Origin of the sequence: Priestia sp. AB (assembly GCF_028369225.1) — a bacterium.
GTDB lineage: Bacteria > Bacillota > Bacilli > Bacillales > Bacillaceae_H > Priestia > Priestia megaterium.
Genome location: NZ_JAQMYN010000008.1, coordinates 57672 through 115342, shown reverse-complemented (window position 1 = coordinate 115342; position 57671 = coordinate 57672). Strand labels below are relative to the sequence as shown.

Annotated in this window: 60 protein-coding genes (2 of these 60 cut by a window edge); 46 read left to right on the top strand and 14 right to left on the bottom strand. The window is 37.7% G+C overall.

Going from position 1 to position 57671, the window contains the following annotated elements; all coding sequences use genetic code 11:
• Positions 1-2419: the 3' portion of a 2-oxoglutarate dehydrogenase E1 component gene (sucA, locus tag POF52_RS22405; RefSeq protein WP_025751267.1), read on the top strand. The gene continues 443 nt to the left of window position 1, outside the view; 2419 of the gene's 2862 nt are visible here — the last part of the coding sequence; its start codon lies off the left edge, out of view; the stop codon is at positions 2417-2419.
• Positions 2420-2435: 16 nt separating this feature from the next.
• The gene (gene odhB, locus POF52_RS22400; RefSeq protein ID WP_013083702.1) at positions 2436-3731 is read left to right on the top strand and encodes a 2-oxoglutarate dehydrogenase complex dihydrolipoyllysine-residue succinyltransferase; all 1296 of its coding nucleotides are present in this window, start codon (positions 2436-2438) and stop codon (positions 3729-3731) included.
• Between the two features lie 41 nt (positions 3732-3772).
• Here odhB and POF52_RS22395 read toward each other — a convergent pair whose 3' ends face one another.
• The gene (locus POF52_RS22395) at positions 3773-4381 is read right to left on the bottom strand and encodes a TetR/AcrR family transcriptional regulator (RefSeq protein ID WP_176584104.1); all 609 of its coding nucleotides are present in this window, start codon (positions 4379-4381) and stop codon (positions 3773-3775) included.
• Positions 4382-4577: 196 nt separating this feature from the next.
• Between POF52_RS22395 and POF52_RS22390 the strand changes: the two genes are divergently transcribed.
• The 7 genes from POF52_RS22390 (at position 4578) to POF52_RS22360 (ending at position 12395) form a co-directional block, all read left to right on the top strand.
• Positions 4578-5753: a YhgE/Pip domain-containing protein gene (locus POF52_RS22390; RefSeq protein WP_176584103.1), complete on the top strand. Its 1176-nt coding sequence runs from the start codon at positions 4578-4580 to the stop codon at positions 5751-5753.
• A gap of 35 nt (positions 5754-5788) precedes the next feature.
• Positions 5789-7303 (top strand): FAD-dependent monooxygenase, encoded by a 1515-nt coding sequence (locus POF52_RS22385; protein ID WP_271995022.1) that lies wholly within the window; start codon positions 5789-5791, stop codon positions 7301-7303.
• A gap of 131 nt (positions 7304-7434) precedes the next feature.
• Positions 7435-8127 (top strand): response regulator transcription factor, encoded by a 693-nt coding sequence (locus POF52_RS22380; RefSeq protein WP_271995119.1) that lies wholly within the window; start codon positions 7435-7437, stop codon positions 8125-8127.
• The gene (locus POF52_RS22375; RefSeq protein WP_271995020.1) at positions 8124-9593 is read left to right on the top strand and encodes a sensor histidine kinase; all 1470 of its coding nucleotides are present in this window, start codon (positions 8124-8126) and stop codon (positions 9591-9593) included. Before POF52_RS22380 ends, POF52_RS22375 begins: the two co-directional genes overlap by 4 nt.
• 25 nt (positions 9594-9618) lie before the next feature.
• Positions 9619-10686: a TolB family protein gene (locus POF52_RS22370; RefSeq protein ID WP_271995018.1), complete on the top strand. Its 1068-nt coding sequence runs from the start codon at positions 9619-9621 to the stop codon at positions 10684-10686.
• Between the two features lie 161 nt (positions 10687-10847).
• A complete protein-coding gene (locus POF52_RS22365; RefSeq protein WP_271995016.1) occupies positions 10848-11609 on the top strand; it encodes a M15 family metallopeptidase in 762 nt (253 codons plus the stop codon).
• A gap of 114 nt (positions 11610-11723) precedes the next feature.
• A complete protein-coding gene (locus tag POF52_RS22360) occupies positions 11724-12395 on the top strand; it encodes a DUF421 domain-containing protein (protein WP_013057585.1) in 672 nt (223 codons plus the stop codon).
• Between the two features lie 28 nt (positions 12396-12423).
• On the opposite strand, the gene POF52_RS22355 is transcribed toward POF52_RS22360, so the two are convergent.
• The 3 genes from POF52_RS22355 to corA all read right to left on the bottom strand — a co-directional run bounded on the left by POF52_RS22355 (position 12424) and on the right by corA (position 15940).
• A complete protein-coding gene (locus POF52_RS22355) occupies positions 12424-13158 on the bottom strand; it encodes a polysaccharide deacetylase family protein (protein WP_271995013.1) in 735 nt (244 codons plus the stop codon).
• Positions 13159-13242: 84 nt separating this feature from the next.
• Complete coding sequence (locus POF52_RS22350; protein WP_034650992.1) at positions 13243-14520, bottom strand: polyamine aminopropyltransferase; 1278 nt, start codon at positions 14518-14520, stop codon at positions 13243-13245.
• A 448-nt stretch (positions 14521-14968) separates the two neighbouring features.
• Positions 14969-15940, bottom strand: a complete 972-nt coding sequence (corA, locus tag POF52_RS22345; RefSeq protein ID WP_271995010.1) for a magnesium/cobalt transporter CorA — start codon at positions 15938-15940, stop codon at positions 14969-14971.
• Positions 15941-16070: 130 nt separating this feature from the next.
• Here corA and POF52_RS22340 point away from each other — a divergent pair, with 130 nt between their 5' ends.
• From POF52_RS22340 to POF52_RS22310, 7 genes are all read left to right on the top strand, one after another.
• Positions 16071-16946, top strand: coding sequence for an STAS domain-containing protein (locus POF52_RS22340; protein WP_373685837.1), 876 nt, complete (start codon positions 16071-16073; stop codon positions 16944-16946).
• A 220-nt stretch (positions 16947-17166) separates the two neighbouring features.
• Entirely contained in the window at positions 17167-18237 is a 1071-nt protein-coding gene (gene ssuD, locus POF52_RS22335) for an FMNH2-dependent alkanesulfonate monooxygenase (protein WP_271995008.1), read from the top strand.
• 122 nt (positions 18238-18359) lie between these two features.
• Positions 18360-19133, top strand: a complete 774-nt coding sequence (locus POF52_RS22330) for an alpha/beta hydrolase (RefSeq protein ID WP_043981568.1) — start codon at positions 18360-18362, stop codon at positions 19131-19133.
• A gap of 79 nt (positions 19134-19212) precedes the next feature.
• On the top strand, positions 19213-19413 hold the full coding sequence (locus POF52_RS22325; protein WP_271995004.1) for a DUF6501 family protein: 201 nt from the start codon (positions 19213-19215) through the stop codon (positions 19411-19413).
• Positions 19414-19690: 277 nt separating this feature from the next.
• Complete coding sequence (locus POF52_RS22320) at positions 19691-19930, top strand: YiaA/YiaB family inner membrane protein (RefSeq protein WP_013057577.1); 240 nt, start codon at positions 19691-19693, stop codon at positions 19928-19930.
• A gap of 126 nt (positions 19931-20056) precedes the next feature.
• A complete protein-coding gene (locus POF52_RS22315) occupies positions 20057-20578 on the top strand; it encodes a hypothetical protein (RefSeq protein ID WP_013083688.1) in 522 nt (173 codons plus the stop codon).
• A 109-nt stretch (positions 20579-20687) separates the two neighbouring features.
• Positions 20688-20906 (top strand): spore germination protein, encoded by a 219-nt coding sequence (locus POF52_RS22310; RefSeq protein WP_271995001.1) that lies wholly within the window; start codon positions 20688-20690, stop codon positions 20904-20906.
• 49 nt (positions 20907-20955) lie between these two features.
• Here the strand turns inward: POF52_RS22310 and POF52_RS22305 are convergent, their stop codons facing one another.
• Positions 20956-21093, bottom strand: coding sequence for a hypothetical protein (locus POF52_RS22305; protein WP_176547918.1), 138 nt, complete (start codon positions 21091-21093; stop codon positions 20956-20958).
• A 210-nt stretch (positions 21094-21303) separates the two neighbouring features.
• On the opposite strand from POF52_RS22305, the gene POF52_RS22300 reads away from it, so the two are divergent.
• The 7 genes from POF52_RS22300 to POF52_RS22270 all read left to right on the top strand — a co-directional run bounded on the left by POF52_RS22300 (position 21304) and on the right by POF52_RS22270 (position 24658).
• Positions 21304-21645: a DUF1033 family protein gene (locus tag POF52_RS22300; protein ID WP_013057574.1), complete on the top strand. Its 342-nt coding sequence runs from the start codon at positions 21304-21306 to the stop codon at positions 21643-21645.
• 97 nt (positions 21646-21742) lie between these two features.
• Positions 21743-22273, top strand: a complete 531-nt coding sequence (gene sigY, locus POF52_RS22295; RefSeq protein ID WP_013057572.1) for an RNA polymerase sigma factor SigY — start codon at positions 21743-21745, stop codon at positions 22271-22273.
• Positions 22270-22590 carry a YxlC family protein gene (locus POF52_RS22290; protein WP_271994996.1) on the top strand — a complete coding sequence of 107 codons (321 nt, stop codon included), beginning with the start codon at positions 22270-22272 and terminating at the stop codon, positions 22588-22590. The genes sigY and POF52_RS22290 overlap by 4 nt, the downstream gene beginning before the upstream one ends.
• Positions 22590-22790 carry a hypothetical protein gene (locus tag POF52_RS22285; protein ID WP_013057570.1) on the top strand — a complete coding sequence of 67 codons (201 nt, stop codon included), beginning with the start codon at positions 22590-22592 and terminating at the stop codon, positions 22788-22790. The genes POF52_RS22290 and POF52_RS22285 overlap by 1 nt, the downstream gene beginning before the upstream one ends.
• Positions 22791-22982 carry a PLD nuclease N-terminal domain-containing protein gene (locus POF52_RS22280; protein WP_013057569.1) on the top strand — a complete coding sequence of 64 codons (192 nt, stop codon included), beginning with the start codon at positions 22791-22793 and terminating at the stop codon, positions 22980-22982.
• A 12-nt stretch (positions 22983-22994) separates the two neighbouring features.
• Complete coding sequence (locus POF52_RS22275) at positions 22995-23885, top strand: ABC transporter ATP-binding protein (protein WP_271994992.1); 891 nt, start codon at positions 22995-22997, stop codon at positions 23883-23885.
• Entirely contained in the window at positions 23882-24658 is a 777-nt protein-coding gene (locus tag POF52_RS22270; protein WP_271994990.1) for an ABC transporter permease, read from the top strand. The genes POF52_RS22275 and POF52_RS22270 overlap by 4 nt, the downstream gene beginning before the upstream one ends.
• Before the next feature lie 27 nt (positions 24659-24685).
• On the opposite strand, the gene POF52_RS22265 is transcribed toward POF52_RS22270, so the two are convergent.
• Both POF52_RS22265 and POF52_RS22260 read right to left on the bottom strand, forming a co-directional pair.
• The gene (locus POF52_RS22265; protein WP_016764609.1) at positions 24686-25489 is read right to left on the bottom strand and encodes a lipid II flippase Amj family protein; all 804 of its coding nucleotides are present in this window, start codon (positions 25487-25489) and stop codon (positions 24686-24688) included.
• 108 nt (positions 25490-25597) lie between these two features.
• The gene (locus POF52_RS22260) at positions 25598-25744 is read right to left on the bottom strand and encodes a hypothetical protein (RefSeq protein ID WP_014459567.1); all 147 of its coding nucleotides are present in this window, start codon (positions 25742-25744) and stop codon (positions 25598-25600) included.
• A 252-nt stretch (positions 25745-25996) separates the two neighbouring features.
• On the opposite strand from POF52_RS22260, the gene POF52_RS22255 reads away from it, so the two are divergent.
• Entirely contained in the window at positions 25997-26644 is a 648-nt protein-coding gene (locus POF52_RS22255; RefSeq protein ID WP_271994985.1) for a VC0807 family protein, read from the top strand.
• A gap of 133 nt (positions 26645-26777) precedes the next feature.
• Positions 26778-27050, top strand: a complete 273-nt coding sequence (locus POF52_RS22250) for a hypothetical protein (protein ID WP_271994982.1) — start codon at positions 26778-26780, stop codon at positions 27048-27050.
• Positions 27051-27109: 59 nt separating this feature from the next.
• Here the strand turns inward: POF52_RS22250 and POF52_RS22245 are convergent, their stop codons facing one another.
• Complete coding sequence (locus tag POF52_RS22245) at positions 27110-28810, bottom strand: L-lactate permease (RefSeq protein WP_271994980.1); 1701 nt, start codon at positions 28808-28810, stop codon at positions 27110-27112.
• A gap of 382 nt (positions 28811-29192) precedes the next feature.
• Between POF52_RS22245 and POF52_RS22240 the strand changes: the two genes are divergently transcribed.
• The 8 genes from POF52_RS22240 to POF52_RS22205 all read left to right on the top strand — a co-directional run bounded on the left by POF52_RS22240 (position 29193) and on the right by POF52_RS22205 (position 39293).
• Complete coding sequence (locus tag POF52_RS22240) at positions 29193-30518, top strand: FAD-binding oxidoreductase (protein ID WP_271994977.1); 1326 nt, start codon at positions 29193-29195, stop codon at positions 30516-30518.
• Entirely contained in the window at positions 30519-31880 is a 1362-nt protein-coding gene (locus tag POF52_RS22235; protein WP_271994975.1) for a (Fe-S)-binding protein, read from the top strand.
• Positions 31864-33315: an FAD-linked oxidase C-terminal domain-containing protein gene (locus POF52_RS22230; protein ID WP_271994973.1), complete on the top strand. Its 1452-nt coding sequence runs from the start codon at positions 31864-31866 to the stop codon at positions 33313-33315. Before POF52_RS22235 ends, POF52_RS22230 begins: the two co-directional genes overlap by 17 nt.
• Before the next feature lie 172 nt (positions 33316-33487).
• Positions 33488-35665, top strand: coding sequence for a malate synthase G (locus POF52_RS22225; protein ID WP_271994971.1), 2178 nt, complete (start codon positions 33488-33490; stop codon positions 35663-35665).
• 107 nt (positions 35666-35772) lie between these two features.
• Positions 35773-36549: a fumarylacetoacetate hydrolase family protein gene (locus POF52_RS22220; protein ID WP_176584080.1), complete on the top strand. Its 777-nt coding sequence runs from the start codon at positions 35773-35775 to the stop codon at positions 36547-36549.
• Between the two features lie 54 nt (positions 36550-36603).
• Positions 36604-37398 carry an IclR family transcriptional regulator gene (locus POF52_RS22215; RefSeq protein WP_034268928.1) on the top strand — a complete coding sequence of 265 codons (795 nt, stop codon included), beginning with the start codon at positions 36604-36606 and terminating at the stop codon, positions 37396-37398.
• A 143-nt stretch (positions 37399-37541) separates the two neighbouring features.
• On the top strand, positions 37542-38774 hold the full coding sequence (locus POF52_RS22210; RefSeq protein ID WP_271994967.1) for an aminopeptidase: 1233 nt from the start codon (positions 37542-37544) through the stop codon (positions 38772-38774).
• Positions 38775-39026: 252 nt separating this feature from the next.
• Positions 39027-39293 (top strand): DUF4183 domain-containing protein, encoded by a 267-nt coding sequence (locus POF52_RS22205; protein WP_334314412.1) that lies wholly within the window; start codon positions 39027-39029, stop codon positions 39291-39293.
• A 57-nt stretch (positions 39294-39350) separates the two neighbouring features.
• On the opposite strand, the gene POF52_RS22200 is transcribed toward POF52_RS22205, so the two are convergent.
• Together POF52_RS22200 and POF52_RS22195 are read right to left on the bottom strand one after the other, a co-directional pair.
• The gene (locus POF52_RS22200) at positions 39351-39485 is read right to left on the bottom strand and encodes a hypothetical protein (protein ID WP_013083673.1); all 135 of its coding nucleotides are present in this window, start codon (positions 39483-39485) and stop codon (positions 39351-39353) included.
• Between the two features lie 80 nt (positions 39486-39565).
• Complete coding sequence (locus POF52_RS22195) at positions 39566-40057, bottom strand: hypothetical protein (protein WP_013083672.1); 492 nt, start codon at positions 40055-40057, stop codon at positions 39566-39568.
• Between the two features lie 407 nt (positions 40058-40464).
• On the opposite strand from POF52_RS22195, the gene POF52_RS22190 reads away from it, so the two are divergent.
• From POF52_RS22190 to POF52_RS22180, 3 genes are all read left to right on the top strand, one after another.
• On the top strand, positions 40465-40884 hold the full coding sequence (locus POF52_RS22190; RefSeq protein WP_271994965.1) for a hypothetical protein: 420 nt from the start codon (positions 40465-40467) through the stop codon (positions 40882-40884).
• Between the two features lie 72 nt (positions 40885-40956).
• Positions 40957-41973 (top strand): hypothetical protein, encoded by a 1017-nt coding sequence (locus POF52_RS22185; RefSeq protein WP_271994963.1) that lies wholly within the window; start codon positions 40957-40959, stop codon positions 41971-41973.
• Between the two features lie 128 nt (positions 41974-42101).
• Entirely contained in the window at positions 42102-42680 is a 579-nt protein-coding gene (locus tag POF52_RS22180; protein WP_271994961.1) for an HAD-IA family hydrolase, read from the top strand.
• 2 nt (positions 42681-42682) lie between these two features.
• Here POF52_RS22180 and POF52_RS22175 read toward each other — a convergent pair whose 3' ends face one another.
• The 3 genes from POF52_RS22175 to POF52_RS22165 form a co-directional block, all read right to left on the bottom strand.
• On the bottom strand, positions 42683-43279 hold the full coding sequence (locus tag POF52_RS22175) for a mechanosensitive ion channel family protein (protein ID WP_016764594.1): 597 nt from the start codon (positions 43277-43279) through the stop codon (positions 42683-42685).
• A gap of 847 nt (positions 43280-44126) precedes the next feature.
• Complete coding sequence (locus POF52_RS22170) at positions 44127-45149, bottom strand: hypothetical protein (protein ID WP_013083669.1); 1023 nt, start codon at positions 45147-45149, stop codon at positions 44127-44129.
• 969 nt (positions 45150-46118) lie between these two features.
• Positions 46119-47582, bottom strand: a complete 1464-nt coding sequence (locus POF52_RS22165) for a hypothetical protein (protein WP_013083667.1) — start codon at positions 47580-47582, stop codon at positions 46119-46121.
• A gap of 313 nt (positions 47583-47895) precedes the next feature.
• Between POF52_RS22165 and POF52_RS22160 the strand changes: the two genes are divergently transcribed.
• From POF52_RS22160 to POF52_RS22140, 5 genes are all read left to right on the top strand, one after another.
• Complete coding sequence (locus tag POF52_RS22160) at positions 47896-48777, top strand: HAD family hydrolase (protein WP_013083666.1); 882 nt, start codon at positions 47896-47898, stop codon at positions 48775-48777.
• Positions 48778-49354: 577 nt separating this feature from the next.
• Entirely contained in the window at positions 49355-50179 is an 825-nt protein-coding gene (locus POF52_RS22155; protein WP_013083665.1) for a pyruvate, water dikinase regulatory protein, read from the top strand.
• Positions 50180-50299: 120 nt separating this feature from the next.
• Positions 50300-51802, top strand: coding sequence for a malate:quinone oxidoreductase (locus POF52_RS22150; protein ID WP_271994948.1), 1503 nt, complete (start codon positions 50300-50302; stop codon positions 51800-51802).
• 246 nt (positions 51803-52048) lie between these two features.
• On the top strand, positions 52049-52708 hold the full coding sequence (locus POF52_RS22145) for a 2OG-Fe(II) oxygenase (RefSeq protein WP_074894719.1): 660 nt from the start codon (positions 52049-52051) through the stop codon (positions 52706-52708).
• Between the two features lie 420 nt (positions 52709-53128).
• Entirely contained in the window at positions 53129-53953 is an 825-nt protein-coding gene (locus POF52_RS22140) for a thermonuclease family protein (RefSeq protein ID WP_271994944.1), read from the top strand.
• Between the two features lie 66 nt (positions 53954-54019).
• Here the strand turns inward: POF52_RS22140 and POF52_RS22135 are convergent, their stop codons facing one another.
• Positions 54020-54163 (bottom strand): hypothetical protein, encoded by a 144-nt coding sequence (locus POF52_RS22135; RefSeq protein WP_155276297.1) that lies wholly within the window; start codon positions 54161-54163, stop codon positions 54020-54022.
• Positions 54164-54322: 159 nt separating this feature from the next.
• Between POF52_RS22135 and POF52_RS22130 the strand changes: the two genes are divergently transcribed.
• From POF52_RS22130 to nikA, 5 genes are all read left to right on the top strand, one after another.
• Positions 54323-54877: a GNAT family N-acetyltransferase gene (locus POF52_RS22130; RefSeq protein ID WP_043981586.1), complete on the top strand. Its 555-nt coding sequence runs from the start codon at positions 54323-54325 to the stop codon at positions 54875-54877.
• A 197-nt stretch (positions 54878-55074) separates the two neighbouring features.
• Entirely contained in the window at positions 55075-55635 is a 561-nt protein-coding gene (locus tag POF52_RS22125; RefSeq protein ID WP_271994941.1) for a hypothetical protein, read from the top strand.
• Positions 55636-55833: 198 nt separating this feature from the next.
• Entirely contained in the window at positions 55834-56664 is an 831-nt protein-coding gene (locus POF52_RS22120; RefSeq protein WP_016764585.1) for a YitT family protein, read from the top strand.
• Between the two features lie 312 nt (positions 56665-56976).
• On the top strand, positions 56977-57390 hold the full coding sequence (locus tag POF52_RS22115; protein WP_271994938.1) for a DUF4395 domain-containing protein: 414 nt from the start codon (positions 56977-56979) through the stop codon (positions 57388-57390).
• 247 nt (positions 57391-57637) lie between these two features.
• Positions 57638-57671, top strand: the beginning of a protein-coding gene (gene nikA, locus POF52_RS22110) for a nickel ABC transporter substrate-binding protein (RefSeq protein ID WP_271994936.1). The gene runs 1490 nt beyond the window's last position; only the first 34 of its 1524 coding nucleotides appear in the window; its start codon is at positions 57638-57640; the stop codon falls past the right edge of the window.

Genomic DNA, 57671 nt, shown 5'->3' with positions numbered 1-57671 from the left:
AGATGTCTACACAAAAACCATTGCGTTTGAATTCCATCACGTACATAACATGGAAGAGAATAAGTGGCTGACTGATATGGTCGAGTCAGGTGCTATTTTCCAACCTCTTTCAAATGAGAAAAGAACTTCTGTATTAAAGCGTTTAACAGAAGTAGAAGGCTTTGAACAATTTTTACACCGTACATTTGTCGGACAAAAACGTTTTTCTATTGAAGGCGTAGATATGTTAATTCCACTTGTAGATGAACTGATTGCACGCTCAGTGGAAACAAGCCCAAAAACGGTTAATATCGGTATGGCTCATCGTGGACGCTTAAATGTATTGGCACACGTATTAGGCAAGCCGTATGAAATGATTTTTGCAGAATTCCAGCATGCACCTAACAAGGAATTAGTTCCTTCAGAAGGTTCAATCGGTATCAACTACGGCTGGACGGGAGACGTAAAATATCACCTGGGTGCTGACAAACAAATTAAAGCAGAGAACACAGTTCGAGCTCGTTTGACATTGGCTAGCAACCCTAGTCACTTGGAGTTTGTTAATCCGGTTGTGGAAGGGTTTACAAGAGCGGCTCAAGATGAGCGTGATGTGAATGGATACCCAAAACAAGATGTAAAAAAATCGTTCGCGATTTTAATTCACGGAGATGCTGCGTTCCCTGGTGAAGGTATTGTACAAGAAACGCTGAACTTAAATCAATTGACTGGTTATCAAACAGGTGGAACAATCCACATTATTGCTAACAACATGATTGGGTTTACAACAGAAAGCGTCGATTCTCGTTCAACGAAATATGCAAGTGACTTAGCCAAAGGGTTTGAAATTCCAATTGTTCACGTAAATGCGGATGATCCGGAAGCCTGTTTAGCTGCTGCTTATTTTGCTTATGAGTATCGCAGACGCTTTAACAAAGATTTCTTGATTGATTTAATTGGATACCGTCGATTTGGCCACAATGAAATGGATGAACCGTCTGTAACGCAGCCGAAGATGTATGAAATTGTGACAAAACGTCCAACCGTTCGTGCTATGTATGCAAAGCAGCTTGAAGAACAAAACGTGATTCAAAGCGGCCAAGCAGATCAAATTAATGAAGAGTTACAAGCGAAGTTAAAAGCAGCTTATGAGAAAGTACCGCCAAAAGCTGAAAAGCAACATAGAATTATGGAAATGCCACAAGCAGTCTTCAAAGGAATTTCAGATATTGATACATCGGTTACAAAAGAAGAGCTGTTTGAAGTAAATCAAGAGCTGGTGAAATACCCTGAAGGATTTAACGTATTTCCAAAACTTGATCGCATCTTATCTAAACGTGCCAAAGCGTTTGAAGAAAATGAAAGCGTAGATTGGTCATTGGGTGAAGCATTTGCATTTGCTACGATTTTAAGAGACGGCACGCCAATTCGTATTACAGGCCAGGACTCTGAACGTGGTACATTTGCACATAGACATCTTGTTCTTCATGATCATAAGACAGGGGATGTTTACTCACCACTACACGCAATGAAGAACGTAAGCGCTTCCTTTGATATCCGTAACAGTCCATTATCTGAAGGATCCGTGCTTGGATTTGAATACGGCTATAATGTATTTGCTCCTGAAACGCTTGTTCTTTGGGAAGCACAGTTCGGTGATTTTGCCAATGCAGGTCAAGTTATTATTGACCAGTTTATTGCCGCGGGCCGTGCTAAGTGGGGACAAAAATCTGGAATGGTCTTATTGCTGCCACACGGCCATGAAGGTCAAGGGCCAGAACACTCAAGCGCTCGTCTAGAACGTTATTTACAGCTAGCTGGAGAAAACAACTGGACAATCGCAAACGTAACAAGCGCTGCGCAATATTTCCACTTACTTCGACGACAAGCTGCCATTTTACAGCGCGAAGAAGTAAGACCGCTAGTAGTTATGACACCAAAAAGTTTGCTTCGTAATGCTTTTAGTGTGTCAAACCTTGAAGAGTTTACAAAAGGCTCTTTCCGCTTAGTAGTAGAACAGCCTGGATTAGGCAAAAAAGAAGATGCAGTTGAACGAATCGTTCTGTGCAGCGGAAAAATCAGCAGTGAATTAACGGAACGCTTGAACAAAGCAGAAGATGATAAAGATTGGCTACACGTCCTTCGTCTAGAACAAATTTATCCGTTCCCAAGACGCGTAATTGCTGAAATCTTTGCTCGCTATAAAAATTTAAAAGAGATTGTCTGGTTACAAGAAGAGCCCGAAAACATGGGCGCATGGAACTATGTAGAAGATCGACTGCGTGAAGTAGCACCAGAAGGAGCTACGGTTGACTACATCGGCCGCACAAGACGCTCAAGTCCAGCTGAAGGAGATCCAACAGTTCACAGACAAGAACAAGAACGTATTTTACAAGATGCATTAACTAAAAATGAAATTGCTAACGACGTTGTTACACGATAAGGAAGGGGAATGAACCATGGGAGAGATTAAAGTACCGGAATTAGCAGAATCAATTTCTGAAGGAACAGTTGCACAGTGGCTAAAACAAGTAGGAGATTTCGTTGAAAAAGGCGATTATATCGTTGAACTTGAAACAGATAAAGTTAACGTTGAAATTACAGCTGAAGACTCTGGTGTGTTAACGGAACTTCTTGCTGGCGAAGGAGACACAGTGCAAGTTGGTGAAACAATTGCACGTCTTGAAGCGAAAGAAGGAGCTTCAGCACCAGCAGCACCAAAAGCTGAAGAAAAACAAGCAGAGGAAGCACCAAAGCAAGAAGCGGCTCCAGCACAGCAAAAAACTGTTGAAGAAGTAGCGCCAGCAGCTGAAGCGCCTCAGCAAGGAAATCAAAAACAATGGCTAATTGCTTCTCCTGCAGCCCGCAAAGCAGCAAGAGAACGCGGGATTAAGCTAGATCAAGTGCCAACTACTGATCCTCTTGGCCGTGTGCGCAAACATGATATTGATTCGTATGCAGACCAAAAATCAAATGAGCAAAAGCAGCAGGCACAAGCAAGTAAGCCAGCTAACCCGGTATCTCCGTCTCCAGCGGCAAGTGAAAATAGCGACAAACCTGTTGAACGCGAACGTATGTCACGTCGTCGTCAAACAATTGCCAAACGTCTCGTTGAAGTTCAGCAAACAGCGGCTATGCTAACAACGTTTAACGAAGTAGACATGACTGCTGTTATGGCTCTTCGCAAACGACGCAAAGACAAATTCTTTGAACAGCACGACGTAAGACTTGGCTTTATGTCATTCTTTACAAAAGCAGTAGTAGCAGCACTTAAAAAGTATCCATTATTAAATGCTGAAATTCAAGGAAACGAGTTATTAATTAAGAAATTCTATGATATCGGTATTGCTGTGTCAGCTCCAGACGGTCTTGTTGTTCCAGTTGTACGTGATGCTGACCGCAAAACATTCGCTGGTATCGAAGGATCTATCGTTGATTTAGCGAAAAAAGCGCGCGACAACAAATTAGCATTAAAAGATTTACAAGGTGGAACGTTCACAATTACAAACGGCGGCGTATTCGGTTCATTAATGTCTACACCAATTTTAAACGGGCCTCAAGTTGGTATTTTAGGAATGCATAAAGTTCAGCTTCGTCCGGTAGCAATTGATGAAGAGCGTATCGAAAATCGTCCGATGATGTACATTGCACTTTCTTACGATCACCGTATCGTTGACGGCAAAGAAGCCGTAAGCTTCCTAGCTACTGTTAAAGAACTATTAGAAGATCCAGAATCTTTATTACTAGAAGGTTAATAAAAAGAACCTGCTATTTTCTTAGAGAATAGCAGGTTCTTTTATGTTCGTTTAATGCCTGCAACATAAGCAGGACCCAAAAAAGTCATGCTAGCGAGTGTCAGGGCCATTTCTCCCGGTGACTGCTTCATACCTTGTTCTAACCAGTGCTGAATAACTCCAAGATGCGCTGACGTTACGTAAGATATTAAATGTTCAAGTGGAACAAGCGGAGGCGTTTTATTATCAATGAGCTCTAATTTTTCGAGCATATTGGTTTTCATAACTTCTTTAATTTTAAGATGAAAGCCAGGGTTGCCTTTTGGACCAAGCATAACCTGCATAAAACGTGCATTTTCTTGAATATATTCAAAAAGTGTAATAATAAACGGCAAAGGCTGTTCTTTTAAATTAGCAGACACCATCTCATTGGGATTTGCCTTTTTGATAAATTCTTTTACTTCTTGAATAACTTCATTTTCGCTTTTTTCAAGCAAATCGTATTTATCTTGGTAGTGTAAATAAAAAGTTCCGCGATTAATATCCGCTTTTTTCGTCAAATCCCTGACCGTTACACCTTCAAACCCTTTCTCTTCCATTAATTCTGTCAAAGCATCTCGGATAAATCTTTTCGTTCGAATAATTCTGCGATCTGTTTTTGAATTCCCCACGGCTTTTAAACACCTACTTTTTCTTTAATAATGAACAGTTATATGCTTTGTGTTAAGTAATCGACATTCCCGCTATTATTGCATATTGAGAATACATGTAAATTCATTATAATTTACATAGTGACCCCTAATCAACATCATGTACATTATCTTTTCGTTAACGTGTATATCCTTAAAACAAAAAGGAGAGATCTATATGAAATTAGGGAATCAAAAGCTTATATATTTTTCACCAATTATAGTAGTAGCTGTTATTTTTATCTTTATTCTAACCTTAATTCCTTCGGCAAGCTCAGCACCTAAGAATTTGCCAATCGCATTCGTAAATGCTGACGAAGGAATGACAGTTCCAGCAAAGGGTAATGTAAATATAGGAAATCAAATGAAACAAAATATGAAACAGGCAAGTACCGAACAGTCTTCGGTTAAATGGATCTTTGTCTCAAATACTAAAGAAGTTGAAAAAGGGTTAAATAATCAACAATACTACGGGGCGCTTATCATTCCAAAAGATTTCACAAAAAAACAGGCGACTCTTCAGACGGCTAAGCCTGATGCACCTGCTGTTAAATTATTAGTGAATCAAGGAATGAATACAGCTGCTTCAATCCTAGCAAGTCAGGTGCTAAACGGGGCAGTTGATAAGATGAATGAAAATATGCGCTTGCAGCTAGTGAAAAGATTTGAACAAAACGGAACGCAACTAAGTGCAAACCAAGCATTAGCACTCGCTGCACCGATTCAAAAGACAGTGATAAACGTAAACGAAACAGGGACTCATAGTGTCAACGGAAATGCCCCCGTTTCATTATTTCAGCCGCTGTGGATGGCAAGTATAGCCGGTGCTGCAATGATCTTCCTCAGCATTCAAAAAATCACGTTTTCTTCTCGTAAAGAGAAAATCGTTAACCAAGTAGGATTCGTAATCATCGGGGTTATACTTGCTTTAGCTGCAGGTTTCGGGCTAGCGTGGCTGGCTGAAGTAGTTGGAATAAGCGTTCCTTCATTTTTGGATACAGCACTATTCTTAGCTATTGCTTACTTCAGTTTTTTCACCTTGATATCAGCCGTACTTTCATGGCTAGGACTAAAGGGACTTCCGATTTTTGTTATTGTTCTATTTTTTGGCGCACCTTTGCTTTCAATAGCCCCAGAAATTATGCCTGATTTTTATAGAGAGTTGATTTATCCATGGCTGCCAATGAGATTTATGGTAGATGGCGTAAGAGAACTATTTTTCTTTGGAGAACATCTGACATGGAATCCTTCTGTATCTGCTCTAGCTCTTATCTCTTTAATAAGTTTGTGTGCTCTGTTTGCTTCTGCTTTACCTGCATCTTCTGTAAAAAAAGAGAAGTCTCGCTCAATATAAAAGATACTGTAACTGAATGAAAAGGAGAGATGATGATGAATCCACAAATCCTAATCGTTGGTGCCGGCCCTACTGGCCTCGTTATGGCCTACAATTTAGCCAGACATAACATTCCTTTTCGAATTATTGATAGAAGCGACGGACCTGGGCAAGCCTCCCGGGCAATGGCTATTTTACCGCGAACACTTGAATTTTATCAGCAGTTCGGTTTTGCAGATGAAGTCATAGACAGCGGGATTAAGATGGAAGATTTATACATCCGAGTGAAGAATAAAATAAAAGCAAAAGTTCATCTAGGTTCTTTAGGAGAAGGATTAAGTCCTTTTCCTTTTGTTCTTACATTTCCACAGGACGACCACGAGCGGTTTTTGCTTGGAAAATTAAAAAATTTTGGAATCGAAGTAGAATGGAGGACGGAGTTACTATCTCTAGCTGAACACGGAGAAGGGGTAAAAACTTTATTAAAAGCCCAGCAAGAGGAAACCGCTTATTTTAAGTATATTTGTGGATGTGACGGAGCACACAGTACCGTTCGCAAGCAAATGAAGATAGAGTTTAAAGGAGAAAAATATAAACAGCATTTTTATGTGATGGATGTTCACGGCTCCGGTGAAGTGATGAAGGATCAAAAAATCAGTATTTCCTTTAGCAATGAAGAATTTTTGATTTGTATGCCTGTTAGAAGTAAAGGAACGTATCGAATGATCGGCATTATTCCTTCAGCTTTTAGAGATCAAAACGATGTAAAAGCTGAAAACATTCACGCTTTTATTCAACGAACATTTGGTGTTCAGATTGAGGGTATAAATTGGTTCTCGACATATCATATCCATCACAGAGTAGCAAATCGTTTCCGACAGGGGCGTATTTTTCTAAGTGGAGATGCAGCCCATATTCATAGTCCTGCAGGCGGACAAGGAATGAACACAGGAATTGGAGATGCAATCAACCTTTCATGGAAATTAGCAGCTGTCCTTCAACACAAAGCGGCACTTTCCATATTAGATACATACGAAGAAGAAAGGTTGCCTTTTGCAGAGCTGCTTGTAAATACAACTGATCGCGCTTTTAAACGAATGGTGGCACGAGATAAAACGAGTCAGTTTTTTAGGAAGCATATCTTTCCGCCTGTACTATCCTTTTTATTTCGTTTCTCTTATCCCCGTCACAAAGCATTTACGATTTTATCTCAAATCCGCATTAAGTATCGAAATAGTGACCTAAGCAGCGGGCAAGGGACAAATGTGCAAAGTGGTGATCGATTACCTTATGTAGAAGGGAATTTTGAATCTTTACAGTCTTTAAACTGGCAAATACATGTCTATGGAACAGCAGCAAAGAAGCTAAAAAAGAGCATGCAAGAAAAAGACTTCTCCTTGCACGAGTTTTCTTGGAACCCTTACTTGAAGAAAGCAGGGCTTCAAAAAGATGCTCTGTACGTTATTAGACCGGACGGATACATTGGTTTTATTAGCAGCGAGCAGCGTATAGATCTGCTTCATCAATATTTGAATACGCATAAAATCCTTCCTTTTACAAATGAATATTAGATCTAAAAAAACGCCATCTTATATGGTGTTTTTATTTTTGTTTACAATCTCGAAACAACTTGGAGATGTTTTTGGGAAAGCTGTTTGATAAGATAGACGAATAGAAATATCAAATGAAAGTACGTGATACATTGAATAAAAAGATTTTAGTAGTTGATGATGAAAAAAGTATTGCTACAGCGGTATCCTATGCTTTCAAGCGCGAAGGATATATTGTAGAAACAGCATCTGACGGTGAAGAAGCACTTGAAAAAGTAAAAAGCTTTCAACCTGACGTGATGATATTGGATGTGATGATGCCGAAATTAACCGGCTATGAAGTATGCCGAAAACTTGAGAATCGAAGAGGAATGGGGATTATCTTGTTAACAGTTAAAAATGATATCGTCGATAAAGTTCTAGGCTTAGAGTTAGGCGCAGATGATTACATGACCAAGCCTTTTGACGTAAGAGAACTTGTAGCTAGAGCTAAAGCACTTGTTCGGCGAATGAAAAAAAATGAAGCTCCTGAAGCTGTGGGAGAAATCACGGTGGGAAAAGTGAAGGTGAACTTAATTCAGCGCACGTTACATGTTGCCAATGAGTTAGTTAAGCTTACACCAAAGGAGTTTGATCTTATTGCTTTATTACTTGCCAATTTAGAGAGAGTGTACACACGAGAAGATTTACTAGATCTTGTCTGGGGAATGGATTATGCAGGCGGTACACGTACGGTAGACATTCACATGCAGCGCCTTCGAAAAAAAGTAGGAGAAGCAGAGCCTTATTTGCTTCAAACGGTATATGGGGTTGGATATAAAGCGACAGCAGGGATCAATGAATGAAAATCAGCCTAAAAGCTAAGATGGGACTCGTTCTTGCTTTTTTAATTATTTTAACAGTAACCGTACTGAGCGTACTTGTGTTAAAAGGAATTGAGACAAATCAGCGTGATCAGCTAGAAAGTGAACTTATTCAAAAAAGCAAAGCAGCCGAGCAGACGATTCATCAAAGTTATGTAACCGGTGACCCGTCTCTGAATACAGATTCTTTTCTTCAGCAAAAAGGACAGCGCCTTGCATCTTCGATTGCATCACAAAGCGGAATGCAAACAGTCCTATATAATCAAAAAGGACAGGAAGCAGGAAGCTCTATTCCCATCGGCCAAAAAGATGTGGATGTTTCTGATACGCTTAGCTATGCTTTGAAAGGAAAAATAGCCTATCAAATCTCGGGTTCTTCCCTTATTTACTTCGCACCTGTGTCAATCGATAATCAATTGATTGGAGCCATTCGTTTTGACCATTCCCTAAAAAATAATCAGCAGTTTATAGCTGATATTAGGCACTTATTTCGTACTTGGGGAACGATTGCAGCAGCAGCAGCTTTTTTAATTGGCTACGCTTATTTTTACCGTATTGCTTCGCTTATTGCTAGCCTTCAAAAAACTTCACAGCAGATTCGAAAAGGTCGTTATTTAACCGACCTGCCGTTCAAACGGCGCGATGAACTCGGGGAGCTCAGTCAAGGCTTGTTTTTTATGAGTACGTCGATTGAAAAAAATATCGATCAAATGAATGAAGAAAAAAGAAAGCTTGAGTTTGCTATTTCGAAACTGCAGTCTCTTGAACAGCAGCAAAAGCAGTTTATCGGTAACATCAGCCACGAATTTAAGACGCCTTTAACATCGATCAAAGCTTATGTTGACTTACTTGATATGTATCGAGATGATCCTCAGCTTATGGAAGACGGCGTGCAAAATATTCGTAAAGAAACGAATCGCCTTCATGAAATGGTAGATAAAATCTTAAAACTTTCAGCGCTTGAGAAATATGATTTCGAGCAGCGGCCAGAGCAAGTTGAATTGAAGCGGCTTCTAGAAGACATATGCGATCGTATGAAAGGAAAAGCAGCTAAATTTGATTTGACTCTTCATACAAATATAAAAGAAGCAGTTGTTTGGGCTGATCGTGAAAGCTTAATACACATTTTTATCAATTTAATTGACAATGCTATTAAATATAATGAACCAGGCGGAAAAGTGGAAGTAACGTCTTATACTTTAGAGAATTCTATTATTGTAGATGTAGCTAACACCGGAATAGGGATTCCACCCGAAGCAGAAGAGAAATTATTTCAACCATTTTTCACCGTAAATAAAGATCGGTCGCGTTTATCCGGAGGTACAGGCCTTGGCTTAGCATTAGCCAAAGATTTAACTGAAAAACAAAAAGGCGTTATCAGGCTGCATCATTCTGACTCTAAATGGACGATTTTCAAAGTGTCGTTTCCTTTGAAAACAGAGAAATGAGTTAGCTAAAGGGAGTGAACCGTTATTGAAACGGTATAGATTAATGATATGTATAGCAAGCACTTTTCTTATTTTAACATCATGCGGACAAAAAGAAAGCTATAGAGAAACCGTTGAAAAACCCGACAAGAAAATTACTGTATTGGACCAAGTAGATAAAGATGGAAAAATAGAAGTGAAAGATGTTCAGGATATTAACGGCATAAGGGCGTTTCAATTTTTAAATGAAAACACAATGATTGTTAGTAAAGAAAATAAACAATTTCGTTCGCACGATTTCGGTTCCAAAGAGGTATATGCACAGAATCTAGCTACTTATAATCTAAAAAATAAGTCTACTTTTGTGTTGCATCCAAGCAATGAAATTCAACATGCGGCGAAGCTTTCTCCGAATGGTGAATATCTTTTTTATAAAGTAGCAAAAGGCGAAGATACATTTGGTTATATAATGAACCTTCAAACAAAAAAAACGGTTAAAATAAAGAATGTTCTTCTCTATCCATCAAGCGGAGAGTGGCTTAATAATTCAGAAGTAATGTTTATTACAATGGAAGGAAAGCTTTCTAAAGCAAATGTAAAAGGAGAAGCAGAACCTCTGTTGAACAGAGACGATCGAATCTTAGATGCAGTTAAAGGAATAGGTGGCATTTATTATATTGGTGTAAACAACCAGCTTTTTTTTCTTCATAACGAACAGACGAACCCTGAAAAAATCCGAGATAATGTGATTTCTATTATCCCGTCTCCAAACGGAAAACAATTAGCACTCGTTCAGCAAAAAGATGCCCAAACGAGAACGTTGTCTATCACAGATTTAAAAGGATCAGAGGCCTTTCAGCTTGCTCTGTCCACTCAAATTTTTGGCGTAAGCTGGTCTCCCGACGGTTCGAAATTAGCCTATAACTTTATTTCTGAAAAAGAGAGAGATAAAGGGATATTCATAGCAGATGGATTAACAGGAGATGTTACACACCTAAACGTAAATTTAGACTATGCCGCTGATCAGCTTGCTTGGAGTCAATCAGGAAATAAACTAGTTGCATCGAGCTTTACGCAAAATCAAGTTCATACGTATATTATCTTTTTGAAATAGACTGCTTAGGCAGTCTATTTCTATTTTTTAACACCTTGAATTTTTTTAAGAGTGTTTACAAGTTTGAAACAACTGAATAACAGACAGAAACATTTATATTTTATCCTTTCTGTATAGGCTTTTGTAGCGCATCAAAAGCTGTTTGAAAGGAGTAAGACATCATGAAATACTTTTTATTTATTTGTTCTTTAGCTTTTACGCTGATGATAGCAGGGTGCGGAACAAGCAATTCTTCATCAAAGCCTGTCAGAGAATTCACAAAAAATGGACAGGCTCAAAAACTAGAAAGCTCATCAGCTTCTCCATCTTTAACGAAACCTAATGTAGACGAAACAGTGGTAATAGCCAATCCAGAATCGGTTACAGCTTTAGTTAATAAAAAGCATCAGCTTCCTAAATCCTATCAGCCTTCCGATTTAGTCTATGCGGACGTTCCGTTTATCTTCAATGAAAAAACAGAAAAACGAATGCTTAGAAAGCCTGCAGCACAAGCGCTTGAAGAACTTTTCCGAGATGCTGAAAAAGAGGGAATCAGCTTACTTGGTGTATCCGGTTATCGATCTCACGAGCGTCAAAAAGAGCTTTTTGCATTTTACGCAAAGCGAGACGGAGAAGAACAAGCACGCACCTATAGCGCCTACCCTGGAACAAGTGAACACGAAACGGGACTAGCAATCGATGTCACGGGAGGAAGCGGAATGTGTGCTGCCGCAGACTGCTTCGCTGCTACATCAGAGGCTCATTGGCTTTCAAAAAATGCGTATCAATACGGATTCATTATTCGATACCCTGAAGGTGAAGAACAGGTTACCGGCTATAAATACGAACCATGGCACCTTAGATATGTAGGGAAAAAAGCAGCCGCATCCATTTTTAATCAATATGCAACGTTAGAAACCTATGCAAGTAAGAAAAAAGCTTAATCAAAAGTTCTATAACTGGAGAAAGAAGGAAAGAAAAATGAAAAGTCAGGTTTATCACTCTCACATATGATACAAACTGATACTATAACATGCTTGCTATAGAGGAGGGTATCGATGTATAAAGATATTGCGATTGAACTGATATGTGGATTTTTAGCGCTATTTATTATGCTAAAGCTTTTAGGTAAGACGCAGTTTGCTCAAATCACCCCGTTTGACTTTATTACCACGCTTGTCCTGGGAAATATTGTGGGGGACGCAGCTCTTGAAAAAGGAGTAGAGTTAACTGAAATTCTTTATAGCGTTTTGATTTGGGGGCTTCTGATCTACGCAGTGACAAAGCTATCTCAAACCTTTACAGGATTTAGAGGGATTCTTGAAGGAAAGCCTTCAATGATTATTTATAAAGGGAAAATCCTTTATAAAGAGCTTAAGAAAAACAACTTGGACTTGAATCAGCTTCAGCATCTAATGAGACAGCAAGGGTATTTTTCACTGTATGAAGCAGAATACGTCATTTTAGAAACAAATGGAGAGGTGAGCGTCGCTCCTAAACACGAATTCGGCCCTCCTACGAAAAATGATTTAAACATCCCTTATTCTCAAACCAATTTACCTATTGCTTTAATCATGGATGGAAAAGTAGTGCCTGGTAATTTGAAAGAAGCAAACGTAGATGAAAAATGGTTGAAAAAACAGCTTGCAATCAAGAAAATTAAAAAATACAGCGAAGTTTTTTATGCTGAATGGCAGCAAGAGCGAGGACTAGAAATAACAAAATTCTAAAAACCCTTTCCTTAAAAGAAAAGGGTTTTTAGCTTTCTTTTAATAGCTTAGCAAAATCTTCAATCGTTGTAGAATACGTGACGTAAAGACGGGGAATAAGATAGTTTTCATTTTTTTGTCCGCTCTCAGTGAAAGATTTTGGAATCGTTGAAAGGCCAAATGTATAATTCTTTTTTGTTTCTTCCACTACGCGGCTATTGAACTTTCCGTAAGGGTAAGCAAGAGCAATAACGGGCTGGCTCGTAATGGCTTCAATTTTTCGTTTTGAATCAGCTAGCTCGTAGGATAAATGTTTCGTCTTAGTTAAATCCGGATGAGTAGCGGTATGAGACTGAATAGAAAAAAATCCTGAATCAACAAATTTTTTTAAATCCGCTGGCGACAAACGGTTGGGACGGCCGATAAAATCTGAAATCACAAAAATTGTAGCCGCTGGATGAAATTGAGGGCTGGCTGCTCTTTGAAAAATGGGCAAGATAGTAAGATTATTTTTATATCCATCGTCAAATGTAATAAATATAGGTTTTTTCACATGCTTTAGTTCCTGCCATTTTTCAAATGTTAGCGGCGTATATCCTTGCTTTTTAAGATAAAGAAGTTGTTTCTCAAAATTTTCAGGCGTCACATACAGTTCTTTTTCCCCGTGACCTGTGTAGGCATCAATAGAATGGTAAATCAAGACAGGCACTTTCACTTGGCTAAAAGCGGGGGAAGGGAAAATAACAGTTAGCACTAAGATAACAAAAATCGAAATTTTTCTCATAACAATCCTTTCTATTGCACAGTGGTGACGAGACTGTTTTAGTATGTCAAAAGAAAAGGAATGTATAAGCCAAGCTTTCCTTTTTTACAAATATAAGCCTTCTTTTTTAAATATTTTATGCAGAACCAAGTGCTCAGCAGAGTTCACAACTGCAAACTGTTTTTTGGAAAGAGAATGGGGAGAAAAACGCATTAACTTAGTAAAGTCTGACGGCAGCGTAGTAGATGAAACATCAGTAGAGAGTATAGGGGCAGACAAAGGTGTTTTCGAGCCGATGTGAAAACCCCAATCTCCAAAAGAAGGAATAATGGTGTGGTAGCTCAACGTATAAAATTGAGAAGCTTTCATCGTCTTATTAATGCTCCAAAAAACGATAGGTGTGTCTCTAGGAGAATTTGACTGACATACGACCAAGCCGCTGCGCGATAGTGAACGATGGAGAAGTGCGTAAAATTCTTTTGTATAAAGAGCACTTATTTTTTTGTTAGTAGGATCAGGAAAGTCAATAATGATGATGTCATAACACGCTGAATTCAAAGAGAGGTAGTCAACAGCATCTTGAATATGAACGGTGACACGAGAATCTTCAAATGAGCGTTGATTTAACTTCTTTAATTCTTCTACATTCATCGCAGCATTTACAACGTCAGCATCTATTTCCACAAGGTCTATTTCTTTAACTTCTTTATATTTAAGGACTTCTCGTAAAGCTAAACCATCTCCACCGCCTAGAATAAGAATGCGGTGAGGACGTAAGGAAGCTGCAAAGATAGGGTGTACAAGAGCTTCATGGTACGCATGTTCATCCAATGAACTAAATTGCAGCTGTTCATCCAAATACATTCGAATATCCGATGCTTTAATCAGCTGAATATCTTGAATACGGTTTTTTTGATGAAACAAAATGTCATGCTGGCCTGATAAGAGTTGCTTTAGACTAACGTGATCTGAGTCATCTCCACGATTGAGAAGACGAGTGTTTTCAGCATGCTGACGATTTTTTGTTGGAGTTTCGGCGTATTGAATTCCGCGAGAAATCGAATACACAACAGCTTTTTTTGAAGCTAATTGCTTCAGCAACGCATAACCAATTTCAATTATTTTTTTGTCTCCGCACGTATAAAAATCTAATGAAGCGTAGTTTTCCTCCGGCCACGTATGAATAGACAAGTGAGAGGTAGCTAATACGAGAATGCCTGTAATGCCTTGGGGCGTAAACTGGTGAAAATAACAGTGCAAAACTTCCATCTCTGCATCTAGTGCAGCTTCAACAAGAATTCTCCTTAAGAGTGAGGGGTCGTTTAATATCCCTTCATCGCATTCGAACGCATCCATTAGCAAGTGTTTGCCTTTAATATCCACTACTTCAGCCTCCTTTTTGAGCATTATTTTCACTATCTTATGAAACTTTTTCAAAAAAGGAAACGTAAGCACGTTATTTTATGAATATTTTCGGGAAATAACTAGTTACCTTCCCATAGAAAAGAAGCTGGGACAGACGTATTTTCGGTGAAGGAAGATCCGAACGATCAATCGAGATTCTTAACGGAGAATTCAACTCGTTCGGATTTTTTAATGAGCATGGTGAACGTAGATTTACCGTATGTAATAGCTGTTAATTGGAGGGCAAGGCAAAGACTCCTGCGGGAAAAGCGGAACAGGTGAGATCCCGCAGGAGTCTAAGCGAAGAGGGGGCTCATTGGCCGCTCCCGGAAAGCGAAGTCTTGTGCGGAAATTGACAGCACTAGCTTACTTATCCAATTTGTTCGTCTTTACATTCGTCTTTACATTGGATTGATTTCTTTATGTCTCAATCTTTCTCCTCTTTATCAGTATTAAACCAGCCTTTTCGCTTGAACCATAAAATTAACCCCAGCGTTATCAGTCCCATGAAGCCAAGCACAAAGAAATAGCCATAATGCCACTTTAGCTCAGGCATATTTTCAAAATTCATTCCGTATACGCCAACGATAAAGGTAAGGGGAATAAAGATAGATGAAATAACAGTCAGTGTCATCATGATTGAATTCATCCGGTTTGAATTAAGAGAAAGATAATTATCGCGCATATCAGACGTCATTTCCCGATTTGATTCAATCATATCGGCTAATTTTAATAAGTGGTCATAGACATCTTTAAAATACCTTTTTTGTTCCGGATGAACATCTAGGCGTTCAGAATTTATAACACGGTACAATAAGTCGCGCATAGGCAAAATGGTTCTTCTGATTTTTAGCAAATCACTTCGAAGTTTGAATACATCTTCCATTAAAACAGAGATGGATTTTTTTGCATCTCTGTTTTCTATATCATTCAGCTCATCTTCAATCTGATATACAGTGGGGAAATATTCATCTACCACTTTATCCATCACAGAATACGCAAGATAGCTTATCCCTTTTTCTTGAATCGAAGGTGTATGAAGCAGCTTTTCCCATACTTTATCAATTGCAGCTGACGGGTGAAAATGAAAAGTAACCATATAATTTTCGCCGATAAAAAGGTCAACTTCTTCAGCTTCTAACGTTTGACGATTTAACGAATGAAGGACAAAAAAACTGTATCCTTCATAATAATCGAGTTTTGGGCGCTGCAGAAAATGAAAGCAATCTTCAATCGCTAACGGATGAAAGTGAAAGGATGATTGAAGCAGCAGCGCTTCTTCTTCAGAAGGGCAGTTAAAGTCAATCCAATAGTACTGAATAGAGGGATCGTGAATCTGATCTAATTGTATATGCTTCACAAGTTTGTCATCGTTCGTAAGAGCTAACGTTCGTATCATTTGAAAACTCCTTTGTGTTTTTATAACTATTTTCAATGTAGCATAAAATCATAAACTACACGTATTTAAAAGAATAATTTTCTTTCTTCTCTTTTTATAAAACTAGTAAGGGTGAAAAAGTTGAATTATAATGATAGTAGTAGCTGGTATGGAAAGGGGAATCGTTTTGAATAAAAATGAAGCACTTCGAATGTTTTTTTTAAAACATGCGGATCAACTCACGGAAGAATGGTATGAAAGCATTGAAGACAATGACCCAGAATCAGTTTATGCATCTACTCATCCGGAAGTCATTTCAGTATTAAAAGATCAAAATAATGAATTCCATTTATACATAGCCGATGTATTTATAAAAAGTGAAAAAGAATTTTTTGATTCATTTGAAACGTGGATTTTAAAGATTGCGGAAGACGGAGAGCATGTAAGAACGCCTATTCATTATATTATTCGAGAATTTTTCCGAGTTAGAAAACAGTATTTAACGTATTTAAATCAATTTGTAGAAGAGTACGAGCAAGATATTACGCAAGAAGAACTAGACGAATGGAACGAATTGATTGTACGCGTGTTTGATATCACCGTTTATAAATTTATAGAAGAGCACCATCAGCATTCAAAGAGGTTGCTTGAAGCACACAAAGAGCTGATCAATGAGCTGAGCTCGCCAGTTATTCCATTAAGCGATCATATTGCGATTCTTCCGCTTGTTGGGGATATCGACACAGCAAGAGCTCGCCGAATTTTAGAAAATACGTTAACTCGCTGCGCTGAACAGCAAGTGAATCACCTTTATATTGATATTTCAGGAGTAGTTATTGTTGATACGATGGTTGCTCATCAGATTTTCCAGCTGATTGATGCATTAAAATTAATAGGTGTAGAATCAACTATCTCTGGGGTACGTCCTGAAATTGCGATTACCGCTTCTCATTTAGGTTTATCGTTTGAAAATATATCAACAAAATCAACCCTTGCTAACGCGATGGCTTCACGTATGAGGAAATAAAGCAAACAAGAATTACTTTTAATTCTTGTTTTTTTTATTTCAATTCATACTTGACATATAGGTTAAAGAGGTATTATGATTTTACTAATTTAATAATTAAAAAGAGTCGTATTACATACGCTACTATAAAAATGCATCTCTATAATTAGCGGACAAAAATTAAATAAACAATATGAAAACGCTTTATATAGAATACGAGAATATTTAGGAGGAAATAGAAATGAACATCTTATGGTTTTTCCCTACAGCAGGCGACGGACATTATCTAGGCACAACCGAAGGAAGTAGAACAAGCGACATTCACTACTTAAAGCAAATCGCATATGGACTGGATTATCTAGGATATGACGGCGCTTTGTTGCCCACTGGTTCAAATTGTGAAGATTCATGGGTGATTGCATCGGCACTTGCTTCCGTTACGAATCGACTGAAGTTTTTAATTGCACTTCGCCCGGGTGTAATGTCTCCAACACTTTCAGCACGGATGGCTTCGACATTTGATCAAATGTCAAACGGCCGACTTATGTTAAATATTGTGACGGGAGGTGATCCCGTGGAGCAAGCAACGTACGGTAACTATTTAAGCCACGATAAACGCTATGAGTTAACAGATGAATTTTTAACGATTTGGCGAGATGTAATGGAAGGAAAAAAAGTGGATTATAAAGGAGAGCATGTTGATGTAACAGGCGCGTACATTCCATCGCCTCCTATCCAAAAACCGTATCCTCCGCTGTACTTTGGCGGGTCTTCTCCAGCAGGAAAAGACGTAGGAGCAAAGCATGCAGATGTATATTTGTTATGGGGAGAACCGCCTGCGGTGATTAAAACAAAAATTGATGAGATGAAAGAAAAAGCTGCAAACGAAGGCAGGGACATTCGCTTTGGTATTCGCCTGCACGTTATTGTAAGAGAATCGGAAGACGAAGCGTGGGAATCTGCAGATAAATTAATTAAACATGTTAATGATGATACGATCAAAGCGTTTCAAGATAAGTTTGCCTCATTTGACTCCACTGCCCAAAAAACACAGTCAAGTTTGCACAGCGGCACAAAAGATAGAGGTGCACTGGAGATTGCTCCGAATCTATGGGCGGGAATTGGCTTGGCACGAGAAGGTGCTGGCACTGCTCTTGTTGGAAGTCCTGAAATTGTAGCGGATCGGTTAAAAGAGTACAAAGAGCTAGGAATTGATACATTTATTTTATCAGGCTACCCGCATCTAGAAGAAGCATATACGTTTGCTGAGCTAGTATTTCCACATATCCAAAAAGAACGAAGCAAGAGATAATTCTTGCTTCGTTCTTTTTAAATCGTAAAAAAAACAAATACCCCAGTTGACTTATAGGAATTATAGGTGTATTATAAAGATAGTTCATTTAGTCAGAAAATTTGTGATAAAGGGTGAAGAAAATGGAACGTTATGACGTAATTCAAGGCGCAGAATCTTTTTATTATAAAGGCAACGACATTGGTATACTTGTTTCTCATGGATTTATGGGGACTCCTCAAAGTATGGAATATATCGGAAAAGAATTAGCTGAAAAAGGTTTTACTGTGTACGGTTTGCGACTAACGGGACACGGTACTCACTACTATGATATTGAACAAACAACGTACCAGGAATGGAAGCAAGACTTTTTAACTGGGTATCAGCGTTTGAAGCAAGAATGCCGTCATGTATTTATCTTAGGTCAGTCCATGGGAGGCACTCTTACCTTTCATACAGCAAGCCAAGGATTAGACCTTGACGGAGTTATTGCAATCAATCCGGCTATGACGTCCATTCCTTCAATGGAGCCTTATCGCTCTCGTCATACTCCTCGTTATTTAAAAGAAGAGCATCCTGATATTAAAGATCCAAACGTACATGAAATTACGTACGATAAAGTACCCGTGCGCTCTATGCGTGAGCTGCTTTCTTTAATGGACGAAACAAAAGAACGCTTATCTTATGTAACGTGCCCTGCTTTAGTACTAACATCAACAGTTGATAACGTAGTACCGCCTGAGAATTCAGCTTATATCTTAAACCATATTCAATCAGCAGAAAAAAGACAGCACATGCTTCGAAACTCTTACCATGTTGCGTCGATGGATTTTGATAAAGACACAATTGTTGCACAAACGGCACAGTTTGTACAAGCAACAGTTGCCAAAAAAAAAGTGCATGAGCGAATTTTTTAATTTTTAAATTCGCTCCGTTTCTTTTTTACTTCAAGTAAGATAAAATGAATCTTGAATGAAAACAAAGGAGTGTACATACATGATTCATTTAGAATGGAACGATCGTCCAACAATTAAACAAGTAAAATGCATACATACAGATGCAAAAAAATTCGTGGTTGAAAATGTCTTAACAGCAGGAAAAACATATGATGTGAAAAACGACACAGAAGAGTTTTATTTTGTTGTTGATAACACTGGCCAAGTCGGCGGCTTTTATAAAGAATACTTTGAAGGCTAAACAAAAAATCATCGTCTCGGCGATGATTTTTTTATTGCAATAATTACTTGGAGCTTTTCTTAATGAAAACGAATGAACATACTTTTAAAGAGAAATTCCATATATCTAATCATTTCGAAAAAATCTTTATGATAAAAATGGGAAGTAAGACCCGAATTCTTCCGTTTCTTGTTCTGATTAAAAGGGTAACTGACTATAAATACCCATGGCAACAATTATTTTACAATGTAAAATGAAAGCCACGCTTAACAGAAAAAGGAAAAGAGGAGGTCATACGATGAAAAAGCGTAATACAGCAGCTTTTACATTTTTAGCATGGACAGCTTTTATTACAGCACTATTAGCTATGTTTATAGGAATTTATACCTTAGATGCATCATTACCGGTAAAAGGTTATTATGCCGTTGGAACTTTATACTTAACAATGTCTGCTTTTGTGCTCCAAAAAACCATTCGTGATAACGAAGAAGATACGGCGCACGAACGCAAATATGACAAAGCAGAAGAAGAATTGTAGAGCTAAAAAAAGAGCATTTTTCTAGCTCCTTGAAAAACATCCCCATTTTTGGGAGATGTTTTTTTATATAAAAAAACAGGGAACTTGTCACCCCGTGTCGTATTAATAAAGAAGGAGGCGATTGAATTGACACAACTAATGATTAATAACGTAAATTTTCACGTTGATATGTTTGAAGAAAAAATGATTACTGATGCGAATACAGGTGAAGAGTTGAAAAGGCTAAACTTTTCTTTTTCGGTTGTAGGCAAAGCAGCTTATGATAAATATGATGCATTTTTTGAGGATCCGTATTTTGAAGTAACAAATATGGAGACAAAAGAAACGCTAACACTAAAAAACATTTCGCATAGCACATTTTATCAGTCACCTGAAATTACAGATCATACGAATATTGTTTTCAGGGTGAAGCTGCAGCAAGAACCTGTTAAAGCAAAAGAACAAGTGAAAAATGAACAGCCAACAGAGAGCACGGTAAACGAAATGCTTTTATCTAGAATAAAGTTTAAGGCTCTTGTCGAAATACTTGAAGAAAAAGGACTTCTAACAGAGAATGAATTGTATACTAAAATTGAAGAAGTAGCAGAACGAGATTTTGATATTCTGCGAGATGAATTAAGTCATTCCAAAAAAGAGGTAAAATCGTAAAAATACCCCGCTCTGCAGGGGGATTTTTTATTTATATCCATTAATGTATAACCCTTTTGATAAATTGTTCATATATTACATCACGATGAAAATAAAAAGGGTGAGGATAATGCCGATTGTTATTAATCATGTAGTGATTCCAAATGTTACAGGAGGAGTCGTTACGTTTGGCGATACGTACTATGTTTCTCCAAAAAGTAACAGTAAAACTGCACAAGGTTCAGGGTCTTCAAATACAGGAATTTGTGTAAATACAAATTCAGGACTTTCTAATACAAATACGCTCGATCCCGATGGTTCTGATCAAAGCGGCTTCGGAAACGGCTAAGGAAAGAGATGTTTTACTCTTCTTTCTACACGCCTTTTCAGTATTCGTTCTATCCGTATTTTATGCCTTCGTTTGCACGTCCAATTGGATTTGTCGTTTCACCTGATGGAGCGATGGACAACTGGTGAGGCAAAAAACCTTCTTGGTGGGGGAAAATCACGCCTTCAGCAGGCGTTTTTCCTCCCATTACCCAGTATTATACGGGCAGTTTAGTTCCTTATAGTTTAAGGAGCTATTATTAATATAAAAAAGAAGTTCAGATTAAGCCACATTGTTAGCGTCTATTTCCTGAAAATAGGCGTTTTTTTCCGTTTTACTTGATTCAAAGTTATTTTTGCTGAATAATAAGGAAAAGAGAAATTTTAGAAGTAAGCTGTAAGTAAGGAGATGTTCTATCATGACAGATAAATGGAGAGTTCATAAAATAAAAAGTGATTGTGAACCTTGGCTGTTTTTAGAAGGCTGGGAAAAAGATATTATTGAAACCATTGAATTTGAAAAAAAAGAAGAAGCGCTTCGCTACTACGCGATGATGATTTATGAATTTCATCAAAAATACGCAAGCGTGCGAAGTGATGAACTAGCGCTCTTTAGCTTTTGGAACGAAGGCGAAAAGGAATTTTGCGAGGCCTGTGATGATGATCTTCAAATCTTCCACGGTGTTTTATTTGCTAAAAACGATGAAGTCTATTCATTAGAAGAAGATGAAGAAGGATTAAAAATGCTTCGTACTAAATAAAAACGTCCTGCGGGGCGTTTTTTTTATATAAAAAATGAACGATTTCAATCGCTCAAGCGTCATATAGGTGATGAAACAAAAAGGAGGGGTGACCGCTTTGGAACAAGATGATTTCATCCTTGTCCAAAAAGCATTACAAGGTGATGATGATGCCTTTTCATTATTATTTCAGCGCTATCATTCATTTTTATATAAATACCTTTTAAAGCTGACATTAGATGAGGACTTATGCAGTGAATTGTGTCAGGAAGCAATGATGAAGTGTTACGTGAATCTTTCTTCATACAAAAATGAAGCAAAGTTTTCGACTTGGATGATATCCATTGCTTCAAGACTGTACATGGATTATTTGCGTAAGCAAAAACGTGAAAAAAGCAGCCTCCAGCGAATAAAGCAGTCTTTATCGCACCAGCTTCAATGGAAAGCTAAATACAAAGGAGTGGAGTGGAGCGAGATGTTTTCCGATTTTAATGAACTCGATTCGCGCTTTCGAATTCCTGTCTTGCTTCGACATTATTACGGATATACATACGATGAGATTGCCCATATGCTGAATATGCGAGCAGGAACGGTCAAATCAAGAGTAAATAAAGGAGTAAACATACTGAGAAAGGAGTGGAAAGAATGAGAGAAGAAAATGACAATCAGTCCTTACATTCTTTAGAAAAAGATTGGGAGCAGCTAGAGAGTTTAGCAAGTCATGAACGTATTTCTCTTCATGTCATTCAAGAACAGCTTCTCATCCAAAAACAAAAGCAGAAAAAAGCTTTCCGGAAAGAGTTATGCTTATTTACATTAACAGCACTTGTTATTTTAACGGTAATGGCAACTGCTATTTTACAAATACCTGCCTTATTTATCGCCATTGAAGTGATTGGGATCATTGTTGCTCCTATTTCTTTTATCGTTTTTCACTATAAACGAAAAAAGGAGATGTTTTTATAATGAATGAAAAATGGATTCTTGTGCTGTTTATTTCACCATTTCTCCTTCTTCAAAGCTTTCTACTTTTTATCAATGCAAAAAAACGCGGCGCTCATCCATGGTTTTGGGGAATATGGGGACTGATTCAAATTCCAATGCCAACGCTGTTTTATTGGTTTTTTATTATTTGGCTGCCAGCACGAAGAAAAAGGGGGATGTAAATGAAGGACATTAACTGGTTGTTAATTGCTCCAATTCTATTCTTACAATTGCTTTTAATGATTCCAGCATTGATAAGCTGCATAAAGCAAGAAGAGACAAACGGGCCAAAATGGTTATGGGGACTCATCATTTTATGTGTAAGTACAGTTGGCCCGGTTTTATATTTTGTTTTAGGACGTAAAAAACAGTGAGGTGGAGCTAAGATGTTTATGCAAGTAGAAAGATTGACAAAAGCGTATCGTAATATAACTGTTGTGAATAACCTTTCATTTAATCTCGACAAAGGAAAATGTGCAGCGTTGTTAGGCCCTAATGGTGCAGGTAAGACGACTACTTTGCATATGATTGCAGGTCTTACTGCACCTAATAAAGGGAAAATTTCTTTTGAAGATAAACAGCATCAAGACGTACGATCATTTATTGGCTTTCTGCCACAGCATCCTACGTTTTTTAATTGGATGACGCCTCAGCAGTATTTAACTTTTTTAGGTCTTTTATCTAACATTTCAAAAACTGTGCTTTCCCACCGAATAGATGAAGTACTTGAAACTGTAGGTTTAAAAGGAAAGGAAAAGCAGAAAATTGCTGGCTTTTCTGGAGGAATGAAACAACGTTTAGGCTTGGCGCAAGCCTTGTTACATAAACCTGAACTGCTAATTCTAGATGAACCGGTTTCGGCTTTGGATCCTGAAGGCAGAAAAGATGTCCTAATGATTATCGAAACATTAAAAAAAGATACGACCATCCTTTTTTCAACTCACATTTTGCATGATGCAGAACAAATATGCGATAACATTATTATGATTAAAAACGGACGTATGAAATGGAATGGAACAAAGAGTTCGCTGCGCCAAGAGTTTACGGCTCCTGCTTTTATGATTGAAACAGAAGAAAGGCTCCCTGGATCACTTAGCAGTCTGCCAAGTGAACAGGTGCTGTTTCATTCTCCTTATAAAGCCACTGTAAGTGTAAAAGATACATCTCAGCAGCAGCAACTGCTTCAACTGCTTGTTGATCAACAAGCAAACCTTGTTTTATTTGAACGAAAACAGCATTCTCTCGAAGATGTGTATCTAGAGGTGATGAACAAATGAACATATTTGGAGTCTTATTTAAAAAGGAACTGCATGAATTATTTGCGAACGGCAAAGGAATATGGCTGCCAATCTCTCTAATTTTACTAGGCATCACACAGCCTTTAATGAATTATTATATGCCACAAATCATTAACATGGCAGGGAATTTACCAAAAGGAGCAATTATTCAACTTCCTACGCCCACCGGTCAAGAAGTAATGCAAGGTGTCCTTTCACAATATAGCACAATAGGAACTTTACTGATTGTACTAGCAAGCATGAATATGATTTCAAATGAACGACAAAATCATGCGGCTGTACTTGTTATGATGAGACCGGTGAGCGTCATTCAATACATTATGAGTAAATGGGCTGCGCAAATCGTACTGGTTATTGGCTCAATGTTTATAAGCTATATAGCAGCGTGGTATTATACAAATCTTTTATTTTCACATGTGGATTGGACTCATATGATAGTTAGCTTTCTTTTATACAGCCTGTGGCTAATTTTTATTCTGTCCGTTTTAGTGACAGCCGGAACATTTCTTTTACAAAGCGGAGGAATTGCTGGAGTAAGCATTTTGATCATTGCGTTACTTTCATTTTTGAGTACTTTGTTTACGAATCAATTAAAGTGGAGTCCTGCAGCGCTGGCACAATACGCCGCTCGTCTGCTTGAACAATTGCACTGGTCACAAAGTGTCACCTATACCGTAGTTGTTACGTTAATGAGCAGTTTTTTTCTTTTAATCGCTGCTGTTCATAGATACAAAAAAGTGGAATATGTATAAAAAGACTTCTTTAACGAAGTCTTTTTTCTAAGGGATTAATTTGCAAATCCATGCAATATAAAGAGCAGCAGGTACTAAGAGAATTTGGGCACATACTGTCCCGCACAAACGAGAGATGACGAGTGTACCAACCATTTTATTCATAGATTGCTTAGTGGATTCACCTTTCATTACCTTTTCAGTTAAAATGGCTACTTGCGGATCTACAAACACAGCAAGGGTAATCATCGCTAGTCCGTTAATAAGACCAGAAGACATCAAAATTGATTTAGAAAGAGTAGGCTCGAGCGTAGAAGCATAAAGAGTGGAAAGAACACCTACTGTATAAATGGTCGTAGCCATTAAATTTAAAAGAAGCAACCGCTTGGGCACTCCGCCTATTCGCAGCTGAGACAGCATAATCCACCTAGGACGCTTCACGTGTTTTTTTGCTTTTTCCAGCGTATGTATGGAAGTAATGTTTTTCATCATTTTGGGTACAGATCCCGCTACTTCTAAATGTGAAATCATTCGGGAGAAAATTGATACAAAGCTAGGAATTAAAAGAGCACCTGCGATTGTACCAATAGAAGCCGCGAGCAAGATAGTTTGAAGCTGATGAAGCAGAACGGGCAAATCTTCTTTAGACTGGACCGCATCTCCTAATTTGCCGGTCAGCGGAGCTTGCACCATATTAGCTGTTCTTGACACAATGACAATAATATTAAAAAGAGATAAAGCCACGACTAGTTTTCCAGTTTTTAAGCCCGCAAGTCTCACAGAGTAGGCTAGTGTTTCAATCATATGGATAATGCCTACAAACACACAAATAATCAGTAATTTTTCCATCATAATAAGCAAGTTCCTTTCTTTGGTACACGCACTTCCTTATTATGTATAATTTTGGTTCATTTGTAAATAAAAAGCCGCTTGCTACCAAAAGTAGCGAGCGGCTTTTTATTATCGATGCTGGTTAATATCACGCAGTATATCTTTGCTAGCCTGATAATCTTTTTCTCGTTCTTTTTCCACCTGTAGACGTTTGTCTAGTTTACGGCTATATTCAGCATACCCCACGCCGTGAGAAAGCTGCATGGCCTTTTCCATTTCTGACGTGTACGTTAGGTGAAGTGCGATAATGAATCAATCCTTTCAGCATTTTTCACTTGTGGCACATGTATTGCTGCTCAAGTGTTTGGATGTTTATGATTCTTGAAGTCTTTCTAGAAATCGTTTTCCCTGTCGCTCTGGATCTAAACATCAAATAATTAAAATTTCATAACATTCCAGGTAAAAGCCTTTTTTTCTTGCGTAGTATCCCATATAATAGCAGGAACAACGTTTTTAAAGGAGTTATATATGAACAGTACAAAACGAGTATGGTTTGATTTACTTTTTTATATCGCTATTCCTTACCTAATATGGAACCAAGGAAAAGACATTATTGGTGATTACTATGCCATTTTGCTTTCAACAGCACCAGCATTTGTGTATACCATTTATACATTTATTAAAGATCGCCAGTTTAACGTAACAGGATTGTTTATTGTCATTACGCTGCTGGCACGTACCATTATTGATTTAATTTCAGGGAACGCAGCAACGATGTTAAACAATCAAGTATACTTTATGATTGGACTGGCTGTAGTTGTCCTTTTTACCATTGTGATAAAAAAGCCAATTGGTTTGTACTTTTTTGTAGATACGGCTTACTTAATGGGCTATAAGCGAGAAGACTCTCTAAAACTCTTCCACCAGCCTGATTTATTCAAAATGATGAACTGGCTTACAGTACTGTTCGCAGGCCGCTATGTATTTTTAGCAATTGTAAAATACGTATTGATTCAAAAGTACGGAGTAGAAGGGTACGGGAACATGATTGTATTCCGTCAGGCTGTTACGTGGGCATTCTCCATTTTAATTGCCGTCTACACGTATTTTATCTATAAAAAAATTCAAGATAAAACAGGGATGGATAATCCAATGAATCCAAATGTAAATGAATAAAAAAGAAGCGTGCGTTTAACTAACGTACGCTTTTTTGTTACAAAACAGTGAACAGTGCTCCAAACACTAACATCTCATTTAAAATTAATAGTAAAATAACGCTATTAAAAACGGGATGAAAGTAGGTCAAGAAATGAAACTATTATTAGCATGTCAAAAGCAGCCTTATCTGATTTTAGAAATGATTATGGTGTTTTTCACTTTAATTTTTGCTGTACTGTCGTTCTTCGATTACCGTCAGCTGTTTTTTCTTGTGTTTACCCTTGGAATTGTATTTGCTATTCGAGCGTTTGAAATGCAAGAAGGTGAGAAAAAGACTCAAGGAAACATCTGGCTGCTTGTCGGCGTTGTAATGATTTTGCTAGATATAGTTTTATTTGTTGTATATGCCATTAATCGATCTTAACTAAAAGAAAAAAAGCTTCCGTTCAGAGGGGTACCTCTAGATACGGAAGCTTTTTTTGATTAAGGAATCATCCACGATAATACATTAGATTGTAAAAATGTTAATACGCAGACAATCAGCAGTAAAAATAAGCTGTGCTTCACCGTGAAACGAAGCAAATCAGACTCTTTTCCAGCCAACCCGACCGCAGCACAGGCAACGGCGATGGACTGCGGTGAAATCATTTTACCGGTTACTCCACCAGAAGAGTTTGCTGCAAGCGCAAGAAGCGGATCCATTCCAATAGACGTAGCCGTGATTTTTTGCAAGTTGCCGAACAATAAGTTGGCTGATGTATCTGATCCTGTAATAAAAACACCAAGCCAGCCGAGTACAGGAGAGAAAAAGGGAAATAACGCGCCTGTTTTAGCTAACAGCAGTCCTAAGGTTGTACTCATTCCAGACGCATTTGTCACGTAAGCAAATGCCACAACAGACATAATGGTAAGCAGCGGCAACGCTAATTCTTTGCACGTCTCGTTAAACGTAATGAACCAGTCTTTCCAAGAGATGTTGACGATAAATTTTGTGACAACAGCAGACAACAGGATAGCTGTGCCGGCAGCGCCCAGTAATTCTAACTTATACACTGCCGCAATCGGTTCTCCATTTCCATTTAAAATTAAATTATTTAACCAAGGTACTTCTGGCATAAACGTTAAATAATGTCCGATGGAATTGATAGCGCTCAAAAAAGCGTTAGCTCCTTCATAATGTCCTGTCAAAGCGTTTTTAATTTGAGGAATTCCCCATATAGAAATAAAGATCGTTAAAATTAAAAAAGGTGACCACGCCTTTGCAATTTGAGCCCCCGTGAATGCGGGGTGATCTTGAGTTTCTCTTGGCTCAGCTGAAGCGGAAGCTACTTCATGTGCTGCTTTTTCAGATTGAAAGCGAAACGTTGTTTTCGGTTTCCAGAATTTTAAGAAAATAGCGAGTGCAAAAAGTGAAACGAGTGCCGATAAAATATCGGGAAGTTCAGGTCCTAAAAAGTTAGAGCTGACAAACTGGGTAAGGGCAAAAGAGACGCCGGATACTAGAATAGCAGGGAGTACTTCTACTGTTTTCTTAAATCCTGCCATTACAAAAACCAAATACAGCGGAATAAATACAGAAATAAAAGGAAGCTGGCGGCCTACCATTTTAGAGATTTCCATTGCCGCTACTCCAGTAGGACCTTCCATAGCCGTGATAGGAATACCGATTGCACCAAAAGCAACGGGTGCTGTGTTTGCTAATAAACATAAGCCAGCAGCATACAGCGGATTAAAACCTAAACCTACCAGCAGAGCTGCTGAGATAGCAACAGGTGCACCGAAACCAGCGGCCCCTTCAAGAAAAGCCCCAAACGAAAAAGCAACCAATAAAGCTTGAAGTCTGCGATCTTCTGTAATAGATACGACAGAGGTACGAATAATATCAAACTGACCGGTTTTTACGGTTAGTTTGTAAAGAAAAACGGACGTAATGATAATCCATCCAATCGGCAGTATACCGTATACGGCTCCTTGACTGGCTGACATAAAAGCCATGCTAGCCGGCATTTTATAAGCAAATATTGCAACGGCAAGTGCGACCAGTAAAGTTGTAACTCCAGCCATATAACCTTTCATTCGTTTAATAGCCAGAGCCCAAAAGAAGTAAAGAATAGGAATCAAAGCGATTAATGAAGACCAAATGACGCTGTTTCCTACAGGAGTGAACTGCTGTGTCCATGTCATAACTAACACCTCATTTTCAAATTAGTGAACGATAACTTTAGTAAAACGAAACCATTAAAACTACGATGATAAGGTCATCTGATGACTTATGTAAAAATGAATTCGCTTACATTATATTCTAATCCTTTTAGGATAGGCAAGTACTAAAAGAAACTTTTTTTCAAAAGAACGGACATTTTTTTGGTGATAAGAAGAAAATACTGGTTGAAAATCCCAAGAATAGGTGATTTAATGATTGTAAGCGCTTAAAATATATCTTTTCATCTATTCTACTAATTATCCTTCTTATTAATCTACTACTTTTAGTCGTATTATATATGGCACTTCTTTATGTTATTAGTGAAACGTTGTTTGCTATTACAAAACGAGAGGAGTCAATTTATTGAGTACGTTGAAGCTTCCAAGTCATTTAAAATCCATTTTATCTTATCCTTCCACACTTGAAGAACAGCATATGAATCACTTCCTTGGAAATAACGGGTCCCTGCATATTAAGCCAACTTCAGAACAAGAAATAGCAGCCGTTTTAAAGTATGCGACGGAACACGGAAAAAAAGTCTTCATTGAAGGGAACGGTACAAAAAAAGGGTTTGGGGGACTTATAGATACAGCAGACCTTTTGCTTTCGCTGACTGAATACAGCGGAATTGTTGAACATACAGTAGGTGATATGACGGTTACTGTAAAAGCTGGTACGCCGTTTGGAGAGCTCCAAACGTATTTAAAAACGCACAATCAGCAAGTTTCACTTGACCCAGCTCTAGGAGACTACGCTACAATCGGCGGAGTTATTGCAGCGAATGAAAGTGGTCCAAAGCGCTTGTCTTATGGATCGGCTCGAGATGCAGTAATCGGTATGAGAGTCGTATATTCAGATGGAACCATTGTTCGTTCAGGGGGAAAAGTCGTCAAGAACGTGGCTGGCTATGATATGAATAAGCTGTTTATTGGTTCAATGGGAACACTCGGCGTTATATCGGAAATAACGTTAAAGCTGCGTCCGCTGCCCAAGTATCAAAGCATTGTCTTTATTTCTTTTTCAACAGGCAATATCGAAGAAATTCATGCGTTTGTTAGCAAAGTCTTAGATTCCATGATAGAGCCCGTTGCTTTGGAATTATTAAACCCTTCTCTAGCTGAAGATGTAATAGGGCAGCATCTGTTTACACTTGTAATCAGCTTTGAAGATGTGGAAAGTTCCGTTCATTATCAAGAGAATTACATCAAAAGTATTCAGCCGCCTGATACGATTTTAAAAGTGCTGCATGAAAAAGAAGCCGAAGTATTTTGGGGATTTTTTAGTAACATTAGTCCAAATGGTGCATGTTGTTCTTCCGAAGAGGAAAAGGAAGCCGCGCTAAAAATTGGCGTACCAAATATGAATGTACTCGATGTAATAAACAAAAGTACTGCATTAAAAACGTCCCGTCCAATGCTGATAAAAGCACATGGAGGAGCTGGACATGGTCTTTGTTCGGTCTACATAAAAGGCTCAGAAGATGCCATTCTTTCCGTTATTACTTCATTTACTGAAACTGCCAAAACGTACGGAGGATATGTGGTCGTTAACCATTTGCCTTTTATACTGCGCCAAAAAGTAAATGTATGGGGAGAAGAACCTTCTCATTTTCCGTTACTAGCAGGAATTAAAGCAAAGATGGACGCTAAAAACGTGCTTAACTATAAACGATTTATAGGAGGAATCTAAGTGAATTCAGCGAAAGCGGATATCAAAGATGCTCCATGTCAAAGCGTTAGCAATTATTTGTGGAAAGACGCGCCAGACGAAAAAAAATGGGCGGATTGTGTACACTGCGGAATGTGCTTGGAGTCTTGTCCTACTTATGAAATAACGGGGCAAGAACAGCATTCACCAAGAGGACGCGTGCATCTTATCAAATCGGTAGCAGAAGGAAAAATAAGCGTGAATGAGCAGTTTACAGACCCTGTGTTTGCCTGTTTGGATTGCCGGGCCTGTACAACTGCTTGCCCTGCAAATGTAGACGTTGGCGGACTCATTGAAGAAGCTCGCGGCCAAATTCGCCAGGCAATGCCTTTGACGGGATGGAAAGGCATGATCAGCAAGTTTTTTCTAAAAGAACTTTTTCCTCACTCTCATCGCTTAGAAGCTGCAGGAAGCTTATTGAAGCTGTACCAAAAAAGCGGAATGCAAAAAATGATGCGCACAACAGGCATGTTAAATATGATGCCGAGACATCTAGCGGAAATGGAAGATGTAATGCCTAAAATTACCTGTTCTGTGCGAAAAAAATATAAAAAGAAACGCGTTCTAAAAGCAAAAGCCGAAAGAAAAGCAGAAGTTGCTTTTTTAACTGGCTGCATCATGGACGTCATGTTCAGTGATATTAATGAAGCGACTCTTAATGTATTACGAAGAAATGGAAACGACGTCGTTATTCCTCCATCTCAAACGTGCTGTGGTGCTTTGCACGTTCATGCAGGAGACCGAGACATGGGAAGACAGCTTGCAAAAAAAAATATAGAGGCGTTTCAGCATGCGGACACTGTTATTGTAAACGCTGCAGGATGCGGCTGCATGTTGAAAGAGTATCCTGAACTATTTAGAGAAGAAGAGCAAGAGTGGCTTGAAAAAGCTGAAGTCTTTGCTGAAAAAGTCCAGGATATTTCAAAATACCTTCACGATACGGGATATCGAGCCCCGCAGACAAAGCTGCATAAGCGTATTACGTATCACGACGCTTGCCATTTAGCTCATGGTCAAGGAGTTAGAGAAGAACCAAGAGATATTTTGCTTTCTATTCCGGGAGTGGAAATGGTTCATATGGCTAATGCAGACCGATGCTGTGGAAGTGCAGGAATTTATAATTTAACAAATCCTGATATGGCGGGAGCTGTGCTTCAAAGTAAAATGGAACATGTGCCTCATGACGTAGAAATGATTTCAATGGGAAACCCGGGATGCATGCTGCAGATGGCAGTAGGAGTGAAAAAATATGGACGAAGTCAGCAAATTGTTCACACGGTACAGCTTTTGGAGTGGGCCTATCAAAAAGAAGAGGAGGAAGCACATCGTGTTGAAGGAAAATAGAATAAAAGATCTTCACGTAAAAAATCTTTCTCAACTAGTAGATGCTCATTCTATTTTGCATCATAAAGAAGATTTGCTTGCGTACGACTGCGATGGATTTACCATTCATAGACATTTGCCTAAAGCGGTGTTATTTCCTCAAAATACGAAAGAAGTTTCTAGCATTGTTAAATACTGCAATGAACATGATTTGCCTTTTCTCGCAAGAGGAGCAGGGACAGGACTGAGCGGGGGAGCGATTCCTCTTAATAACGAAGTGGTTATTAGTTTAGTGAAAATGAAGCGCCTTCTTAGCGTCGACTATGAAAACAGGCGTGCCGTTGTAGAGCCGGGATTTATTAATCTTAAATTAACCAATTCAATCTCTGAAAAAGGATATTATTATGCACCGGATCCTTCGAGTCAATATTGCTGCACCATTGGTGGAAATGTAGCGGAAAACGCAGGAGGGGCACACTGTCTTAAATATGGAGTAACTACCAACCATATTTTAGGGCTAGAGGTGGTGCTTCCAAATGGAGATGTGATTAAGCTTGGCAAGCAAGGTATTCCAGATGAACCGGGATATGATTTATTAGGGCTTTTAACAGGATCAGAAGGGACGTTAGGAATCGTTACAAAAATTACGGTACGCATTTTGAAAAACCCCGAAGCAAAACAAACGGTTCTTGCCTATTTCGACCGCATAGAAGACGGCAGCCAAGCGGTATCGGACATTATATCAGCCGGCATTGTACCTGCTGCGCTTGAAATGATGGATAAAACCGCCATTGAAGGAGTGGAAGCTGCTGCGTTTCCAGTCGGACACCCTAGAGATATTGAAGCTCTTTTATTAATTGAAGTAGACGGCATTTCAGCCGGTATCGAAGAGCAAATCCTTCGTATTTTACACGTATGTAAAAAACAAAACGTACGTGAAGTGAAAGTAGCTGAAAGTGAAGAAGAACGCGCGAGGTGGTGGGCAAATCGTAAAACAGGATTTGGAGCGATGGGAGCTATATCCCCTGACTATCTCGTACAAGACGGCGTTATTCCAAGAAGTAAACTGCCTCAAGTGCTGAAGCGAATTAACAAAATTAGCGAAGAATCTGGCCTTCGCATTGCCAATATTTTTCACGCCGGAGACGGGAACTTGCATCCGCTTGTATTATTTGATGCTAGAAAGTCCGGGGAAACTGAAAAAGCACTCGCCGCCGGAAGCGCATGTTTGCAAGTATGTGCAGAATCAGGAGGAACGATTACCGGCGAACATGGCGTGGGCATTGAAAAAAAAGAAGAAATGCGATTTGTTTTCAATGAAGAGGAAATTCAAGCACAAACGAATATACGAGAAGTATTTAATCCTAAAAATCTATTAAATGCAGGAAAGCTGTTTCCAAGTCCGAGCCGCTGCGCTGAAGTCAAAAAAGAAATGAAAAAAATAGAATATTTTTAGAAAATTATTGAAAATATATTCGCTCGATGATATGATTTTTTTAACAAAAATAAAACGCTGTTTCGTAATAAGAAACAGAACCGCATATGTTCGTCTTAACCATTTTTGGCAAAAAGAAATGAAAGCGTGTCCAAATTTAAAAATGTAAAAGAGTAAGAGGAGGAAACAGACGGTGACAAACTATAAACAAGTTGGAAATCTGAAAGTAGCTCCAGTTCTCTATCAATTTATCAATGAGGAAGCTCTTCCGGGCAGCGGCCTAAGTACAGAAAATTTTTGGTCTGATTTTGAAGCGTTAGTAACCGAGTTAACACCCGTAAATAAACGTTTGTTAGAAAAGCGTGATCAGCTGCAAGCTCAAATTAATGCGTGGCATCAAGAAAATCCTGACGGTGACTTTAACGAATACAAATCGTTTTTAACGAGAATTGGCTATTTAGAAGACAAGACAGAAGATTTCCTTATTGGTACAGAAGGAGTAGACAGCGAAATTGCCTATCAGGCAGGACCGCAGCTTGTTGTACCAGTAAATAACGCTCGGTATGCTATCAACGCTGCTAATGCACGTTGGGGAAGTCTCTATGATGCTCTTTACGGCACTGATGCAATCAGTGAAGAAAATGGAGCTTCGCACACGAGTTCTTATAATCCAATTCGAGGAGAGAAAGTTATCGCGTTTGCGAAGAATTTTCTTGATGAAGTTGTTCCGCTCGTTCAGTCTTCTCATGCAAAAGTGGTTCAATACAGCTTTGAAAATGGAAAGCTTGTCGCTCAATTAAACGATGGCAGTTTAACCGAATTAAAGGAAGAAGAGAAATTTGTAGGGTATCAAGGAGAAGAAGAAAACCCTGATGCTCTTTTATTCAAAAACAACGGCCTGCATTTTGAAGTTCAAATTGATCGTACGGATTCGATTGGTAAAACAGACGATGCGGGTGTAAAAGATATTTTAATGGAAGCAGCTCTCACGACGATTATGGACTGTGAAGATTCAGTAGCGGCAGTAGACGCAGAAGATAAAGTAGATGTTTACCGCAACTGGCTAGGATTAATGAAAGGTGATTTGACGTCTACTTTTAAAAAAGGAAGTCAAAACATGACACGGCGTTTAAATCCAGACCGTACCTATATTTCTCCGGACAAGAAAAAGATTTCACTGTCTGGCCGTTCGCTTATGTTTGTTCGAAACGTTGGACATTTGATGACAAACAGCGCTGTTTTAGATCGAAATGGCAACGAAATCTATGAAGGTATTTTAGACAGCGTGATTACTAGTTTAATTGCCAAACACACCTTGCTTAAAAACGGTACGTATCAAAATTCTAAAAAGAGCTCTATCTATATCGTTAAACCGAAAATGCACGGCTCCAAAGAAGTAGCTTTTGCCAACACGTTATTTAATTCAATTGAAGATATGCTAGGGCTTGAGCGTCATACAATTAAAATCGGCGTAATGGATGAAGAGCGCCGCACAACGCTTAATCTAAAAGCGTGCATCAAAGAAGTAAAAGACCGAGTGGCGTTTATTAATACTGGATTCTTGGATCGAACAGGTGATGAAATTCACACTTCTATGGAAGCAGGCGCTGTTATCCGTAAAAATGATATGAAAACGTCTAAATGGCTTCAAGGCTACGAGCAGTCTAATGTAAATGTAGGTTTAGCAAGCGGGTTTCAGGGCCGCGCTCAAATCGGAAAAGGCATGTGGGCAATGCCGGATATGATGGCCGAAATGCTTAAGCAAAAAGTGGGGCATTTAAAAGCAGGAGCGAATACGGCATGGGTACCTTCACCAACTGCAGCGACGCTCCATGCTCTTCACTACCATCAAATTGATGTAAGAGATGTTCAAAATGAATTGCTTACTCAGTCTACCGATCTACGAGATGATATTTTGCAAATTCCTGTGGCAGAAAAACCAAATTGGAGCAAAGATGAAATCCAGCAGGAGCTAGACAACAACGCTCAAGGAATACTTGGCTATGTAGTAAGATGGGTTGACCAAGGAGTAGGGTGCTCAAAAGTACCGGATATTAATAACGTCGGGCTAATGGAAGACCGGGCAACGCTTCGTATTTCCAGTCAGCACGTAGCCAACTGGCTTCATCATGGAATTTGTACAAAAGAACAAGTAACGGAAACGCTAAAGCGAATGGCAAAAGTAGTGGATCAACAAAATGAAAATGATCCTCTGTATCAGCCAATGTCATCGAACTACAGCACATCCATTGCTTTTCAGGCAGCCTGCGATTTAGTATTTCAAGGCTATGATCAGCCAAACGGCTATACGGAGCCCATTTTACACCGCCGCCGTATCGAAGCAAAGGCAAAAGCAGCTATAAAACAGTAAAAAAAACGGCCTGTCAGCATAGAGATGGCAGGCTGTACTTACATCTTAAGAACCTGACTACCTACGATCCTTATTAAAACAAAGCAAATGGGAAAAGGAGTTATGTCATGAAATTTGTAAGGTTCGCTGTACAAGATAGCCGTCATACAGGTGTACTAAAAGAGGATGCGATCAGCGTTATTGAAGGAAATATATTTGAGAAATGGAACTATACAGGACAGACTTTTTCAGTAAATGAAGTAAAGCTTTTGGCTCCTTTAGAGCCGAACCAAATTATTGGAATAGGCGCAAATTATGCAGCCGCAAAAGCGGAGCTTCCAAAAGAAATGCCTTCTATTCCAGTCTTCTTTTTTAAGCCCACATCTTCTGTGATTGGTCCAAACGAAGACATTGTTATTCCAGCTGCTATTAAGCACGTTAAGTTTGAATCCGAGCTTGCGGTTGTTGTTGGAAAAGAAGCAAAGAACATCGCAAAAGAAGACGTACTGGATTATATATTTGGGTATACAATTGGAAACGATGTAACGGCTCCGGATTATTTTCATGAAGACGGGCACTGGACCATTGGAAAATCCTTTGATTCGTTTACGCCTCTTGGACCCGTAATCGAAACAGAGCTTGATTTTAAGTCAATTCACGTAAAAGCGTTTTTAAATGGCGTTGAAAAACAAAACAGCTCGACAGATTTAATGATTATTTCTGTTGGAGAAATGATCGCTTACCTATCTACTGTTATGACCCTTAAGCCGGGAGATGTGGTTTTAACAGGAAGTCCGGTCGGCGCGGAACTGGTGAGCGCAAACGATGTTATTGAATGCACCATCCGAGAAATTGGAACTCTCCAAAATCTATTTGTTGCAGAGAAAGAACGTGTAAACGTATAAGAGTGATAAAAAAAATGCCCGGCAGCAAAATGACACATAGAGGAGAGAGGAAAAATGGAGAGAGAAAATATGGTTAAGTCTGTAAGCCGGGCATTGGATATTGTCACAATTGTCAGCATGGAAAGAGAAGGGGTAGGAGTCACAGAAATTGCAAAGCAAATGGACATTAATAAAAGCTCCGTATACCGTATTCTAACTACTCTTGCTCAGTATGGGTATATTGAACAAGATCAAGAAAGCGGGCGGTACAAGCTTGGGTATAAGTTTTTAGAAGTAAGTTCAAAGCTTTTAGATTCTATTGATTTACGGACAGAAGCAAAGCCATTTTTGCAAGAACTTGAAAGTGAAACAAATGAAGTTATTCATCTTGTTGTCTACGATCAAGGTGAAGTAGTGTATATTGAAAAATTAGAAGGAAATCAGACGCTGCGTATGCATTCAAAAGTGGGGAAAAGAGCACCAATGCATTGTACCTCCGTTGGTAAAGCTATCCTAGCTTTTTTACCGCTTAACACGGTAACAAGCATTCTTGAAAGAAAAGGCTTACCAGCTCATACCGATCACACCATTACAGATGAAGAAAGCTTTCTTCGAGAACTTTCAGAAGTGAAACAAAAGGGATATGCGCTGGATTTAGAAGAAAATGAATACGGCATTACCTGCATTGCAGCGCCTATTTTTGATCACCTTGGTCAAGTCGTTGCTGCAGTCAGCATTTCTGGTGCTACGATGCGTATGACAAATGAGCGCTTAACATATCTTCAAGAACGCATGGTTGATATAGGCAAGAACATTTCGGAGCGGCTCGGCTACAAAACTGAATCTGTAAAAGACAAAAGTTTGTTCTGAGTCTTAGAGAACAAACTTTTGCTATATAATAATCTGTAAAATAACGTAATTATGTTATGTAAACTATAAGCAAGGATTTTTAATTGGCGTTTTATTCATGATACAATGAAGTTGTTAGAATATATACGTAAAGGAGATAAATTATGGAACAGTTTGAGCGCAATATTGAAAAGTACGCCGAGCTGGCTGTAAAAGTCGGTGTAAACATTCAAAAAGGGCAAGTATTAAATATTAATGCCGATATTTCTTCCGCCGATTTTGTTCGTGAAATTGCGAAAAAAGCGTACGAAGCTGGAGCAAAGTCTGTTGATGTAGACTGGCATGACGATCATTTAGTTCGTTTGAAATATGAAAAAGCGGATGAATCCGTATTTAATGAATTTCCTGCTTGGAAAGCTCAAGCAAGAGAAGAGCTTGTGAAAAACGGAGGGGCTGTTTTATCTGTAATTTCAAGCGGTCCTGACTTATTAAAAGGAGTGGACGGCAAACGTATTGCTGCGTTCCAAAAAGTAAGCGGAAAAGCAATGAAAAAATTCCGTGAAGCAATCCAATCCGATAAAATCAGCTGGTCCATTGTAGCTGTTCCTTCAAAAGACTGGGCAGCAAAAGTATTTCCTGACGTTCCAGAAGAACAGCAGCAAAAAAAACTGTGGGAAGCTATTTTTAAATCCGTGCGCGTAGACCAAGAAGATCCAGTGGCCGCATGGGAAGAGCATAATGCTTCATTACATACAAAAGTAGACATTTTAAATGAAAAGAGGTTTGCTAAGCTTCACTATAAAGCGCCAGGAACAGATTTAACAATTGAGCTTCCTGACAAACATATTTGGGTTGGGGCAGGCAGTGTGAATGAAGACGGCAACTCGTTCATGGCCAATATGCCAACAGAAGAAGTATTCACACTTCCGAAAAAAGACGGGGTAAATGGTCAAGTAACGAGCACAAAACCGCTTAGCTACGCAGGAAACTTAATTGAAAACTTCACGTTAACATTTGAAAACGGAAAAATTGTGGATGTAAAAGCAGAAGAAGGCGAAGAAACGTTAAAGCACTTAATTGAAACAGATGAAGGTGCCAAATACTTAGGCGAAGTAGCCTTAGTACCGCATCAATCGCCAATCTCTCAGTCAAACATCATTTTCTACAACACGCTGTTTGACGAAAATGCATCCAACCATTTAGCCATCGGCAGCTCGTATTCCTTCTGTTTAGAAGGTGGAAAAACGATGTCTAAAGAAGAGCTATCACAAAACGGAGCAAACGACAGCATCACCCACGTTGACTTCATGATTGGCTCAGCTGAAATGGATATTGACGGCATTAAAGCTGACGGTACAAGCGAGCCTGTGTTTAGAAAAGGAAATTGGGCGTTTTGAATTAAATAAATGACAATGATAAAAGCTTCTGCGCTACATCCGCAGAAGCTTTTATCATGACCGCAAAATCTCTGTAAAACTGAGATTTATATATCTTACACGCTATTACGCTTTAAAACAAAAAGATAGCATAACCTTCACTTTATTACTTTTAAGTTTGTACATCTGTATCAGAAGCAGGCGCAAAGTTTGTAACTTCTAATACTATAGGAGAACCAACCAAAATGGTAGAGCCAGCAGGAATTCAGGTATATATTTTCGAAAAAAGTTCGCATCTTTGAATACTATACGGTAGCCGGAGGCAGCAAGCGCATCTTTACAGATCATGATGCATTAAAAGAATACGGCACTCAGCATATATTGGATCCTGAGAGCTACTCGTACAGTAATCTATTCATAAACGGTGTGTTACAGCCTTCCTCCAATTACAGCGTCCAAAAAGGACTTCTTATCATTAACACAGAGGATATTCCTTTAGAAAAATCACCCGTGATTTTACAAATGATTAAAGTAATCTAACTTTCTACCACAAAATGCGAAGTACACATGCCTGCACATAAAAAAACAAGGTGAACGTTAGTCAGTTCCACCTTGCTGTGATTCTTCTTTTTTAACCGGAGCGTCACGCTTGAACATGTGATAGTAGGTAAACCCTAAGCATAGAGCGCCGGCGATTGAACAAAAATATTGCAAAAAACGGACGAAATCCATTGGAATGACCTCCCATTTTCAGTTTCGCTTCTAGTATGTACAGGGAAGTGAAATAATATGTGAAAAAGGGAGGTTTTCTCTTATAGTTCGTATGGTTCTTGAAGAGTAAGGTAAGGCTGCAGATCTTCAAGACCCAGACGCTTATTTAATTGTCTTTTCATTAAATCGTACTGGTAGATGAGGTGAAATTGATTTTTTTTCGGTGTTTCACAGCGAATGTAGGTTTCTTGCCCGTTCTTGTCTGTGAAATGAATGGTTAATTCACCGAAATAGCGTTGAACAGGAGCTCCGTGAAGGCCTTTTTCATTTTTGACAACCTTTGAAAATTCTGCTCGTTGAATACGGTTAAATGGAATAATAGCTACTTGATTGATAACAAGACGCTGATCGTACATGTCAATTTTAGATATGGAAATTTGATTAATTCCTTCTGCAAATTTAACATGCCCGTTTACAGAAACAAGCGGTTTGCGATCCTCAGGATCAACAGCGCCTTGAGGTCGCTTAATGACGTAGAAGCTAGCTACGCCAAGTGCTACGATACCAACCACAACAATAAGTGCAAACATCATTTTGCATTCCACCTCCTGAGTATAGATGTGTAATCTGAATTTAACAGCAAGCTGTTTCAGTTGCCATATTGCCTCAACAATGAGGGTAGAGAAAAGCAGTTCGGCAGTTCATTATAAGTATATACATACGTTCGACAATATGGTGTGATATTCCTTCTTATTATGACTTTTTTACGACAAAATGGGCAAAACTCTTTTCGAAAATGAAGCAAATCAGTTACAATTTAAGGATAAGGTACCAAATTTCTTTTCTACCTCAAAAAAGTGCAGAAAAGCGCAAAAAACTCTAGGTACTTTCTCATATTTTTACTATTTTTATAGAATTTATTCCAATTTCTAATCCTTTATCGTGTATAATCTCTTGTGTGCAGCATGATATACATAAAGGTGTAAGGAGGCACAGTTCATTGTCTTTATCAGCAAAAAAGATATTATTATTAGTTTTAGTAGTTATATGTTTAGTGTTAGTTGTGATGCAATTCATAAATCGATCAGCAGAGCCGACTTCTGAACAGGCCCAAGAAACACTGAGTAAGCTTCCTGAACAAGAAACCGTTAAAGAAAAAGCGAAAGGCGACGAGGAAGCGCACAAATATCGAGTGTATTATATTACTATTGAAAAAATCAAAAATGGTACATACAGTGGAACAACAAAAGAAGGAACGGGCATTAAATTTTCCGATAAAAATTTAAATGAACCGATTCCAAGCAATTTGAAAAAAGGGGATATCGTTAAAGCATACTTTGATCTTGAATATAGCACCAAAGGTCTAGTCAAAGTAGAAAAGGTAGACGAGATGCCCGATGATGACGAGAGCTCAAGTTAATTGAGCTCTTTTTTTGTATTTTACGAATGTGGTAAAATATTGAATATATAGACACCGTATAGGGGGAAGAACATGATAACAGCAATTATAGTAGGAGCGGTAATTCTTTTAGCTTTGATTATTAAAGGGATTGGAAAGCTAAGGGGGTTTCGCTTGTATAAAGAGGAGCTTCCAGATGAGCTCGGAATCCATGAGGGTAATGGTTTTGAAGATATTGTTTATTCACTAGAAGATTCTTTACCGAAAGCCTATGTTCAACAGGTGAAACAGCGTATGCAAGGGCGAAATACAAAAGACGATGAAGTAGAATGGACGTTTTTTGAGATGAAGCGCTACTTTTTATTAAATGCAGTCATCAAAGACGTACCGATGTTTAGTGCAAAAGTAGATGAAGTGTGGCACGAAATGATCATGTTTACAGTGGATTATGGGCGTTTTACAGACCGTTTTTTTGACCGTTTTTTGCATCACCAGCCAAATGTAGACACTACGCCATCACCACAGCCGGATAAGCGAGCATTCTTCGATTGGATGTATGCTCATTTGTTTGACATAACGGGCAACAGCCGACTGCTTTGGGGGAAATTTTTTCAGCATCCGCTTGATAAAAGTACACTTCAAGATTTTCAAAGATTGTCAGAAGATGAATTACTAGATCGCTATTTTTTAAGAAACGGCAAATGGGAAAAACAGCAGAGAGCCCTGATTCAAACGTTAAAAGAAGAAATCAATGCTGCTCGAAAAAGAAAAAAAGCAGGCGGATCAACTTATTTAAAAAAAACGGCTAAAAAAGGAAATGTATCAAACGAACTTCTTCTTCAAGGTTTTGTTTTTTATTCTCTCTACAAAGCCACCAACTTTTCAAGTCATATGAATGAGCTCCTGCTATATAAAAAAACGATGTATGGGGGAGATACAGCCTCTTACAGCGGCTATAGCTGTTCAAGTCCATGGGAAGACAATCGCCACCATCACCAACACGATGGAGGGCATCACCATCATGACAGCGGTAGCAGCTGTTCGAGTTCAAACTGCAGCAGCTCTAGCTGTTCAAGCTCCAGCTGTGGGAGTGGGTGCAGCAGCAGCTAATAAAGTAAAAAAACTCGTTTTATACGAGTTTTTTTACTTTATTAGCAACGACGACAAAATGGTTCACTGACAAGCAATGAAAAATTTGGTATAATCGTTACGTTTTTAAAAAAGGAGAGACAGTGAAAATGAATATTTTATGGGACTTTGATGGAACCATCTTTGATACCTATCCAACGATTGTAAAAGCATTCAAAGAATTACTAACAGATCAAACGATTTCAGAAGACGATATTTTAAAACAAATGAAGATATCTTCTGACATAGCAATTAAGCACTTCGATATTGAAAAATCTTTGTTTGATAAACACTTCCATGTGCTCGAACAGAAAATCAATCCTAAAGATAAGCCTGCTTTTCCTCATGTAGAAGACGTACTGAGCTTTGCGGATACAAATGTAATTGTTACGCATAAATCTAGACAGTCTACTCTTGATATTCTGGCATTTTTTAATATGGAGCACTATTTTACGGAGATTATTACAAAAGATGATGGCTATAAACGAAAGCCTGATAGCGGCGCTTATGCCTATCTTCACGATAAGTATCAGTTCGATTTAGTGATTGGAGACCGCGTGCTTGATTTAAAACCTGCCCGTGAACTGGGAATCAAAACATGTGCATTTCAAAATGACGACATTGAAGCAGATTATCACCTTACATCATACGATCAATTTTTTACAACTGTCGTAAATAAAAACTCGTGAAGCTATTCTTCACGAGTTTTTATTTGTTCAGGCTTATGTACTTCGGGAATTTCACCGAGCGTATAGTTCGCTACTTTTGTAATGTTACTATTAGCAAAAAAGTAAAACTCTCCATCAACTCCGCGAATTTTTGTCGTGCGCAATCCAATTTCTTCAACAGTTCCTTTCGTATCATTTATGGATACGTGATCTCCTACTGAGAATTGATCTTCAAATAGAATAAAAAAACCGTTTAAAATATCTTTAATCAAATTTTGTGCACCTAAGCCTGTAATAAATCCTGCTACGCTAATACCAGCTAAGAGTGCTTTCATATTAATTCCGATTGCCTCTAAAGACGTAATAAGTACAATAAAATACACTACGTACATGACAATGCTCAGACAAAGCTTTTTCAGCGTTATTTCTTTACGTTCATTGTACCTCAGCAGTTTAGTTTTAAATCTGAAATCAAAGATTTTATTAATTACACTGCGAGCAAACCTGATAACGATTTGAGCAATAATGAAAATCAAGATAATCTTTATAATTACTTCACTAATGTCAATCCACTTACCGGTATTAAATAAAGTTTTCTGTACCCACTGTATGTCTTTCATGACTAAGTCCCTTTCTTGCTTTATAAAATTTTCTCTACTGAATAGTATAATTTATTTTTAAAAATATACTACTAGAATTTATGAAGAGGCGTTTGAATTATTGTTTTATTTTATTTTAATTTATTTGTATTAGGTATACGTAATGAAAACTCCTTAATTTAGAAAAAGAAAAAATCCTCAGGTATAGATATCTTTAAAACATTTCTTTATACAAATATTAAATAAAACCTTATAACAGAGATTAGTATAGATCTTATTAACAAACATTATATACAGATATTAAAGAAAGAAAAATCCTGTAAAAACCCAATGATATCAAGGGTTAGAGAGGAAATTGCTTTTCAATAAATAACTGTGTGGAAAATAGACCTTTTTTGTGAACAGCATCCTTTAGTCAAAGGATGTTTTTTATCGTAGTAGATATGGAATCTATTTTATTTACTATGTTTTTTCTTCTATAATAGATGGATTTTAAAATCAAGGGTATGAAGATTTCTGTTAAAAGTATGGATTATTTCCACTGTGGATAAATATGGTCGTATCAAAGAGTAAATAATCTGGAAATCACCGTCAATAAAAGAATAGAGGGGATGTTTTTGTTAATAAACAGGATGATATAACAGTCATTGAATATGTTTTCTTTCTTTTGTGGATAAATATGAAGGTATTTTTTTAGCAATATTCCGTAGTTATACACAAGAAATATCATTTATTTGAACTCATTACGTTTATATAGATAGGATAATGGAATTGGATAGCTGCAAAAAAGGGTGTTTGTTTGCACTATTTGTATCAAAAAGAGAAGAGAAAGGAGAGAAAATAAAAAAAGGCATGCCAAAGAAGCCCCTTATGAAGCTGTAAGTTCGGCAGGGACTTGATCTTGAAGATTTTTTGAAAGCTCTTTTCGAATGAGCGTACGGATTTTTCCACCGTAATTTTCAACGACTTGAGCATCATGGCTGAAGAAGGCCTGTTCAATCAGAGAATAAAGGGCAGACTTTACTCGTTCAATACCATATTCAAAAGAAAGCTGAACCAAATCAGCGATGTCTTCGTTTTGGAATGAAGACATAACAATTCCGGTAGAATCTGTGCTGTGTCCAGATAATTTTACAAAAGTCTCTTCAATAGTACGTCGAATTGCCGCATCGTATTGATCTTTCTTTTCTTGTTTTGACATCTTGCCATTTTTAGCTCCGTCTTTTAAAACAAAGAAAATAGTAGATCCTTGGACAACGGTTTTAAATGCGCTCGTCTGTGTTTCAGCTATTTTTTGCATCATACCTTTGTAGTGAGTATATTTCGGCGTAAAAATTTTATAGTCATTAAAGCTAATTTTTGAAGTGTTTTCTGCAGGATTAAACTGACGCTTAATCGTATCGTTGTCATAAACCAATTCTTTGCGCAGCTCTAAGCGAAGGGCATTTACGTTTTCAATTAGAATAAGTTCTTCAAAGCGGGTATATTCTAATTCCATAAACCCAAAGCCGTGTTCTTCAAAATATTGAGGATAGGGAACAATACAAATATTGATTCCTTTGCCGCTGCGAGAATAGGAAATTAATTCTGTTTCTGCTAATACTACATTGTTGTTGCGAACTGTTCGAACGGTACAGTTCAAAGCGGCTGCAATCTCTTTTTCAGAAACATCACAAATAATACCTCTTTCATCAACGTGAAGGAAGTGATAAAAAATTAATTGTGAAATTTGAGATTTAGATAAACGGTGATGTTCTGCCACTGTTTTGATTGTAGGGTTCCCATGAGCGTCTAGGTCCATATGATCTTCAATATCTTTATATTTTTCTACGGTGCTAGACAATTGGCGAATAATTTGTTTTCCAATTTTCGCAAATTCTTTTTTTATCATGAGAATCCCTCCAATCTATTTCATATCAACAATAATTTATTAGGGTAAAATAACAAAGAATACCTTGTGAAAATTATATCAATAAGAAATAGAATCGCAAACGAACGAGTAGTACGCTAAAAACGGCAAAAGGTTCAAAGAATGCTGTCATATCAAGGGGTGTAGCGTATAGGATTTTTAGTACGCCAAAAACGGCAAAAGCAAGCAAGCACCGGTAGAACAGTGTTTGTTACGATCAGTAAAAATCAAAAAAAACTTTATGCGTTTTAGTACGTCAAAAACGGCAAAAGGCTGAGTATAGTACGCCAAAAATAGCAAAAGTGAAGAGTAGTACGCTAAAAACAGCAAAAGTTATCTCGATTCACCTAAAAAAAGGTAAAAAAATTACTTCTCTGATCGTTGTAAATAGCACAATGAGTTTTATTAGTACGTCAAAAATGGCAAAAGCTATTTTTAGTACGTAAAAAACGGCAAAAACGACATAGTAGTACGACAAAAACAGCAAAAGTTTTCGTTTGGTACGTCAAAAATGGCAAAAGCTTTATATATGCTGCGGAAAAAATAAAAAATGGGGTTTGAAAAGGCAATAACAAAGGGAAAAGCAACGTTTAGTACGCAGAAAACGGCAAAATTAGTGAAGGAGTACGTAAAAAACGGCAAAAGGTAGGATTGTTTTACGGAAAAAAGAGAATAATTAACAATTAATAAGTGATTACGAGTAAATAAAATGAATGTAGTACGTCAAAAATGGCAAAAGAATCAGAGTGGTACGTCAAAAACAGCAAAAGGTAGTAATTAGTACGCTAAAAACGGCAAAAGAAGCGAACAGGTACGTAAAAAATGGCAAAAGCTTCTGGTTAGTACGTTAAAAATGACAAAACTTCCAAACTATGAAATAAAAGTAGAGGGATATTTTGTATTTATAAGCTGAAGGTGGCAAAATATCAAATAAAAAAGGAAGGGAACAATTTACCCTTCCAATGTTTCTCTATGTTCTCCTCCAAAATAGTCTTGAATTTCATAATTTTGAAGAGGAATAAAAGAGATTTCAAATCCTTGAAGTTTTTGCTGATAACTTTGGATCAGTACTTGATTGCTAACAAACTCTGCTAGAGATTCATTAATTAATTTTAGATTGACATCAATTTTCTTTGAACGAAAACGAACTTTTGAAGCAAAATATTGATACGGGTAAAAATGGGTGTAAGACTTCTCTTGTAAATAACAATCTAATCGCTCTTTTTGAAATGCATACAGCAGTAAAGAAGACAGCGAGTTATCTTTAAACTTTTTAATAACATCACTGTAAATTTGAACAAACTGCTGATTTAAAAAGCCTTGATGCGTATCGTCGCTAAATACGATGGTTGCATATCGTCTGCCCGTTACTTCATCGGTTTCAATAACAGCTTTTTGGAAGAAGTTTATCGCAAATTTTGTATCTCTGGAATTTTTCTTCTTTGCTACACCTTCTACGTGATATCTGGCAATTTTCATAATGCGGGCTTCAACCGCTTCATAGTTTTTTACACCTTTTGAATTATAAATTTCTTTAACGATATCCGCTAAATCAAGCGTCACCGTTTTTTCTTTATAAAACATCTCGTCGCGCTGTGAAAGAGCAAACTGGATAATTTGAGAATCTTTTGGATCTAATACCATATTTCGCTTGGAAAGAACCGTTTGATTATCATTCACAGGGATAATGGTGCGAATGAAATATTCTTCATCAACTTTATAGTCATTATATAAAACGACTTCTTGGGAGTTTGTTTTAACTTCCATATTGGTTTTAAGAGAGTGACTTTCATTTGAGAAGATAGGGGCCTCTACCCACGAATTTAATCGTTTATCAATCCAGTTACTCAAATTCCCATTGTATTTTTCTAGTATGATTTCAGCAATTAAAAAAGTAAAGTCCGTGTGAAATGCTTTCTCTATTTGATAATTCATTTTTGAATCTAAATAAGGAAAATCAGTAATGTTTGTTTTTTTACTTTTAGCCCATGCTTCTACTTCTTTTAACTTTATCTTTAAAATATCTTCAGGTTTTTCCACGCCAAACAGCTTTTTTAAGTGTTCGGTATCCACTTTTTTATCCATCACTTTTTTGGCCAATTCAATGTCTTCAAAAATAGGATTAGGCTTTTCTGCTTTAATATCTTTTTTTAACGTTTGCAGCCAGTTTTTCTTATTCGATTGCCTTCTTTTGTAAGCGGGATTTCTTATTTCCTTAGGATTTATTAATTTATTCTCTAAAACAAACGTATCTTGCAATATATTTAAAATGTAGTCTTCTATAAAATCTTTTTCATTCGAAAAAAACGAATGAGAATCATATAAAAAGTCTATGCACTTTGCTTTGATATTGTCATCGATCGCATCGCTGATTTGTTTAATAAGGTAAGGAGAAAAATTGGATGGTTCGTTCATGTTGACCTCCTCTGTATGTATTTAATCTGTAACAGTCTTATTATATCTTTTTTGAACGATACTCTAAAGGCTAAAAGAAAAATTCGTTTTTGTGAATGCAGTTTTATATCAAATTAGCCTAGCCGGCTATTAGTATATAAAGGCTTATTGCAAAGATAAAATTCTTTCTTTATAGCGCTTGTACAATTTTAGATGTAAGGAGAGTATTATAGTAGTTTTATAAAAGAGAAAAGCAAAGTACATTCATTGAGTTTGAAAATGGAAAAGTTTATACTTGCCAAGTACACTCTTTTTACAAATAGGGGGAATAAATATGTTGTTAAAACCTAAAGCAATTTTTTTAGATATGGACGGCACGATATTAAATCGCTCCAACAAAGTAAGTATTCAAACAAAAGAAATCATTGACGAATTACGAAAACAGGGAATTTTTGTTTTTATTGCTACGGGAAGAGCGTTTGATGAAATAGAAGAGTTAGTTCCTGAAGGCTTTCAAGTGGATGGATTTATCACGTCAAATGGTATGGCAGGGTACGTAGGAAAAGAGTCAGTCTTTCAGCACTCGCTTTCGCTTCAATTGGTGGAAACTATTATTGAAAAAGCAAGAGCGAACAAGGTATACTACGAGCTTTTCCCGTATGGCACACCTCGCGTGACGCTAAAACAAGATCAGTCCTATGTGGAAAATGAAATTAGAGAGCCAAAGCCAGACAGTGTGGAAATTAACGAATGGCTTTCTCGTAAACAAGCGATTAAAGAAGAAATTGACTGGAAAGATTCTGTAGAGGGAAGTGAATTTTCAAAGTTCTATTTCTTTGCAAGAACGCACGAGCATATCGATAAATGGAAAGAGGAACTTGAAGAACTTAAAAAAGAAATCGACTTTACAACTTCTACTTCATCTAAACACAATGTTGAAGTGATGGTGGCAAACGTAAATAAAGCAACGGGAATTCAGCAAATGCTAAAACATTTTAATTTGCCCGAGCAAGACATTCTAGCAATTGGCGACAGCAATAATGATTTACCAATGTTTCAGTTTGCCAGCTATGCCGTAGCGATGAAAAATGCGCCGGATCATATTAAAGAAATTGTCGATGACGTAACGGAATTTAACTGTGACGAAAACGGCGTATCTCATTATCTTTCTAAATTTTTATTGCAAAAATCTACTAGAAGTAATCCCGTTTTATAAAAATTAATCTATTTCATGACAATGCATTATAACCAACTATTCAAAACATCGTCTTTTAGGCGGTGTTTTTAGTATACATAAGGTGGAAAGTAAACCGTTCATTATTTTTAGTTATAGCACTCTTAGCTAAAAAGAATAGATAAGAATAAATCTTCTATAACTTAAAAATCATGCTATAAACAACATAACTATATAACTATCCTCGTACCTATCGCTGCAAAACGCCTCTCAGCCCTGATGAGTGCCACCATGCCAAAGCATAAAACATTTTAACATCTAAACTTTTTCTTTCTTCAAACTTTTTATAAAATGCGGAGAAAAGGGATTGTATCTCCGTATATTTAATGCTAATATAACATTTAATGAAAATAGTATAACATATTTAGTTTTATTTTATAATTAGTATGACATAAATCCTAGATTCGCTCGGTTTTTTAAGTGTTTATAATCACAGTATCCAGGATATTAGCCCATTCATTACCCATAAAATATGTATCTTGCAAGCTGATAAATGATAGTTGAACAAAAAATACTAGCGTTATTAAACTATTAAAATCAAAGAATAGGAAGATTTAATGTGAATAAAAGAAAAATTGTCTATATAGTTTCCGACTCAGTAGGTGAAACGGCTGAGCTGATGGTAAAAGCAGTTTTAACTCAATTTAGTGGAGAAGATATTGAAATTCAAAATACTTCTTACGTAGAAGATGAGGGAAATATTGATAATATCATTGCTGAAGCAAGGTGTAACGAGGCCATCATTGCGTATACTATCGTCATCCCACCTTTAAAACAGTATCTTGACCAAAAGGCACAAGAAGAAGGAATTGTAGCTATTGATTTAATGACCCCACTTATGAGCGCCTTTAGCCAAACCTTTAATAAAGAACCTAATCTCCAACCGAGATTAACGAGAAAATTAGACGATAACTATTTCCGAAGAGTAGAAGCAGTTGAATTCGCTGTTAAATATGATGATGGACAAGACTTCAGAGGCATCAAGCGAGCTGATCTAGTGTTGATTGGTGTTTCGAGAACATCTAAGACGCCACTTTCTATGTATTTAGCTCATAAAAGTCTTAAAGTAGCGAATATACCGTTAGTTCCAGAAGTGACGCCTCCTGATGAACTTTTTACTATTCCGAAAAATAAATGTATTGGTTTAGTTATTACACCGGATAAGCTCAATGAAATCCGAAAAGAACGATTAAAAAATTTAGGTTTAGCGTCTCAAGCCAATTATGCCAATGTAGATCGAATCCTTGAAGAGCTGGACTATGCTGAGAAAATTATGAAGCGCATTGGCTGTCCTATTGTTAATGTCTCAGGTAAAGCAGTTGAAGAAACCGCTGAAGTGATATTGAGCATGTTAAAAAAGGACAAGATGAAAGGGTATGTATAAAAACGCCCATTATGTAAGACAGATAACTTGTCAGACATACTTAATCTGTAGAGAGTCAGGTAGAACAGGCATGTTGCTAAAAGGTGCTTTTTTAAAATATAAAAGATAAGGAAGATTGTGATGAGCAATGTATATAAAAAAACAGACGTTATCTTAATTGGGGCCGGAGTGATGAGCGCAACGTTGGGATCTTTACTAAAAGAGTTAGCGCCGGAATGGGAAATCAAAGTATTTGAGAAACTCGCAGATGCAGGAGAAGAAAGCTCGAATGAATGGAATAACGCAGGGACTGGCCATGCTGCACTGTGCGAGTTGAACTATACATCTGAACAAGCTGACGGATCTATAGATATTACGAAAGCAGTGCGGATTAATGAACAGTTTCAGCTTTCAAGACAGTTTTGGTCGTATCTTGTAAGCAGTAATTTAATTCATCATCCGCAAGAGTTTATTATGCCAATCCCTCATATGAGTTTCGTACAAGGAGAAAAGAACGTATCCTTTTTGAAAAAACGTTTTGAAGCGCTATCAAATAATCCATTGTTTCAAGGGATGGAATATTCAGATCGTCCTGAAAAGCTAAAAGAATGGATGCCGCTTGTTATGAAAGGCCGTGCATCGACTGAAGCAATTGCGGCAACCAAAATCGGCTCAGGGACAGACGTGAACTTTGGAGCTTTAACTCGTATGTTGTTTACACATTTAAAAAGTAAAAGGGTAGAAATAAACTATAACCACAGCGTTGAAAATCTGACACGTACCTCAGACGGCTCGTGGGAAGTAAAAGTACATGATATTCATACCGGCAAACAGGAATATCACACGGCGAACTTTGTTTTTATCGGAGGAGGAGGCGGAAGTCTGTCTTTACTCCAAAAAACGGGTATTCCTGAGTCCAAACATATTGGAGGGTTTCCGGTAAGCGGATTATTTATGGTATGCAATAATCCCGAAGTTGTAGCGCAGCATCACGGGAAAGTGTACGGAAAAGCAAAGGTTGGCGCTCCGCCGATGTCGGTTCCGCACCTTGATACACGCTATATCGACCGCCAAAAAACACTGCTGTTTGGACCTTTTGCCGGCTTTTCACCAAAGTTCTTAAAAGCGGGTTCAAATTTGGATTTAATCAATTCTGTAAAACCGAATAATATCTTAACGATGTTAGCAGCAGGCGTCAAAGAGATGGGCTTAACGAAATACTTGATTCAGCAGGTGCTGTTGTCCGATGAAAAGCGTATGGAAGAACTTCGCGAGTTTATTCCAAACGCAAAAAGCGAAGACTGGGATATCGTCGTAGCGGGTCAGCGTGTACAAGTAATCAAAGATACGGAAGCCGGAGGTAAAGGAACTCTTCAATTCGGTACCGAAGTTGTGAGTTCAGCTGATGGTTCCGTTGCTGCATTACTCGGGGCTTCGCCAGGTGCTTCGACTGCCGTTCATGTCATGCTTGAAGTGCTGGAAAAGTGTTTCCCGCAGCATATGAAGAAATGGGAATCAAAAATAAAAGAAATGATTCCTTCTTACGGCTTGTCACTGGTAGAAAATCCAGCGCTTTTTAACGAAATTCATGCTTCTACAGCACAAACGCTTGATTTAAGTAAAAAAGAACTTGTGTACCGATGATTTTAGGCAGCCTTTGATACGTATACTCTATATTAAAAGAGTTTTTTAGATAGTTAAAGCATTTAAACGACATGTGAAATCTATAAGAAAAAATGAGGGAGGTTCGTTATATAACGAGCTTCTTTTTATTTATTTCCTTTACTAGCAGAATTTACTTCGTATTCATGATATAATTCTTATTAGTAAGCGTTTACATATAATGAAGTGAAGAATTGGAAAATAGCTATTTCGAGGAGCCGATAAAAGATGATTCTAACTAATACATCTTTACTAACGAAAGAACAAACGATTTTTAACCATACAGGGAATAAAATTAAATTAGAAGACAGAGAGATTGATATTGTTGCTCGATTTGAAGAGCCTCTTGTTCTAGTTTTAGGAAATGTCCTAAGTAACGAAGAATGTGACGAACTTATACAGCTATCCAAAGGTAAAATGCAGCGATCAAAAATTGGTGCTGCACGTGAAGTAAACAGTATTCGAACGAGCAGCGGCATGTTTTTTGAAGAAAGCGAAAACGAGCTTGTACATCAAATCGAAAGACGACTTTCTAAAATCATGGGACCATCTATTGAATATGCTGAAGGTCTTCAAGTTTTAAAATACTTGCCTGACCAAGAATACAAAGCACATCACGATTATTTCACTTCTGCAAGTAAAGCATCTAAAAACAACCGTATTAGTACATTGGTTATGTACTTAAACGATGTCGAAGAAGGAGGAGAAACTTATTTTCCTAAGCTGGGTCTTTCCGTATCTCCGACAAAAGGAATGGCCGTGTACTTTGAATATTTTTATAGTGACGCTGAACTTAATGACCGTACTCTCCACGGGGGAGCTCCTGTTATAAAAGGAGAGAAGTGGGTCGCTACCCAGTGGATGCGCAAACAAAAAATTCGATCGTAAAAACAAAGGTTTGAAGAGCCCTATTAGCTATTGTTAATGAGGGCTCTTATTTATGTTACAAAAAAATAGCAATCATGTTAGCCAGTTATTATATTGAAATATTCACATTTATTCTATTTGTGCGGCTATTCCTTATTCTTATAAGGCGGTAGACGATAAATGTATTTGTAGTGTAAAATATCCTCATGATTAAAAATCTGGATACATTAAAACGAAAAATGTGTTCGTGAGATAAAAATAAAATAGATGCTATTTAAAAGGATAACTTTAAAACAGGTAACCAATCTTTATAACAGTTGCACGAAAAAACTCGTGAAAGGTATTTTCACGAGTTTTTGTTTTTAGGTGATTTACACTATTTATAAAATCATTTTACTTTTATATAGTAGATAGGGAACGTGTTAAAGGAGGACCCGGGTTTTGAAAGAAATAAAAGCAATTATTTGCACGATGCTTGCGATGTTTATGCTGCTTCTTACTGGATGCAGCGATGAGCAGGCAAGTCATTCAAGCACATCTTCTACCGATACAAAACAAGCAGTTCAAGTAGAAGGTTCATCAGATCAAGAAGAAGATCATAGTCCTTCTAAAGCAAATCGTGAAGATGTAGTAGGTGAGGCGGCTACGGTAGAAAGAGTAGTGGACGGTGATACGCTTAAAGTGAAAATGCTGAACGGAAAGAGAGATCGCGTGCGATTACTTCTTGTTGATACCCCAGAAACAAAGCATCCCAAACTAGGCGTACAGCCCTTTGGTCCAGAAGCATCTGCTTACACAAAAAAAAGGCTAGAAGGACAGGAAATCACCCTTGAATTTGATGTGCAAGAGCGTGATCAATATGGCCGGTTACTTGCGTATGTATGGATAGACAATGAGCTGTATAATGAAGAGCTGCTAGCAAAAGGGCTAGCCCGCGTAGCAGTATTTCCTCCTAACACAAAGTACGTAGATGAATTTAAGAAAATCCAGGAGCAGGCTCGAAAAAGCGAAAAAGGAATCTGGAGCATTGAAAACTATGCCCAGGAAAAAGGGTATAATACGGATGCTGTAAAAAATCAGTCCTCTTCTAAACAAAAGGATACTCAGTCTGCCAAAAGCTGTGAAGGTAAAATAAAAGGAAATCAGAACTCTAAAATTTATCACGTGCCAACTGGGGCGCACTACAATCAAACCATGAACAACGTCATTTGGTTTTGTACCGAAAAAGATGCGCAAGAAGCAGGATACAAAAAAGCAAAAAACTAATAAAGAAATTCAGTAACTGCTGAATTTCTTTTTTTTTGAGTTAAGTAAGTATTTGTATAGGAGTGGCTAAATACCATCCAACAAAGAGCGACCAATCCGTATAAGAAGACGCAGGGGCCATATGAGCAGCTGAGGCACTTGTAAAAGAATTTCTGCTAAAACTTCCCATCCACTTACCGTAGTATCTTTCTGCTGACGGTGTTTTTTCATAGTCATCATCCATTCATTTGAAAATATACATTAATTATACAATAAAAGGAAGATTAGGAGTTAATTTTTTCTTTCTTTTCTTTTTCGTGTTAAAGTAGATAGGTAAGAAGGTTTGCTACAAATAACGCAAGCGAAGAGAATAAAGGGAGTTTGAAAATCGTGAAAATAAGGAAAGCAAGAAAAGAAGATGCTTCTGCTGTAACGGAATTACTTTATGACATGCTTGGCAGTATTGCACGCTCTCATACGGCGGCTACAACGAATGAAGAAGCGCTTTTAAGACTTAAAGCGTTTATTCTGTCTGAGAAGAATCGCTATAGCTATCATCATATTACAGTCGCAGAAGTCGAGGAGAAGGTAGTTGGACTTATGCTTTGCTACGAAGGAAGTATGTTACAAACGCTTTATGAACCAGTTAAGCGTTTTGTACGTGCTAAACTTAATAATCCAGCGTGGGAAATTGATATAGAAACTGAACATGGAGATTATTATATTGACTCTCTATGTGTAGATGAAGCTTATCGTGGAAAAGGGATAGGAACGGCTCTTTTAAATGTAGCCAAGCAAGAAGCCAAAAAGCGTAAGATGTTTTTATCGTTAAACGTTGAATATAATAACGTAGAAGCTAAGAAATTGTATCAGCGTATAGGCTTTCAAGAGCATAAAACCATTTTTATTGATAAAAAACCATTTTTTTATATGAAGACTGCCTGAGCATCTTTACGGTAGTATGTTTTGTGATAAAATGGATATATAAGTAAAATAATAAGAACCAACAGCTCAGCACTTTTGCTGAGCTTTCCTGTAAATCGCGTAAACGTATCAAAATGGAAAGAATCCTACATCCAATGGACCATAAGCAAGCGGTCATGAAAGTATGTTTGCTGATGTGCCACATGAAAGGAGCGTGCATGAACATCAGAGATCTTCCGTTTAATATGAGTTATCGATTTAATGAACAGCTTCGAGAAGTTCCGGTTAACCCACACCAAATGAAGCAGGGAATTATCTATTTAAAAAAACGAGCTCTTGAAGAAGAGGATGAGTGTGCCGCTGCTAAAACATATGGACATATTGGTGTATATGAGCGCATACTTGGAGAATTAACGAGCAGTGAAAGACATTTGCTGCTGGCCATTTATCTATATGACCGGCATGCTGATACAATAGGTGAATTTTTGAATACGATCCGACTTGGACATACATATCACTGGCAAGAACAGTGGGATAAAGCGAATGAAACGTTTCAGCTACTCATTGAACAATTAAAAGCAGATCAAGGCCTTCACATATATGAAGACTTTGTCTATCAGCATTATGGAAAATGTTTACTTGATCAGCGGGTTATTTCCAGAGCACATCACTATTTTCAACGTGCGTTAGAAATTCGATTGAAAAAAGGCGATAAAGAATTAATTGAGTCAACTAATTCCTGCATCCGTCTTTGTTTAAATAAATTAAAACATTCCTAGTATACATAAAAGATAAATGACTCATAGCCTTGGTTACACATAATGCATAAACTTTCCGTTTGACAAACGTATGTGAACATATTATAGTCATACATGGCAATTTAAGAATACGTAATATAAAAACTAAACATAAGCGTCTCTTCTCTTTTGGAGAAGGGGCTTTTTTATGTGAATTTTTATGCCGAGGAGGTTTAATCGATGAGTAAAACAGTAAAAGATGTCATCTTTTTATTAATAGGTTCGTTTGTATTTTCACTTGCAGTTAACATGTTCGTCATTCCAATAGGACTAGGTGAGGGCGGCGTTACGGGTATATCAATTATTTTATATTATACAACGCATCTTTCAACGGGCATCACTAACTTTATTTTAAACGGTATCTTGCTTATCGTAGGGTATAAATTTTTAGAGAAAAAAACCATCGTCTATACGATGATTACGATTATCGCTACATCTATTTTTCTTCACGTAACTGAAGGTTGGGGTCTTCATCTTCATGAAGAGCTCATTGGCATGGTTTTTGCCGGTGTACTGCTAGGCGTTGGAATCGGGATGATTTTACGAGTTGGTGGAACAACAGCAGGTTCAGCCATTATTGCTCGAATTCTAAATAAGTTTTTAAACTGGAAAGTCAGTCATGCACTTTTAATAGTTGATTTACTAGTGGTATTGGCTTCTTATTTTATTATTGGAATCGAAAAGCTACTATTTACGATCGTCATGCTTTATATTACAACAAAAGTAATTGACTTTGTTATTGAAGGATTTGATGCCAAAAAGGCCGTTACCGTTATTTCAAGCAACAAAAATGAAGTAGCGGATCAAATTAATGAACAGCTTGATCGCGGAGTAACGATTCTAAACGGTCGAGGGAACTATACAAAAGAATCAAAAGAAATCTTGTATGTAGTCATTAATAAACAAGAGCTTATTAAACTTAAAAAGCTGATTAAAAAAATTGATGATGAAGCATTTGTGATTGTACACGATGTACGAGATGTAATTGGAAAAGGCTTTTTAAGCGCATAAAGCTGTGGTTCTTGGCAATTTTTTCTGACGTTGGTGTTCTCTGAAAAAGTATGATATAAGTGTGCCTAGAGACAATTCAATATACGAAAGGGAGAACCCATATGCGTAATAAAAGGCATGTAAAACGTCTTCTTCAACGTCGAATTCGTTCTTTACGATACGTTGTCTTGATTTTATTTACGATACTGATCTTAAAGTACGTTAGTGAAATTATGTAACTTTTTTGTATGAGTCTTATCGCTCATTTGGAGTGCTTTTTCTTTTAAATCAGTAAACCAATTTGTATAATAGGTTTTAAGAAGGAGGAGTTCCATGAGCATTCCCAAACCATTAGTTCAGCTTAATCAACTCTTTATCGTTATAACGGTTTTGATCGCTTTACTTGCGGCAAAGTGGCTTTTACTTTTGCCTTTTCTCGTTGGAGTAGTCACACTTGCAACAAAGCGTAATCCCGTAATTATGTCGGGGAAAAAGCTTCTCAAAAAGCCTGCTTCTTCTTATCAAATGGAAGACCGGGATCAGCAGCTTTTTAACCAATGGATTGCAACGATATGTATGGGGGTTGCTTTCATTTCATTTTTAATGGGCTATACGCTTGTCGGCTATGTATTTAGTATAATGGTGATTCTTGCTGCTGGTGTAGCGCTAATGGGATATTGTATAGGCTGCACGATTCGTTATCGATATATGATGTGGAAATATAAAAGAAAAAAACACGCTGCATAAACAAAGCCTCGAGAAGGCTTTGTTTTTTTTATGCTCATTTGTATGCGCTATCAATAAATTTTAATCATCATAAAGGGTGAAAACAACTGCTAGAGCGCCTATATCCTTTAAAAACCTTTGTTGACAAAGTAAGGTAAACAAATTAAACTTTTTATGATAATAATAATCGTTACGATTTAAAGGGGGGAAGTTATAGTTAGAGACCGTACATAAAAGAAAGATAGTTTTGAATAAAGGAGGGGTTTATATGAGAAAAAGGATAAGTTTGCTATGCTTAACGC

Coding starts and splice junctions, on each gene's coding strand:
- odhB (WP_013083702.1), top strand. CDS start 2,436: ATGGGAGAGATTAAAGTACCGGAATTAGCAGAATCAATTTCTGAAGGA.
- POF52_RS22390 (WP_176584103.1), top strand. CDS start 4,578: ATGAAATTAGGGAATCAAAAGCTTATATATTTTTCACCAATTATAGTA.
- POF52_RS22385 (WP_271995022.1), top strand. CDS start 5,789: ATGAATCCACAAATCCTAATCGTTGGTGCCGGCCCTACTGGCCTCGTT.
- POF52_RS22375 (WP_271995020.1), top strand. CDS start 8,124: ATGAAAATCAGCCTAAAAGCTAAGATGGGACTCGTTCTTGCTTTTTTA.
- POF52_RS22365 (WP_271995016.1), top strand. CDS start 10,848: ATGAAATACTTTTTATTTATTTGTTCTTTAGCTTTTACGCTGATGATA.
- POF52_RS22360 (WP_013057585.1), top strand. CDS start 11,724: ATGTATAAAGATATTGCGATTGAACTGATATGTGGATTTTTAGCGCTA.
- POF52_RS22355 (WP_271995013.1), bottom strand. CDS start 13,158: ATGAGAAAAATTTCGATTTTTGTTATCTTAGTGCTAACTGTTATTTTC.
- corA (WP_271995010.1), bottom strand. CDS start 15,940: ATGATACGAACGTTAGCTCTTACGAACGATGACAAACTTGTGAAGCAT.
- POF52_RS22340 (WP_373685837.1), top strand. CDS start 16,071: ATGATAGTAGTAGCTGGTATGGAAAGGGGAATCGTTTTGAATAAAAAT.
- ssuD (WP_271995008.1), top strand. CDS start 17,167: ATGAACATCTTATGGTTTTTCCCTACAGCAGGCGACGGACATTATCTA.
- POF52_RS22330 (WP_043981568.1), top strand. CDS start 18,360: ATGGAACGTTATGACGTAATTCAAGGCGCAGAATCTTTTTATTATAAA.
- POF52_RS22325 (WP_271995004.1), top strand. CDS start 19,213: ATGATTCATTTAGAATGGAACGATCGTCCAACAATTAAACAAGTAAAA.
- POF52_RS22320 (WP_013057577.1), top strand. CDS start 19,691: ATGAAAAAGCGTAATACAGCAGCTTTTACATTTTTAGCATGGACAGCT.
- POF52_RS22310 (WP_271995001.1), top strand. CDS start 20,688: ATGCCGATTGTTATTAATCATGTAGTGATTCCAAATGTTACAGGAGGA.
- POF52_RS22305 (WP_176547918.1), bottom strand. CDS start 21,093: ATGGGAGGAAAAACGCCTGCTGAAGGCGTGATTTTCCCCCACCAAGAA.
- POF52_RS22300 (WP_013057574.1), top strand. CDS start 21,304: ATGACAGATAAATGGAGAGTTCATAAAATAAAAAGTGATTGTGAACCT.
- POF52_RS22290 (WP_271994996.1), top strand. CDS start 22,270: ATGAGAGAAGAAAATGACAATCAGTCCTTACATTCTTTAGAAAAAGAT.
- POF52_RS22285 (WP_013057570.1), top strand. CDS start 22,590: ATGAATGAAAAATGGATTCTTGTGCTGTTTATTTCACCATTTCTCCTT.
- POF52_RS22280 (WP_013057569.1), top strand. CDS start 22,791: ATGAAGGACATTAACTGGTTGTTAATTGCTCCAATTCTATTCTTACAA.
- POF52_RS22275 (WP_271994992.1), top strand. CDS start 22,995: ATGTTTATGCAAGTAGAAAGATTGACAAAAGCGTATCGTAATATAACT.
- POF52_RS22270 (WP_271994990.1), top strand. CDS start 23,882: ATGAACATATTTGGAGTCTTATTTAAAAAGGAACTGCATGAATTATTT.
- POF52_RS22265 (WP_016764609.1), bottom strand. CDS start 25,489: ATGATGGAAAAATTACTGATTATTTGTGTGTTTGTAGGCATTATCCAT.
- POF52_RS22260 (WP_014459567.1), bottom strand. CDS start 25,744: ATGGAAAAGGCCATGCAGCTTTCTCACGGCGTGGGGTATGCTGAATAT.
- POF52_RS22255 (WP_271994985.1), top strand. CDS start 25,997: ATGAACAGTACAAAACGAGTATGGTTTGATTTACTTTTTTATATCGCT.
- POF52_RS22250 (WP_271994982.1), top strand. CDS start 26,778: ATGAAACTATTATTAGCATGTCAAAAGCAGCCTTATCTGATTTTAGAA.
- POF52_RS22245 (WP_271994980.1), bottom strand. CDS start 28,810: ATGACATGGACACAGCAGTTCACTCCTGTAGGAAACAGCGTCATTTGG.
- POF52_RS22220 (WP_176584080.1), top strand. CDS start 35,773: ATGAAATTTGTAAGGTTCGCTGTACAAGATAGCCGTCATACAGGTGTA.
- POF52_RS22215 (WP_034268928.1), top strand. CDS start 36,604: ATGGAGAGAGAAAATATGGTTAAGTCTGTAAGCCGGGCATTGGATATT.
- POF52_RS22210 (WP_271994967.1), top strand. CDS start 37,542: ATGGAACAGTTTGAGCGCAATATTGAAAAGTACGCCGAGCTGGCTGTA.
- POF52_RS22200 (WP_013083673.1), bottom strand. CDS start 39,485: ATGGATTTCGTCCGTTTTTTGCAATATTTTTGTTCAATCGCCGGCGCT.
- POF52_RS22195 (WP_013083672.1), bottom strand. CDS start 40,057: ATGATGTTTGCACTTATTGTTGTGGTTGGTATCGTAGCACTTGGCGTA.
- POF52_RS22185 (WP_271994963.1), top strand. CDS start 40,957: ATGATAACAGCAATTATAGTAGGAGCGGTAATTCTTTTAGCTTTGATT.
- POF52_RS22180 (WP_271994961.1), top strand. CDS start 42,102: ATGAATATTTTATGGGACTTTGATGGAACCATCTTTGATACCTATCCA.
- POF52_RS22175 (WP_016764594.1), bottom strand. CDS start 43,279: ATGAAAGACATACAGTGGGTACAGAAAACTTTATTTAATACCGGTAAG.
- POF52_RS22170 (WP_013083669.1), bottom strand. CDS start 45,149: ATGATAAAAAAAGAATTTGCGAAAATTGGAAAACAAATTATTCGCCAA.
- POF52_RS22165 (WP_013083667.1), bottom strand. CDS start 47,582: ATGAACGAACCATCCAATTTTTCTCCTTACCTTATTAAACAAATCAGC.
- POF52_RS22160 (WP_013083666.1), top strand. CDS start 47,896: ATGTTGTTAAAACCTAAAGCAATTTTTTTAGATATGGACGGCACGATA.
- POF52_RS22150 (WP_271994948.1), top strand. CDS start 50,300: ATGAGCAATGTATATAAAAAAACAGACGTTATCTTAATTGGGGCCGGA.
- POF52_RS22145 (WP_074894719.1), top strand. CDS start 52,049: ATGATTCTAACTAATACATCTTTACTAACGAAAGAACAAACGATTTTT.
- POF52_RS22135 (WP_155276297.1), bottom strand. CDS start 54,163: ATGAAAAAACACCGTCAGCAGAAAGATACTACGGTAAGTGGATGGGAA.
- POF52_RS22125 (WP_271994941.1), top strand. CDS start 55,075: ATGAACATCAGAGATCTTCCGTTTAATATGAGTTATCGATTTAATGAA.
- POF52_RS22120 (WP_016764585.1), top strand. CDS start 55,834: ATGAGTAAAACAGTAAAAGATGTCATCTTTTTATTAATAGGTTCGTTT.
- POF52_RS22115 (WP_271994938.1), top strand. CDS start 56,977: ATGAGCATTCCCAAACCATTAGTTCAGCTTAATCAACTCTTTATCGTT.